Source organism: Candidatus Chlorohelix allophototropha, from assembly GCF_030389965.1.
In the GTDB taxonomy this organism is placed as follows: Bacteria; Chloroflexota; Chloroflexia; order Chloroheliales; family Chloroheliaceae; genus Chlorohelix; species Chlorohelix allophototropha.
Map to the genome: position 1 here is coordinate 1787307 of NZ_CP128399.1, position 53709 is coordinate 1841015.

Genomic DNA, 53709 nt, shown 5'->3' on the forward strand with positions numbered 1-53709 from the left:
AAAACCAATTCTGTGCTAATAAGAAGCCGCTAAGAGCAAAGAAAAGAAGGACACCGGTATGCCCTGCGCTGATTAAAAAAGTCCAATGAGTAATATTCCCGGAAAAAGGTGATTTAAAGGTTAGTTCTGGACTACCCGATAAAACCCAGCAGTGGAATACAAGGACTTGTAAAACTGCAATAGCACGGATTCCATCCATATAAGCCAAAGGTTCTACTGTACCGGGCTTTACCACGAATATGTTTAATATTGATTGGTTTAACTTTTTTAGCAATTTTTTGATTCCCTCCGAATTACATTTGAGATAACTAAGTCCATAGTTGACAACTTAAGCGCCAACTGAATTTGTCAAGCTACTTATGCTGCTAATCAAAGTGGCCAATCTTCGGTAAAAACAATTGTTTGGCAACAAAAGCCTGTATTTTGTCCGAGTAGTAATTGCCAGAGCGGCCACATTTGAGAAAATTAAGGGCATAGCAGCCAAATTTGGTATGAAATCCAGCTAGAAATTCCTGATTTTGTACTTGACAAGTCCGTCAAATCTTTAAGTTGTCACTGATGAACTAAGTCAATAATAATTCATAAAGCTATAAAATGTAAAATAATATAAAGAGCCTCTACTGGATAGGGGCAGCGACTCTGTACAGACCATTAAGGTCAAATGCGGAAGGAGGGTAGCCGTCTTAAAGCTCTACTTCGCAGTAACCTGCCGAGCAAGCTAATTCTTAGGCTGCCTTAGTGAAGCCTTCGCTCTTGTAGCGATAAATCTTCGAGAAATCAACTTCGGCGAAAGCCCGCGTGAGTTTCAGCTTCGCGTGCATAAAGCGTTTGATACCATGGCGGCTAAGATTCTTTCCCGAAGCCTTCCTGAAAATATTGCATTGGTAACACACGCCGGAGTGATAAATATTTTATACTATCGTTTAAAGGGCTTGGAATGGAATAACAAAAAACCTGTCTTTCCAAGCACTTGCACCGGATTACATGAAGTGTGCTATCTTGAAGGTAATTGGAAAATAACTGTTGAGAACGATAGCACCCATTTGCGAACAAGAAAAAGATAATCCACGAATTAACCATTAGAAAGTACTATTGGTATGAAACTGAAAACTCTTACTTACCTAGATGTAGAAAATCTTGCGGATACTATCCTTGTTTTTCAGCGTGGTCAAGCTTATCTGGCTTCCGGTGCTGTGCTAAAATTCCGACTTGATTCCGGTGGTAAAAGCATCCAAGCCAGAGTAGCCGGAAGTGGTGATATTTATCAGGTAGAAATTGCCGAGGTTGGGGCTGACCTAGAAATAGACTGTACTTGTCCTTATGATGGCTACATTTGCAAACATGCCGTATCAGTGCTGCTTTATTATCTGAAAGAGAGGAGTGCTAATAGTTTTACGGACGAAGCTCAAGGGCAAGCAAGTCAAACCAACGTAGTATCGGCGTTGGGCAAAACGCTAGAAAGCATGGAACACATACAATTGGTAGAATTATTACTGCGACTAAGCGAGCAAAGCGATGCTTTTCGGCGTACCCTACTAGAAAATATCACTATTCCCAAACAGGTCATCCGGCAGCAGCCGAGTAACCCCACCGGATTACGCCGCCTCATGCACGAAATCACCCATTACTTCAGTCAATTGCCCCAGACCCTTGATGAATATTACGAGAGCGAGGAATTGGACGAGATAGATGACTTTTTTGAACAAATTGGCACTTTTAATCCGAACGACCAGCTAGAATTGCTAATACATTTAGTGGGAGCCGGGAACGATGTAATGGAGGAGTATCCTATTAACGCCGTGCAAATAGGACGAGCTTTAACTTTCTATGGTGAGGCTGCTGCTTTGATTTTTCCCTCTCCAAAGGAAAAGCAGGATCACTTTGATTGGTTGTTAAATACCCTATCAACTTTAGAAATCTGGGAGTATGGCGCTGAAAAAGAAGACCTCAAGGCTGGATTGGATGCGTTGGCAACAACCCCAGCGGATTATACTTACTTGCTAAAGCAATTTAAGAAACTTGCGGAAGAATACCCCGTTGTAACGGACTGGATTGCCAACTACTATCTTAAACTAGGCGATGATCTTAACTACCTAGCCATCCGACAGGCTAACCTCGTAAGCGAAGCGCATTACCTCCAATTGGCAGACTATTGGCGAAGCAAAGGTAATGAAGCTAAATATTTGGAAACGCTGGAAAGCTGGCTTGTTAGGTTGGAAGAAGATAAAACTCAACAACGCTCTACGCCATTTTCATATTCATCCTTACAAGGCTCTGGTAGCATCCTCGAACGGTTAGTAGAGTATTATTTGAAATACCATGACGACGAAAACCTGTTGCGTATTTTATTGGCTCAAGTCAACTATCTCAGACCTACCCTCGAACTATATCGAAAGGTAAAGGATTTAGCCGAACGCTTGCATAATTGGCAGATAGTCCGCAAACAATTCATAGAGTTGATTAACCCTTATGATCAAAGAACACTGGCTGAAATCCACTTGTATGAAAAAGATTGGCAAGCTGCAATAGATTTGGCTCGGCAGCAGACCGGCTACGGTCAGGAGGATATCAAAACTCTAGTAGCGCGTGGGGTGCAACAATATCGACCTGAAGTAGCAATCGAATTATACATGAGCCTAGTAGATTTTAATATTGAACGGGCAAACCGCAAATACTATCAGGAAGGCGCTAGATACGCCGCTCTTATAAAAGGAGTGTACCTAGAAATCTTGAAAGACCCGATTGGTTGGCAGCATTACATCAGTAAAATTAGAAGCGTTAACAGTCGTCGCCCGGCTTTACAGGATGAATTCAAAGCTTTATAACATATTTGCAATTTTGAACCTGAAAATTGCTATTAATGATAGCAGTCTACTATACTCTCCTGAAGCGGTATGTTATAATGCGAAATGATTGCTAATTGTGCGAAACAGATAACCATTTCCGGGGAAATCAAGAGCCTCATTTTGGTGTAGAGATTTTTGAAATAGGGGGCGAAAGAGGATTTGAGAGATTTATTCAGGAGAAACCCCAAGCAACCGGATGTTGCTGGTAACAAAACCGATAGCGATACCACAAAAGATAATGCACCTATGTTTAGCTGGAACCGCCAGCAACCTTCTAACAAACCGGTGCCAGAACAGCATAATATCCCCGATGACCTGTGGATTAAATGCACTAAATGCCATGAACTGATTTATACCAAAGAGTTTGAAATTAATAAAAAAGTCTGTAGCAAATGTAATTACCATACTCGCCTGAGTGCGCGTGAAAGGGTGACTTTGCTGGCAGATGACGACAGCTTTGAAGAGATGGATGCTGGATTAATCAATGCCGACCCGCTTGGTTTTGTCAGCATCGCAGAGCCACCATATCCCCAGAAAATGGCGCAAACCCGAAAGAAAACCGGGGAGAACGAAGCGTTAATAACTGGGCTATGTAAAATTAACGGGAAACCAATCGCGCTGGCAATTTGTAATTTTGCTTTCCAAGGCGGAAGTATGGGAAGCGTTTTTGGCGAAAAAATGGCGCGGGTAGTGGAGAAAGCCATCGAGAAACGAATACCGGTGGTGACTATTTCTGCCAGTGGTGGTGCACGTATGCACGAAGGTTTGTTTTCACTTATGCAACTAGGGAAAATCTCGGTTGCATTTGCGCGTTTGGGTCAGTTGCGCTTACCCCACTTCTCAGTTTTTACAGACCCTACTCTGGGTGGTGTTACTGCCAGTTATGCCTCGGTAGCTGACGTGATAATTGCCGAACCCGGTGCCTTAATCGGTTTTGCCGGTCCTCGTGTAATCGAACAAACTACCAAACAGAAACTTCCTCCCGGTTTTCAAACCGCAGAATTTATGCTAGAGCATGGTATGGTTGACCTCATTGTGCCTCGCCGCGAATTAAAAGATAGTATTGCCAATCTCGTCAACCTTTATATGCTTGCTCATAGCCGAAGTTATTCCCATGAGGTGGCTTATGCCGGGTAAAGAAAAAAAAGAAATCCCGACTAATAATGTTACTTGGGAAAAAGTATTATTAGCTCGTCATTCTATGCGCCCGCATGCGCTCGATTTTATGAACGGACTATTCAAGGATTTCGTGGAATTACATGGTGACCGCCGTTTTGGTGATGACAGTGCCTTGGTTGCTGGAGTTGCCAAATTCAACACTCGTTCGGTTATAATTATGGGACAGCAAAAGGGACGGGATACAAAAGAAAACATTGCCCGTAACTTTGGCTCAGCCCATGCTGAGGGCTACCGTAAAGCCTTGCGCTTATTTCAGCAAGCCGAAAAATTCGGCATGCCGATTATAACCTTTATTGATACCGGTGGAGCTTATCCGGGAAAAGCTAGTGAGGAACGCGGGGTTGGTCTTGCAATTGCAGAAAATCTAATGGAATTGTGTCGTGTAAAAGTGCCAACTATCGCGGTGGTAACCGGTGAAGGCGGAAGCGGCGGCGCATTAGCCATCGGTATTGCTGACCGCTTACTTATGCTCGAAAACGCCATCTATAGTGTGGCAAGCCCTGAAGCTGCCGCTACGATTCTTTGGAAGGACTCGGCACAAGCTCCTGCAGCGGCACAAGCCATGAAGATTACCGCAGAAGAATTAAAAGATTTCGGAATTATTGATGAGATTGTGCCTGAACCAGTAGGCGGCGCACAAACTGACCCTCCTGCTTTAATGGTTACTCTTGCTGAAGCTTTGGAACACCATCTCTCGGAATTGGAACAAGCGTTTGTTGTCAAAGGAGAGGCGGGAATTCAAGCGATGTTACAAGCGCGTTATAACAAATATCGGGCGATCGGGCATTGGAGCGAAGTTAATGTATTAGCCGGTGCGCGTGAATAACCAGTAAATTACAAAGGCAAAGTGTTATGTCACAACAAAAACAAACTGGAAAAGACACGTCAACAGTTACTCCTAGCCCTTCGCGGAATAATAGAAATTCCAAACAGAGCAGTTCCAAAAAAGAGGCGATGCGGCAACGCCAGCTAAAACGACGGCGAAATCAGATTATTCTGGTTGGTATTGGGGTAGTGGTAGTGGCTATTATCGGTATATTCACCATAGTGGCTCTTTCCACTCCCACTTCCTTTGATAAATTGCCCGCAAGCTCAACTCAGGATACGGACTATCTAACACTTGGCGCTGCCAATGCACAAGTTGCTTTGATTGAATATGCCGATGTACGCTGCCCAGCTTGCAAGCAATATTTTGATCAGGCTGATTCATCCATTAGAGATACTTTCGTCAAAACCGGACAAATCAAGTATATTTTCAGAAACTATACGGTAGTGGACGATATTTTACGTGATTCCGATTCGCAGCGTGGCGCTCAAGCAATTAGATGCGCCGCCGATCAAAAGCGTGGTTGGGATTTTCGAGATTCGATGTATGCCAATTACCGAGGTGAATCAACCGGTGTAATAACGGATAAAGTTCTTAAGGATCTTGCCAAAGCTCTTGGTTTGAATCAAGATCAGTTCAATTCATGCCTCGACACCAGTAAGTACAAGCAGGCGGTGGCTGATGAAAAAACCGCTGCTAAGGCTAAGGGTGTAAGCGGCACTCCCACCTTCTTCTTGAGCATCAACGGCGCTGAACAAGAGATCCAATATAGTACCTACGACGATATTAAATCTAAAATCGCCGCTGCCGTTCAGCAGAATCCACCGACTACCCCCAAGTAATTCAGAAACCGAGAGGGGGTTAGCCCCCTCTTTTGCATGGAATAAAGTATATGGCTACCAAAAATAAAATATCAATCGGTACAAATACTGTAGAAGAACAGAAGAATTTAGGCTACCTTTACGACTTGTTGGTAATAGTATTGTGTTTAGCCGGAGTTGGTATTGCCGGATATCTTAGTTACACTCGCCTTTTTGCAAAGGCTATTATTTGTGTTGAAGGCGGCGGTTGTGATACGGTCAATAACAGCCAATATGCTTTATTACTGGGTATTCCGGTATCTTTTCTCGGATTTGCAACCTATATTGTCCTAGCAGGTTTGGCAATGACTCGCTGGTTGATGGCACGTAGAAATAATACTTCGCTAACTTATAAGTTAGACTGGACTTTATTTATAATCAGTTTGGGCAGCCTTGTTTTTAGCGGTTACCTTATGTCTATGTCTTTCTTCGTTATAAAAGCCACCTGTATTTGGTGTTTATCCAGTGCTGGGATAATCACAGTTCTTTTTATTCTTCTGGCAATTCGCCTCTGGCGTTCGGTTGAAGAAATATAAACTCAAAAGAACCTGAAATAAAAACAAGGGGCTTTAACACCCCTTGCCTGAAACAATTATACTATTTGTGCAAGCCTTAAATAAAGAAATCGCCTGCTAATGGTGCGCCCGGAGTAACTGCGTACTGATCAAAATCGGTAACTCCGGCAGAAGCCAGAACTTCATCATCGATGCAGAAATTCCCGGTAAATTCGCGGCTAGGTTTAGTGAGAATGATATAGGCTGCATCTGCCATAATCTCAGGCATGCGCGAATGCTTCATCATTTCTTCCCCACCTACAATATTTTTGATCGCGGCAGTAGCAATTGCAGTGCGTGGCCAGAGCGCATTTACCGCGATACCCTCCGCTTTAAATTCTTCCGCCATTCCCAAAACGCACATGCTCATTCCGAATTTCGCCATTGTATAGGCAACATGCGGGGCAAACCAACGCGCTTCCATATTGAGTGGCGGGGAAAGGTTCAGAATATGTGGGTTCTGTGCCTGTTTCAGGTGTGGGATACAGGCTTGCGAAACCGCAAAAGTACCACGAGTATTGATCTGATGCATCAGGTCAAACCGTTTCATGGGGGTTTCGAGCGTGCCGGTGAGTTGGATTGCGCTGGCATTGTTAATGCAAATATCAATGCCGCCAAAAGTTTGGATAGTTTTATTTACCGCTTCTTGAATCTGTTCCTCATAGCGTATATCACACAAAACCGCTAAGGCTTTACCGCCCGCCGCTTCTATTTCAGCCGCCGCAGTGTGGATTGTGCCGGGTAACTTGGGATTTGGCTGATCGGTTTTGGCAGCAATTACGATATTTGCGCCATCTCTGGCAGCGCGCAAGGCAATTGCCAGCCCGATACCACGACTAGCACCTGATACAAAAAGTGTTTTACCCTTCAGACTCGCCATTGTGTCTTCTCCATAATTACTTGACATAATAATTATAAAAGCATGCCTGCATCAACTGTAATAATTTGTCCAGTCATGCTATCGTTTTTTGCCAGCATAATATAAGTTGCGGCGGTATCTGGAATACCCGGAATCTTTTTCAACGGTGAAGCTTGCTCAAATTGAGCAATTCGTTCTGGGCTATATTTTAAACCCCACCTAGTGAGCAACAGACCGGGTGCAACTGCGTTCACCCGAATATTGTCTGGGGCAAGGGCAAGGGCAAGGCAGCGTGTTAGGTGAATCATGCCAGCTTTAGAAGTACAGTAAGCAATGCTACTGCCCTTTGTGCCAAGTCCCGCTACCGAAGCGGTATTGATGATTACACCGCCATTATTTTGACGCATTATCGCGGCAGTAGCTCTAGCTAGGAAAAAAGGTGCTTTGGTATTGATATTCAGAATATCATCCCAATCTTCTTCGGAAAGTCCGTCAAGGTTGGTAAATGGTACAAATCGCGTTGTTCCGGCGTTATTTATCAAAATGTCCAATCTCCCAAAACTTTCGGCAGTGCTGTTTACTATGCGAATTACATCATCGAGCTTGCCGACATCTGCTTGGATTGCCTGAGCTTTCACGCCAAGTTCACGTAATTCGTCAACCGTTTCTTCCGCTTCCTGCTTTGATTTTGAGTAGTTAATAGCGACATTAACGCCCTCTTGTGCCATTTGCTTGGCAATTTCCTTACCCAAACCAGTCCCGCCTCCGGTAATCAGCGCGACTTTACCTTTTAACTCCATCCCCTTCCTCCTGAAATTGGTGGCATTTTGGTATGTTTTGAAATTTCATGTGTGCGGTGAATTGCTCAAATCATTATATAGTACCTTCCAAAATATGTCTTTTTTCAGGGATGTGGTATGTGACTGCTGCAAGAAAAGAATTACTCATTTCAATCTCATAATTCTTTTTCCGATTCACCAATCAGACCGTATATATAAGTGTAATCTTCAACCTTTGGTTCAGCTAAGTCAGAATAGCTTTGCCGCCATGTTCTAGTAGTTTTGCGGAAAACAAATTAAGAATAGGAGATATACATTTATATGCGATTGAATATCCGTTGGGTCAGCTATATATGGGCTTTGCCCTTGTTTGTCCTTTTAGTGGTAGCCTGTGGCGATAATACGGCAACGCCCGTTCCGCCTGCTACCACCGCTGCGGTTGCTGCAACGCATTCCACCACCACCACCGCTGCGGTTACGACTGCTGCGACTACAACTACTGCTGTTCCTAACCCGACCCTTCCATTACCCACACAGGCAGATACAACCGCTGAGGCAGGAAGACAAGCATTTGCTAAGGTTTGCGCCGGATGCCACCTCGGACAAGGCACGCAAGCGGGAAAAGCGCCAGTACTTGCTCTCAGTACGAATGCTATAAACGCTGATTTTGTTCGCAATCAGGTGCGTAAAGGCGGTAAACTTATGCCTCCTATTAGCACAAGTCGGATTTCGGATGCCGATTTAGAAAACGTGATAGTATATCTCAAAGCGATTCACAAAAGCTAGAAGCTATAAACCAGAAACCAACCTTGCTGCAAAACATAGGTTGGTTATGTTATTTGGAGAGTTTTGGTTTGGGATTTACTGGCGAAACATCTGCTAAAAATATATCGTCTACTACTGGGATAGATGATTTGGTCAAAAGGGCAAGCCGTAGTGACACGGAAGCGCTAGGTGAAATTTACGATCGCTATTCTGGTAGGGTTTATGCTTTCTTGCTCAGATCGGTTGATAAAGAAATGGCGGAAGAATTGCTACAGGATATATTTGTAGTCCTGTGGCAAAAATGTGGCATGTATAATCCTGCCCTTGGCTCATTCGAAGGTTGGTTTTTTACGCTTGTGCGTCATCGCCTTTACGATGCGCTGCCTTCTTATCAAAAAAGACTGAGCCGAGCAGTATCCGCTCAACCCGGTTCGGTAGAATCTCCAATAGATATGTTGGAAAGCAAATTTGATATGGAGGAACATATAATAAAACTTTTCAGAGATGAAGAGATACGAAATGCTTTGAAAGATTTGCCACCTGAGCAACGACAGGCTATTTTGATGACTTATTTTGGTGGTTTGAGCCAGCGTGAAGTAGCTGAAGAACTTAATTTACCGGTAACCACTATTAAGGGACGTGCTAGGATGGGGCTGCAAAGATTGCGTCAATTGTTGCCGGAGCAATTGTTATGAGGTGCGAAAGAGTTTTTGAAATTGAAGATGGCTATCTTCTAGGGAAGTTGGCTAAAGAAGATATGAGCCAGGTGGAGCAGCATTTAAATAAGTGCTTGAGTTGTCGCCAACGTATAAAAGGCTATGAAGAATTGCTGGGTCAGATGTTTGAGGCAGTTGTTCCGGTTAACCCTCCTATCGAGCTACGTACTGCGATACTTGCACATGCTAATGGTGACAGCAAACCTGAAAAAAACCAAAAGAAGCAGTGGAACTGGAATTTCTTTCCAGGCTATTCGCCTGTCTTTGGCTCGGTGGTAGCCGCATTTATGCTCATACTTGCAGCACTTTCAGCCCTGCTGTTTACTCAAGTTCAGGATTTAAACAAGCATATGGAACAAAGCCAGCGTTTGCAAGCTCTAACTTCCTCCCCTGATACTATGATATGGTCAATGACCCAGCCGAATGTGCCCTATAATTCCAATGCTCCGCGTGCCCGGATGTATGCCCGCCCCTCTATGGATATATATCTGGTAACTGCCATTAATATAGTACCTGCTCCAGACGGCAAGATTTACAAATTCTGGTATGACATAGGCGATACACTAGAGTTTGGAGGTAATTTAAACATAGATGAATCTGGAACTGCCAGTATATTGATTAATGATCAGAACAAGGATGCTCTTAATATAACAAGCTGTTTTATTACCCTAGAAAATTTCAACGCAGCACTCAACGCGCCAACTACAGCACCCCTGCTAATTTGGAAAAAGAGCTAATAATAGACTTATGCCGCTTTGCTGTGAAGCTTGCCAAACGGTTCTAAACCAAGAACCACCACTGGTTTCGCGATATTCGAATGGTTAAATTACAACAAAAAGTTTCAGGTTGTTTTCGCAGTCAGGTGGGTAGCAGTTACTTTGCTGTATAAGACGCTATCTTTCCACCATGAAAATGACATGAGAATCCGGTAACATTATAGCAAGCGTTGTACTCAAACGAAATAGTTGATTAAAAACCAGAAAGTACCCCAGCCGTTGACCAGAATCCCCCAGATAACGAGTACAATTCCTATCCGCGATATTTTTTTACCTAGCGCAATCGCTAACAAAATTAGTAATGGCACAATAAAATCTAGGGTAAAGCGATAACCGAACTGAGTCCAGCCCGTATTGTAATAGGTCAATAGCGGAATAAGCAATGTGCCAAGACTAACTAGTGCCCCTATCTCCAATGGGGTAAAGCGGCGCAAGCGTGAAAGATACAATAAAGCTGGCATTGTCAGAAATATGCTCATCCCATGAGTGTCGGGTACAATACTCGGAATTGAAAGATTTAATTGAGGCAACAGCAAAAACAATGCTTCGAAGTTAGCCGGGATAAAATTCAGGTTGAATTGACCGTAAGTATGCAAGTTGTCATAAAGCTTTTTGCTTATATTCTGCTGTAAATATCCAAAATCGGTTGGATTCTCAAAGCGCAAGAAGTTGTACAGTAACAAGCAGGCAACTGCCAATAGCATTGGGATTATTACCGCAAAAGACCATTTGAAAAGTTGCTTTGTTTCTATTTTGCCAATTACTTGTTGTTCCTGTAAGAGACATGCCTCAATTCCAAGCAATAGCGGCAAAGTCAGCGCGATATTAGGGCGTGCTAGTATTGCGATTGCCAAACACGTTCCCACTAACCAAGGTGAAACCCTCTTTAAGCTTAAGAGCGTTGCCAATAATACGAAGGTTAGGGTGCTTATTTGACTGATAAACCATACATCGCCGACTATCGCCAAGTACCAATGAACACTACCTAACCCAAATAAGCAGACTAGCACTAAATTGTCACGGGTGCCTAATTTAGACCAACCCCGTGTCACTAATGTTTCTAGCACCAAATAAACTAGCGTGACATTTAACGCTCCTAGACTTAGGGAGAAGATAGCAGCATTGATTTGCTGAGGACCAAATAATGCAACAAATGGAAGCATCAGCAACGCTGGTAGCGGTGGAAAAGGTACATACCATAGCTCTTTGTAGTGGATAAGGTCAAGGGTATGAAGCGGTTGTTCTAGATACAATTTGCCGTGCAAAAATGCATCTGCTAGATAATTAAAGTAATTGTAAGTCGATTTATAGTTACTTCCTGTTATCAAAAAAGAGGCGAGATAAATTGAGAAAACCCCCTGAAAAACTAGGATAGCGCCTATTTTGGTGCTTGAAAAGAAACCGGTAGAAGATTCTGGCGATAGCGTCATATGTATTTATTAGTCTTTCCGTTCCAAAGCTGATAACACAATAAAATGGCAAGACTTTAACTTGCAACTTTTGTGTACAGGCGATTTTGTCTATATTTCCGGCTAACGAGCAATAAATTGGATTTATTATATATTAGCTCAAAACCTGAAACGAACAAGAGGGAGGAAAGGCATTTATCTACCAGTTTAGGCAGGCGATATGGGTTTTGACGGTACAATGTTGATATTGTGCAGAGAAGGGCTTCTTACCAGCGCTTCCAATACCAGTTGCTGCGAAGCGGTAATATGTTGTACTACCATTTTGTGTGCCGTTTCACCATCTCCGGCAATTAAAGCTTCTACCAGACCTTCATGCTCGGATGATAATTCAGCCCTTCTGGTTTTAAGAATATTGCTGAGATGCAGCACCCGCTCGCTTTCCTCCAACACTTGGCGAACCGCGGCAGCAAGGCGACGATTGCCGGAGGCTTCTGCAACCATTACATGGAAATCGAAGTTTGCACGCCAGTAATTTTCTTCACTTTCAACATCCCCGACATTATAATGCACTTGGCATAGCTCATCCAGTCGTTGCAAGTCAGCAGCTTTAACATGTCCGGCGGCAAGTTGTGCCGCAGTACCTTCCACTATTATTCTGTAAGTGAAAAGGTCTTGCAGATCGCCTAGTGTAATCGGTGTGACCTCGTAGCCATGCCCTCGAATGCTACTCACCAAACCTTCTTGCGCTAATCGTGTTAATGCTTCCCTAATTGGAGTTTTACCGATTCCGGTTTCGCTTACCAGTTGTGCCTCAGTAATACGTTGCCCCGGCTCTAACTCGCAGCGAATTATCCGCCGCTTTAATTCGGTATAAGCGACTTCACTCTGGGAAGAGGTGGCTAACTTTTTCAGAGCTATAGCTACTTCCGGTTGCGTTTCGAGGTATTCTTCCGACTTCATTGGCAATCAATCTCCGTTGATAAAAATCCAGTGTAATAAATATTCAACGTCAGTGTATCAAAATTCCTTTTGAAATACAACAGCAATATTATTTAAGATGACTGTATTGTATTACAACTAGATTTGTGATATATTTCTATCGGATAAAGATTATATTTTTTGATTAAAGGAGATACTGTTCATGCAAATTACCTTGGCTCCCTTTAAAACTGAACCGGGCTTGGACTTTACCCTACCCGCTGAACGGCAGGCTTTTCAGGCAGCGCTTGAAAGTGTACGCGGGAAATTAGGTGCTATCTATCCGCTTTGGATTGATGGGAAGCCCGTTGTGCATGATGAAACCTTCAGTTCAGTGAATCCGGCTCATCCCGATGAAATTATCGCAAAGCATGTAGCTACTCGCTCTGAGGATGTGGAAGCGGCGATTGCGGCGGCAGAAAAAGCATTTCCCCTGTGGTCGGCTACTTCGATACAGGAGCGTCTGACTTATATGCACCGGGCAGTTGCAGAACTCCGACGCAGACGTTATGAACTGGACGCATTGATGGTGCTGGAGCTTGGAAAAACATGGGATGAAGCCGATGGCGAAATAGCCGAAGCAATTGACCTGTTTGAGTGGTATGGGCGGCAAATCCTGAAATTTGAACAGCCGCAGCAGCTTACACCGTCGGATGGTGAGGATTTTTCTTTCTTCTATATTCCGCTTGGGGTAGGCGCAGTTATAACTCCTTTTAATTTCCCGCTTGCCCTGACTATCGGGATGGCTTGGGGCGCGATAGTAACCGGCAATACTGTGGTGATAAAACCCACCGATTCAGCCGCTACCGTTGTGGCATGGCTGTTTGAAATATTTAATACCATTGGTCTTCCCGCCGGAGTTGCAAATCTTGTTACCGGACCGGGAATTGCCAGTGGTCAACAATTGGTAGCGCATCCGCGTATTCGCTTTATTGCTTTTACCGGTTCAAAAAGAGCGGGCGTTAATATCTATGAGAACGGCGCAAAGTTACAGCCGGGGCAAAAGTGGTTTAAAAGGATTCAAATGGAGCTTGGCGGGAAAAATGCCATTATCGTAGATGAAACCGCCGATTTGGATGCCGCTGCCGATGGTTTAATCGCCAGCGCCTTTGGGTTTCAGGGGCAACGTTGCTCCTCTGCCGAGCGGGCGGTGGTAGTGGAAAGCGTCTATGACACGCTTCTCGAAAAGGTGGTGGAACGCGCCAAAAAGCTTAAAGTAGCAGACCCGATAAACCCTGAAACACAGCTTGGTCCTTTAATTGATGAAATAGCCCAGCAAAAGTTTTTCAACTATGTAGAATTGGGCAAAAAAGAGGGCAAGTTAGTTCTTGGTGGTGGTAAGCCCTTTACGACTGGCTATTTCGTAGAGCCTACCATCTTCTCTGAGGTTGCGCCTACCGCTCGTATTACTCAAGAAGAAGTGTTTGGACCTTTCTTAGCCTTTATTCGAGCGCGGGATTTTGATGATGCGCTGGCAATTGCCAATGATACTGAATATGGCTTGACCGGTTCGGTGTACAGCCGAGACCGCTCGCGCTTGGAACGCGCCCGCCGCGAATTTCATGTTGGCAATCTCTATTTTAACCGCAAATCTACGGGGGCTTTGATGGGCGTTGCACCTTTTGGCGGTTTCAATATGAGCGGAACTGACACCAAAGCTGGCGGACCCGACTACCTGCAATTTTTCCTGCAAGGCAAAACCGTAGGAGAAACACTGTAGTTCTATATTTACGCTAACAAAATTTGAACTTTTGCAAAGGGAAGCTGGAAGAAATAGCTTCCCTTTTTTGTTTTGCTATCTTACAGATTATAAAACTTCTCGCTAACGGAAATCAGTTTTCTTGCAAAGTCGAAAGTACTGTAAGGTTCAGTTCAAGTTTTATTATTTTTGTACAAACTTGAGCTTAGCTTTGCCGGAACTTCGAGATACGGTCATTGACCACATCGACAATATACAAATTGCCCTGCCCATCCACTGCTGCCCCCGACACTGCTTTAAAATTACCGTTCAAATCGGCGGAATAAGTCCAGCGACTCAGGAAATTACCTGCACCATCGAATTTATCCATATACAAATTGCCATTATTGAAGATATACAGGTTGCCCTGATTATCCGTAGTTATGGCATGCGGTCTGTTAAATTGACCGGGATTATCACCATTTTCGCCCCATTGCAGCAATGGCTTAAAAAACAAATCAGTTTTCAGGATACGGTTGTTTTCCTCATCGGTGAAATAGAGGTGCCCATCCCGATCAAGCGCGATATTATTGGAGGAAAGCAAAGAACCGTTGGTACTACCAAGCCCACCCCATAGCTGTAGGAAGTGACCCTCTGCATCGAATTTCTCGATGCATTTAATCTGTCCGTCTAATACATATACAACACCAGACTTATCTACCGCTACGCTATTAGGAAAGGCTAGAGTACCTTGGCAATCGGCGTTGCCAACTGGTTCGTTACCCCACTTGAACAGGAAATGACCCTGCCCATCAAACTTCTGGATGCGGTGATTAACCGCATCAGCCACATACACATTGCCTATGCCATCTACTGCCAGACTCCCCACTCCTCCGAACTGACCATCTCCGCTGCCAGCGTTGCCCCACTTGAGTAGAAAATTACCCTGTGAATCGAACTTCTGCACTCGGAAGTTGCCCGTATCAAACACGAACAAATTCCCGGCGCTGTCCACTGCCACCCCACCGGGTCTTCTGAATTGCCCATCCTCGCGCCCGTAAGTGCTGAAGTATGATATTAACTTGCCTTGCCGATCGAGTTTGTAAACCCACGCTCTCTCACCATCGGTAAAATAAATCTGACCTTGTCTGTCCTCTGCAACCCGGTTAACCCGAGGAGATGAACCATCTTGTGGGTCGGTCAGATTGCTGCCAAGATGCTCTAGCAATTTCCCATTGGTATCGTAACGGTCAAGCCCCACCAACAAATGACCTTGACCCTCATAAACAAACCCCGGCACAGTATTAGACACTCCGGCTTCCCACTTGAGCAGAAAATGACCCTGTGCATCAAACTTTTTTATATAAATCAGCGCCACATGTGATTGGCTGTTTAAATCCAACACATAAAGATTACCCTGCTCATCCGTTGCAAGCTGGACAGACGTATTAAACTGGCTATCTGAGGGTCCCTTATTGCTCCAAGCTCCCAAGAAATGACCGTTGCCATCAAACTTCTGTACTCGCGAAGAATCTAGTACATACACATTGTTTTGCGCATCCGTTACCACGCTACGGGGAGAATTAAACTGACCGTTGCCGCTTCCCGCGCTGCCCCACTTGAGCAGGAAGTGACCCTGTGCATCGAACTTTTGAATATTTTGCCAAGATGAGTCTACCGCATAAAGATTGTCCTGCGTATCTATAGACAAGCCTAACAATGAGGTGAACTGCCTATCTTGTGTACCTGTGCCACCGAACTGCACCTGTGGGTGTCCTGCGTTATCGTATTTGATAATCCGGTTGCTGTAGTCACCCACATAAGTATAGCCATGGCTGTCGATGGCTATATAAGCCGGATACTGGAGAGCGTTATAATCCTTGCCGAACTCGTTAAGTCGCTCGAATTTGGTCGGAACTGCGGGGTATGGGTTGTTGAGCTGATAACGCCAACGGTAATAATGCTGCCCAACATTGCCCATCTCCACCTTGAAGCCTTCTGGGTTATCTGGAGTGTAGGTTAGTACACGTCGCTCAAACAGTTGCACCAACACATCTTTTTCTGAGCCAGCCACTATCGCCCTAGTCCACAAAGGGTCGGTTACAGGTCGCCCCAAAACATAGGTGGGATTGCCAAAAAACAGAGCGCCTTGCTCAAAACTTGCGCCGTTCCAGATAGTTCCGACCTTATTGGCATACTCCACAAAAACATTGGCTACATTGTGGTAAGTGAGGGAATCATATGCCGCAATAGTAACCTGTGCTGGAGGAGAAAACTCACTAACCTGTCCGGCTCGATCAATACGGGAAGTGACCAAACTACCGATGGCGCTTGGTTTAGCCTTGTCGCTGCCTTGAGTTGTAATCACAGAAGCGAAACTGGCATAAGTGGGGGCGATGGTATTGCTATTGCCGTCGTTGGGGTCACCCACGACTTGTACCTGACTTGGTGCGAAGATGGCGTACTGATTGTCCCCATCCTGACGGTAACCCGTCACCAATTCTTTGACCAACAGCCCGGTAGTAACATAGAAAAGGTCGTTGGCGTTAGCGTCGGGATTATTGACTTCCATGCGGGCTTTATCGAAATACTGTACCGTGCGGGTGCCGCCGTTGTAGCCTTCACGAGTAATACCTTGTGCCTCCTGCACAACCGGACCCCAAGTGTAGCCGCGACCGCTGAGGGGAAATTCCTCTACCGGTTTATCAATCCTGTTCCACACCTTGTCGAAAGCCCCGTCGTTAAAGCCAGAAATGGCACAGACTGGCAGCGTGGGAAACAAACTGAAAAGCACAAATAGCAGCACAAAGAAAGATACAGTATTTCGATTCATTGCGCGTTAGTCCTTATTAACAGAAGTGACAGTGATGATTTAGCATGTTACTAATAAAAAGACGAATAGAATTAAATAAAGTTTCAGCCTTCTTTTGCTTAGTACAGTTCTTTGAAAATAAACCAAAGGTTATCAAATCTGTAAAAGGAGATCGGTGTAAGTCCATTTGAAAGGCTCTCTTAAATCGCACAAAAGGCAAGGGTTTTATTCCTTGCCTTCTAGTTTACATAAATAGTAACTTTGTGATTATATATTACGCCGAAGTAGCGCAACCACCTATCGCGTTACTCCAGATCGGTTGTACTGCGTAATTGTTGCCACCCAGAGAGATGTTAGCTGAAGAGGCGCTCCAAGCGCATTTGTCTCCATTTTCAGCCCCGGAAGAATCCCACCAACCGGCGTTAGTACCGGACGGGTGCGGGTCGCTAACCGCTTCAACAAATTCATGACCACCCACGATAGAGAAACCGTCAAAGTAGCCATGACCAAAAGAGTCGTTGGTTTTGTTGACAAAGTTTGCGCCGCAAGTAGAGCCAACACTTGGCACATAGGGCATATAAGCGTAGGCTACCTGATTTGAGCCACTGGTAGTTACATCGTGCCATGCGCACCATTGAGTACCAAAGCCACTCATATTGCGTCCAGATGGGGTGAATACAAAGTAAATTGCCTGCGGGTCATAACCGCCAAAATGCGCCATCGAGCGTAAAGCCGCACTGGCAATATTAGCCTGAGTCGGGCGGCTAGGAACTGAAGTGGTATCCACCCATTCCCCTTTAAGTTGCCCGGCTGGGTTGGTTATGTGTGTACCGCTGGAGCCACAACTTGTACTTCCCTTGGTAATACCCATACAATACTGGTTATCCACATTGTTCCAGCTACTGCCACCTACGTTGCCAAAGAAGCCTCTGATATAAGTTTGCGCAGTTGCACTGGTATAACCTCCGGTGGTGAAACCCGTATTCCATTGGGTTCCCCACCAGCTTATATAAACTTTGGAAGCGGTAAGAATTTGTCCGCCTTGATATATTAAAGGAGTCCCGGCAGCCTTGATGGCAGTGGTAGCCCCTTTGTAAACCCGCATATATGAGGCTGATGCGCTAAGGCTGTCATCATCCTTTGCCAGCGCTACCATGTTGGTAGTGATCAGTAACGCTATTGATAATGAGAAAGCCGCAAATAAGCGAGCTTTTCTGCGATTACCTGAGAAAAATCCCATCGCTTTACCTCCGAATTCAATATGTGCACAACAGTGTATTTAATCTTAAAATTCAATATCCCCTGCAAGGTAAAAGCCAGCTTAGTTTTAGATGTCAGAGTTAACTTTAGCTAGGCAGGAAAAACTGGTATTCAAAAACAATAGTTTATCAAAAGGCGACTAATTATTAGCACGTAGTAAATTAACCGTGTCTTTTGCTTTAAATAGGTTTTCAGGGTATTTCAGATGATCCAATTACGGGTTAGTGTTATATTTATACTTCAATCTTGAGGTAAAAGCAATAGGTTTTCACGGATTTATTAATATTTGATTAATGACATTTATATAAAATACTTTACATTGACTTTTACATAGCATTTTTAAATTGATAGGTAGCGTACTAATAAAAAAGTACCCGGATACTTATAATGTTTCCGGGTACTGGAACTCTCTTAAAATAAGGATTAGAATAGCACTCTGAATTTGATGGTGTTGGGAATACTAACCAATTCCTGAACCACTTTATCTGAGTAAGTGCTGCTCACATCGGTAATTACGTAGCCTATTTCCTCGTTAGTTTTCAAATACTGCCCGATGATGTTCAAGTTATTATTTGCCATTATCGAGTTGATACGCGCCAGAATGCCCGGTACATTCTGATGCACATGAATTAACCTGTGACCGGATAGCAGGGTGGGAAGGTTAATATTAGGGAAGTTAACACTCAAGGTAGTATCGCCGTTGTCCACATAATTGCTTAGTTTATTGCTGACGAAATCGGCAATATTTTGTTGAGCTTCGATGGTACTTCCGGCGATATGAGGAGTTAGGATGACATTCGGCAACCCTTGAAGCTCACTTACAAAGGGGTCTCGGTTACTTTTAGGTTCTTCTGGGAACACGTCAACGGCTGCGCCTTTAATGGTTTTATCCTTTAAAGCTTTTACCAGCGCTTTTAGATCTACCACCGAACCGCGACTGGCATTAATAAATATTGCATCCTGCTTCATCATTTTGAATTCAGGGGTACTGATAATGTTATTGTTGGATTTTCGCCCATCTACGTGTACTGACACTATATCGGCTATTTCAAGCAGCTCATCCAAGGAACGACAGGCTTTAGCGTTGCCCAGCGCGAGTTTATCCACGATGTCGTAGAAATATACGTCCAATCCCAGACTTTCAGCCAGCACTGATAACTGTGATCCGATGTTACCATAGCCGATCAGTCCAAGCTTTTTGCCTCGAATTTCGCGCGAACCGTCCGCAGATTTTTCCCACACTCCCCGGTGCATTTTTTGACTCTTATCAAACACATCTCGGCTTAGCATAATAATTTCGCCGATTGTAAGCTCAACAACTGAGCGGGTGTTGCTATAGGGTGCGTTGAAAACAGCGATACCTTTGCGGGTTGCGGCTTCAAGGTTTATCTGATTAGTACCGATACAAAAAGCCCCGATGGATAACAGACGGTTAGCGTTATTGAGAACTTCCTCAGTAAGCTCTGTTTTGGAGCGAATACCTATAATAGAAACATTTTTAATCTCGTTTATCAGTTCCTCTTCGCCCATTGCCCGGTCGTAAGTTTTGACATCGTAACCCTGCTTTTCGTAGTATTCGGCGGCGCGTTGGTCGATTTTTTCGAGCAATAACACTTTCATCCGGCTTTTAGGGTAAGATTGCGATCTAGGCAGTTTCAAGCGATACAGAAACTCGTCAAAATCAGGGGCTTCATAATCGGCTAGTTTAACCAAACCTTCGCGCCTGACATTTTCGGTATACGCGAAAAAGGATTTTGCTAAACCACGCTCTTTTATCTGGTAGTCGCTATAGCGAGAGCCGATTGCATAAACCTCCCCTTGCAAACGAAGTGCCTGCATGGCTTTTACCTTGCCCTGATTTTGGGATAGCAGGTTATTTTCATCATACCCGATGGCATCTCCGTTATCATCAAAAATAAAGGTATTTGCCAGAACATGGCTTTCACTAATACCGTATGTTGCCACTACCGGGGCGATATACTCCTTAAAACCGCTTGAAACGATGTATATCTGCTCACTGTATTCCTTGAAAAAATGTTTGTTCCTTGCAAAAGAGGGGCTGATTTGTTTATTCAGCGCCGTAACAAGCGTCTTTATATGTTTCCGGTTTGGAAAAAATAAACTTGTACGTTGTGCAAGGGAGTCTTGATAAGATATTTCGCCCTCTTTTTCTAATTGGGTTAAGTGCTTAATCCGGTCGAGTAGCCCGTTGCGATCGGGTCTGCTTTTCAACACGATCCGCGCCAATTCTTCTAGGGCATCAACTGTTACAAATGTGGTGTCGAAATCAATGACATAGAAATGATTATTTTTCATCAGAAATACCTGTGCCTGTTTCTCCTGTGTTTAATTTGGGATACTGCTTCGTCGGGCAATCAAAACTTGCTGTTCACTACTGTACGATTTGGAAATATTCTCCTCTCAGTTCGAGTTTGTACAAACTCCAGCTAAGCTCGGCTTTGCCCAAATTAACGGAATGTTAATTCTTTTGACCTAGCAGCAGTGGCGCGATAATTTCCCACTCAGTATCTTTACTATTAGCGGTTCTTTTACTCATTGCCTTAAGTTTACCAGATTTGCTCATTCTTAACCACAATTATTAGAACGTTCTAAGCTCGGCTTATATAATAGTTTTGAAGAAAGAAGCCATCGTAGTTTGTCAAGCCACCTGAGCAACCAATGGTAACTCTTTGGCCACAAACTTAGCACCGATCCAGACTTTTTTCGGGTCGAAGGTGCTGTCGTTCTTTAACAAAGAGTAAGCTGTGATTAACATCTTACGCATAACCGCCATCAATGCACTGCGCCCATTCATGCCACGCTTCCTTAATTCGCGGTAATAGTCCCCAAAGGCAGATACTTTAAGACGCAAACTGACTAATGCCGCCATGTATAACAGGCGCCGCAACCGACCACTGCCACGCTTGGAAAGTTTCACCTTGCCTTTCCATTTTCCGCTTTCCTTCACGGTTAAATCTAGCCCAGCGTAGGCCACCACCTGATTACAATTGGTAAAACGTCCAACTTCGCCTAGCTCTGCCTGTATGATTTTATAATTTCAACACCAGGGACTGTTCGGAGTAATTCGTAACCACCTTAGCAATTAGCACCTTAAAATAATAAGCCTAAAGCCGCTGCTAATTCCAGTTTTGAGGGCAGCTTAAGCCTAGTTCCGGCTAAAACTCTTTAGCTTACAATATTCTTTTCCTGCTGGGCTAACTCTGCCGCGCTTCCGTTTGGGCTTCTTCCTTGATAAGCTGCAAATACTCTGCCTGTCCCAGTTCCTGCCCTACCAACCCTTTGATCCCCACTCGTTTTATCACTTTATCCTTTTGCCAGACTACAAACTCCTTTGAGTGGGCTGCTACCTCCAGATTTACATACTTTCCTACCCACTCCTGCCCTAAATAGTAAAATCGTTTCCCCAGCGTTACCGCGCCATTACTTTGCGCTTTGCGCACAAAACGGCGTTTGTCTACCGCCAGGAGCCAGCGGTCAGGGTCAATCAACAGCGGCAAGGTTGGTAGTGCCGGTAGAGTGGGAAAGGCTACTCTGGGCGGCTTGTTTTTACAACTGAGCCCTTATTCCCAGTTGTAATGCTCTTTGAAAGCTTTGGTAACCTCGTTCACTTCCGCCAAGTTCTGAGGCTGATACACTTTAAGACACTCCTCCCCGTAAGCACGGTGGTAGCGTTCGACAAATGCGTTCAAATCGGGACGATGAGGGGGACATATGTTAACTTTTACCCCGATACAATGCCAGAACTTCACAAAAGCTGAAGGGAAATCCCGTCCAATGGGTTCATCATAAATGACAAGTTTTGCCTGAGCCGGTTCCTTAAAATTATTTTCTTTAGAGCCGCTAGGTCAAAAAAGTGATGGTTCATTCCATCCTGTTTTCTAGTAGGATTAGTAATTCTTGCTATGTTTCTAGAAAAGAGGAGGGTTATCAATGGCTAAACCAACTTGGAAAGTTTCTCGCCAACTAATTACTATTGCTTATGCTCAAGCACGTTGGGATCAAGCTTATCAAAATTTAGTGCAGTGGTCACTTGAACTTGAACAATCACAGACTGGGCTGCAGGAGAAAAATACATTGGATATGAAAGGGGCTGATGATGAGAATAGCAGTGTATATCCGAGTATCCACTCAGCGCCAAGCCGAGGCGCAGACAATCGAACAGCAACTGAGTTGCCTTCAGACCTTTTGCCAGAGTAAAGAGTGGAGTTGGCCTCCTGCCTTTATCTTTCGAGATGATGGTTACAGTGGGGCTACCCTTAAAAGACCAGGGTTAGATAGTTTGCGAGATTTTGCTGCTCGGGCAAGTTTCGATCTGCTGCTGATTACAGCTCCAGATCGGTTGGCTCGCAAATATGTTCACCAAATGTTGCTGGTGGAAGAATTGGAAAAACTGGGATGCCAATTACAGTTTGTGGAGCATCCCCTGAGTCAGGATCCTCACGACCAACTCTTACTACAAATCCGCGGGGCTGTGGCAGAATACGAGCGGAGCCTGATCGCTGAAAGGATGCGGCGAGGGCGACTGCACAAATTTCAGACCGGGGCTTTACTTCCCTGGACCAGTCCTCCGTTTGGCTATCGAATGGGATTGGCACACCCGCGTGATCCAGCTGGTTTACATTTAGAACCAACTGAAGCTGCTATTGTAGCCGAAATCTTCCAACGTTACCTGCAACCACAACAGAGTTTATGGGGGCTGGTCAATTATTTTACCAAAATAGGTCTCCCCACTCCTAGTGGGAAAGCCCGTTGGAATAAAACTTCTCTGCGCTGGATCTTGACTAACCCGGTCTATAGCGGTACAGTTTTTGCCCAAAGGAGTTGCCATCAACCCGCCCGTAAGCGTTATTCCGCTATGATACCAGTTGGAAAAAATAATACGACCCTTAAATGGCGTCCTTCAGAAGAATGGATCGAGGTCTGCCAGGTAGAAGCCATTGTAACAAAGGAACAATTTGAACAAGTGCAGAACAAATTGCGGAAAAATCAGCTGGAAGCCTCCCGCAACAATACAACCCACCAATATTTATTGCGGGCGATGTTAAGTTGTGGTAGTTGTAAACGAGCTTTTCATTGCCGAAGCGCTAAGGGGCGAGGGTATTATGTTTGTGATGGTAAAAAAATGCTGACCCAAACCGGAATGGACGCGAAATGTACCATTTCACGCTGTCCTCACACTCAACAACTAGATGAACTGGTCTGGCAAGATTTATGCGCCTTACTCCAAGATCCTGGAATACTAAAACAGGCCCTTGAGCGGGCGCAGAGTGGAGAATGGTTACCCCAAGAATTACAAAGCCGTCAGGCTAATTTGCATAAAGCCATTGCCAAACTAGGTAACCAGATCGAGCGATTGACAGAAGCTTATCTGGCCGGGATCCTCCTATTGGAGGAATACAAACGCCGACGTGCTGAGTTTGAGCAACGTCAGGCTAGCATAAATGAGCAGCTCAAGGAATTAAGCGCCAGTAGCGCCCGTCATCTAGAAGTGGTCAAGGTAGCTCAGAACTTAGAGGAATTCTGTCATCGTATAGCCAGTAGTTTAGAGCAAGCCAATTTTGAACAGAAACGTCAACTGGTCGAATTACTAATCGACCGAATAGTAATAACTGGGGAAGAGGTGGAGATCCACTATGTGGTCCCCACTACCCCTGCCAGCGAACAGGTGCGTTTTTGTTATTTGCGTTCAACCTATACCACTATGACTGCCTACAAACCTGGGATCACGGTCAAAAGTTATTCCTTTAGGCAGCCCGGTTTCTTTGAGGATCTCAATCACGGTTTCGAGGACCGTGTAGGCATTAAAATCCTCTCTGGCTACTGCGGCGACCAACAAAGAAGTGCCGGTATCGATCAGGTTAAACACCTCGACCAGATGTTGCTTTTTCCCTTCCGGTCCGATAGTCACAGTGGAAGCATCCTTGAAATCGAGTTGGATTTCAGCTAGAGGCTCAGGACGAGCTACAGGCTTGGGGGGTGGGGGTGTGAAATGGATAATTCTGGAGAATTTAACCAAGATTTTCCAGATGGCGCTGGCAGAGGAAAGTGGTTTTACGCCATTCTCTGCCAGCACTTTGTCTTTAGCCAGGTAATAACTAATGGCTTTGGGACCGGGAGTACGTTTGAGATTGTCAGGCGGATGATCCCTGATATCGAGGATACGCTCCACTAGGAGTGGATTTGGTGTGGGAAAGGGTGATTTACGCCCCCGTTTAAGGCTGATCAAAACGGAAGGGTCATCAGATGGTGCATTTTTGAGGCGGTTGCACCATTCTTTGACCCAGGAGAGGGAACGGTTAAGGGCGAAAGCCAGTTGGGAATGGTTCCAGTCGGGTTGGTCGCGGAGTAAGAGACGCAGATTGGCACGGTCTGCCTGTCTTTTTTCTTCACAATCGAGCACTTTGCTACCCTCCACAAACAACAGTTGATAACAATTGTGGACAAGAGTAAGCGAAAATACCAGCGTTGTGAAGTGGTGGTTACGAATTACTCCGAACAGTCCCTGGTGTTGAAATTATAAAATCATACAGTTCGACCATACGAGGCGATAGAAGCGGGAGACAAGTCTTTACCCGTTTTATTGTGGTGTGGCGCGACAATGCCCCATCGGTCGGGGTGGTGTTCCCGGAGATAGACCACGAACTCGGTCGCCATTTGAGTGGTCATATTTTTGGGATGCGCCCCGGCTTCCCGGTAATATCCCTTATCTTTGTACCACCACAAGAACTTATTAAGTTTATCGTTATAATCTAGGAGTGTTTTATCGGTCAGCCCATTAGCTCGGCAATAATCAAGCCATTGGTTAATTAAACCCAAAAAAGGGCAAGGTGAAATGCCCCGCATTGCGGAATTGAATTTCGTAGTATCAGTGGTTTTAGGTTGCATTTTTCCCCCTGAAAATCAGTGGGAAGGGATGCGTTCTGACCTTTGCAATGGGCTTGAGATGGGTCGCCAGAGACTTGAACTCTGAACCCACTGATTAAGAGAAAGTATGCTTGTAATGGTACGAAACACGCCTACTCAAGCTCAGTTCACAAACCCTTTTGCGCCATATAGACCAGTGATTTTCGTAATATCAGTGGGTTATAAGACATTTCCTAATCTGATTTATATAATACCTGTTCGTTTGTTACCGGGATTTAGAATTTACAGAGGTTGAGCAAGTTTAGTAGGACATACCCGATGCAATGTCCTACTGACAGTTAGCCTACTTTTTTACCGTTAGTCACTGGCTTATCTTTCAAACCAGTCTGGATTACAGCCACAACTGCCCTCTGATATTGCGGGGCAATGTTGTTCAAGGTCTCGGCTGTTACCAGTGTTCTTAGGTCTGGATTAAGGATATTGTTTCTAGAATCTTCTGGTCTCACACTGCTCCTATAACCTGCTAGGGCAAGCAGATGGTCGGGGTCGTGTTTGAAATACTGTGCCAACTTAGTTAGAGTTTTAGGGGCTGGTAGTCGCTTACCATTGAGCAAATTTGAGATTGCGCCACTACTGATTTCACTATACTCGGCGAGTTGGTTTACGCCCAAATTCTGCTCAAGCATTTTCTTCTGAACCCACAACCTGATAGCGTCTTTAGGACTCACGTCCTTTTGATTGTCGCTATTCATTTTTACCTCCATAACAAACATCTCATCAATGTGCAGCTTACTAAAAAGTTGGATGTTCTAACCTCTAACCGTAACTTTTATTGTTCATAATTCTACAGTAAATATTCACAGTAGTAAACAACAAATGTGAAATAGGTATAAGCAACCGAAACGTTTTATATTCATCTGTGAACACTTTTATTAAAATTGGATTAAAATTGTAATGTGAATTGTAATCTGGAATATCTTTACAACTTCACACAGTCTGGATATAATATATACAGTGGTGAACGTGATATTAACAGGTATATACAGTCTTAAGCTAATATTTAGTATTTTGAGCGTGGGAAATGAAGATAACGACTACCTTCTTTGAAGAAGTAGAGAAGCAAGGCATAAATCTAAGAGCCATACCGAACGGCTACAGCTACAATTACCTGCTTGTATTGAAAAGTGGTATAAGAGCAATCCCTAGAAGTAAGAGATTGCACAAGTGGATGAGCAGCGTAGTAGGGAAGCCGATTGATGAAATCATAAAGTATGAATATGAGGCTGGCGATGACCCGGAGAAGTGGGGAACGCACTTATGGAGCATACTTGAGAGCAAGGGTATCACCTTAACCCAAGCCACAGGTAGGTACAGCCTTTCCTACCTGTCAATGTTGCGGAGTGGTAAGAGAACCTTACCAGTAGCCGATGAAGGTGTGAAATTCCGAAAGTGGGCTTCGGAGCTATTAAATATGCCAGAAGCCGATATTTTTTTTAGATTGCCGTTCACTGACAAAAATGTAATCAACCCGATAGTGAACACACTTGAAAATAGATTGGTTCAATCGTAGTTATGAAAGGAGTAGTAAGCCACCCGATAGATAGAAAGTTAATCGAAATGGGTCAAACCAGACGTTGGTTAGCTGAACAGACAAGGTTATCTCACACGACAATTAGACGCTATTGCACTTGGCAAGTAAGGATACGCCCTAACAATCGGCAGACCCGGAGAATTTGCGATGCGTTAGGGGTCACACTTAATTACCTTGTGGGAATAGGAACGAATTAAGCGTTTTAGTGGATAGGGGCAGTTTGCAGTGCTGCCCTTTATAGCCTTAAGGGGATAACGAATGCAGTATGGGAACCGTAAGCAAGAAAATAATGGAAAGGGTCAAAGACCTTGAACACGGTATATCAAAAAGTGATGTGTTATCGGTTTATGTTGCAATCGGTGAGGTAGTTGGGGAGAAATTAGTCTTCACCGAACGCGACATAAAAAATATCGCTACGTGGCTAGATATTCCAATGTGGAGAGTGGATATAGCCATAAAAGTATTACTAAATAACAATCTGCTTTAACAGGTATCGTCAATAAGCAAAAGTTAAGAAGGGAGAATGAACTATGAGCAACACAGACACTATCAAGGTAGTGGACAGGCGCAGACATGGTGGCTTCATTGTGACCAACGACTTGGTAGAAATATATGGAAGCCTGATAGGAGTTATAGGTGTATCGGTATTTATCGCCATCCAGACCTTGAATGATATGGGTGAAGCGATAGATAACACCCGGATTGCTAATCTGCTTGCCATAAGCCCCGCAATGGTAGCAAGCGCGATTGAAGCACTGGAAATATATGAACTGATTTAGAGAGGTTGTTATGACAAAGGAAGCAGGATTTTTTATCGTTGACAATGAAGTGCTGGACAACTACGGGAGCAGAATAGGGGCATATGGAATAGCGGTCTATAATGCCCTTTGCAGGTTTGCCAATAGTGACGGAGAATGCTTTCCAAGCTATCAAGCGATAATGGAACGAACCGGGATGGGTAGGAGCAGCGTAATCAATAGCCTTGCAAAGCTCGAAGAAGTAGGTTTGATAGAAGCGCAAGATAGACCCGGACATAGCAAAGTTTACACCGTGTTACCACTACTCAAAAGAGCGATTGCAAAGAAGCACCCGTCCACCACACAAACGCCCACCCGTTTGTCACACAAACCAGACCCGTCTGCCACGCAAACCCTAATAAGACCTAATGAAAAAACACAATTAACCAGACAGTTAGACCACCTGCCGCAACCCGACCCGGTTTGGTCTGCAATTGAAAACTGTATCGGATTTTTACCTTCTGTAATAGTTCCAGATATTGAAGAAGCGTTGGGTAAATATCCGCGCGAATGGATACTGGAAGCCACCAAAGAAGCAGCCAGTAATAACAAGCGCAAGTGGGCGTATATCTCGGCTATACTTAAGAGTTGGGCGGAACACGGTTTCAAGGTAAAGTGGTGGGAAGCCAACAAGCCCGTAGTGGAGCAGCCCGTAGCACCTGCTGACTATCCCAAAGAGCTAGGAACGTTTAGACCCGGTAAAGATGACAACCCGGATTTCTTGCAAGCGCAAATTGAGGGCTTGAAAGAAGCGGGAGCTTTACCCGACCAGCTTGAAAGAGTGCAAGCAAAGTTGAAGTGGGCTAAGGAGAAAGCATATGCCATACGTAGCTGATTTTAACGAAGCGCAAAAGAAGCGCAAAGACGAACCGGCTATCAATGCCCCCTTGCTACATAGCCAAGAAGCGGAAGCAGCCGTAATCGGGTCACTGCTGATAGACCGGGAAGGGATTGTAAAGGTAGCCACCAAACTAGACCACGCTGACTTCTTCTTTAACCAACACGCCACCCTCTATCAGACCATTTACGAACTCTACTTTGAAAACCAACCTGCCGACCTAATAACCATCCGAGACCGATTACGCGCCACGAACAAACTAGGCACAGGTGAGGGTCAAGTACCTGCCAGTATGATTTTAGAGTTGATGAAAGCTACCACGACCCCTGTCCACGTTGAATACTACGCCGACATAGTTAGGAACTATAGCGCGTTGAGAAGGTTAATCAGGATAGGTTCTAAAATCAGTGCAGCCGAGCTACCAAAGAACACGAAGGTAGGCGAGGTGATTGCAGACGCACTTGAGGAAGTGGGAGAGCTTGCCGGGTGGTGGCAATCAGGTTTGGATGGAGAATATTTTACCAGTCAGGAAAAGCGGATTGAAAACGCCCATAAGCTTGCAGCCACTACTACCAGAGAGGTTGACCATCGCCCGGTTAGGTTTGGATTGCGGTCACTGGACGGGAGCATTGGAACATTTGAGGAGCGGCAAGGGATATACAACCCGCCCAGAGCGAGATTGAAACGGGGCAACACTGCTTTACTGCTTGCCTACACTTCGACAGGTAAGACCAGCTTTGTTGAACACGTAGCGGAAGCCAACGCAGAAGCAGGTTTGAATGTGGTGTTCTTCCACAATGAGCTATTGCAAGAGGAGCTTGAGGAGCGGCAATACGCGCGACTAAAGGGCTTATCCGGGTATAAGGTAAGCGAAAATCTGCTTGACGAAATGGAACGAATGGATGTAGTAGAACTGGCAAATGATGTCGCTGAATGGGAAGGTAGGTTGGATTACGTATTTTGTCCGGGATGGACGGGATTACAAATACAGCAAGAAATATTACGCCGACACAAGTGGTTATTGACCAAGACTGGCTATGGGGTTGATTTGGTGATTGTGGATTATATTGACCTATTAGCCGACCCGGAGAAGATGTTTGGTGCTACTAAAAGTGAGAAGGTAGCGAGAAACCTATCGGATTTGAAAGATGCGGCACTAAAGACCAAATCTGCAATGCTGATGACCAGCCAGATAAACAAACGACAAAGCGACCCGGATAGCCCACCAGAACCAGCGTTGGGTAGTGGTCGCAACAGTGCTGCCACCGAGTTCCTTGCTAACCTTGTGATGGCACTAACCAGAGAGGATGAGGAGTCCACCTTGAAATGCTTGAAGAATACCAATGGGAAGCAACACTGGACACAAAAACTATTCTACCTAGAAGGTCGGTTCGACTTTGCGGATTATAAGGATGGCAGATGAATTTTTTTTGGATTTACTGTTCATAGGTATAAATCTATTGACATTCTATGTGAATAAAGATATAATGCTAGTAACACAATTTACTGATAGAAAGGACGAACCAATGGACATTGGAATTGCGATAGCCCTATTGGTAATCCTAATGAATTTAATCCTTTACCTGAAAGATAGGAGCAAACAATGACTACCTTATTTTTACGACACATAAATACGGGAGAGGTGGTCGCTGCCACCTGTAAGAAATTCGGGGAAGCATTTTTGAAAGCCACCGGGATATTGCCCGTTGACCAGATTACCGAAGAAGCTTTACACAGCCTTGAGCTTGCAAGGTTGATGAGTACGGTTGAAGCAGAAGCCTTAAATAAAATCTCGCACGAATTTTATCCCTTTATGGTTGGTAGCGACCAGTGCCTAGATTGTTGGGAATTGACCCCTGCCAATGACCAAGAAGTGTATGGAGACATAACCGACCCGAAAGCGACCATAGAAGTAAAAGACCTACATACTTGCCGAGCTTGCGGTAGCAAGTGGGTAGTGATTAAACAATTTAGCCCCGTAGAGGAGGAGAAATAAAAAAATGGACGTAACGTTGAGTGAGAACAGACTCAAAGATATAGCGCAATTGCAGATAGATTTTGAACTGCCTAACCCGCCCACCTATGACAAAGCAATACTATCAATCGGTAGCATTGCTTTACCGAAAGAGGATGAAATAGACGCTGGACACGTAAAAGCTATCCTAGCCAGCTTCAAACTGCTTGGACAACTTGACCCGATAATCGTCAACGATAGAGGTACAGAGTTCGATTTGATTGATGGAAGACACCGAGTAGCAGCAGCCATAGCTGCCGGGTGGGAGACCATTGACGCATTGGTAGTGGTTCTGGATGGGAAGCAAAGCGACCTTGTACTGCTGACCCGGAATTTGGTGCGCCAAAACAATTGGTTTATGGAAGTAGCGGCAATGAGCAGGTTGTTGAAGCAGTACGAGAAGCACGAACTAGCAGCCGCACTCTCCAAAATGCCGAACGAACTAAATGGTGTAACCAAACTAGCACTGCTACCTGAACCGTTGGTAGAGCAGATTAGCAACGGGAAGGTAAGCAAGAGCGCAGCCAGCAAATTACCCAGACTCAAACCAGCCGCCTTAAAACGCCTTGCCGAGCTTGCAGCGGGTGGCACTGAAATAACTGCTGAATTGGTAGCCGATGCTTTACAGCGTGGTATCCAAGCGGGTGTCCAAGCGGTAGTCCGAGAATTAGACGTACCTGACTTGGAAGCCTTAGAACCAGCGCAAGAAGTGGTCGAGGAAATTGACCTATCCTGCCTTGACCACTTGAAAGAGGCTTCCAAGCACAAGCCGAACTACCCGATTATAGCCAAGCTGATTGAAGCCTTAAAAGTGCAATTTAGCTGACACGCATTGTAAAGCCCGTGAAAGGTTAGCATTTTTGAGGGTTTACAAAGCGCGTTTTAAGCGCAACCAGCCTAGAAAACCTTTGTAAACCCTAAAACCCACAAACCACAAAGCCCGTGAAGGGTGGTGTTTTGAGAAAAAGGTACAAACATACTGCTGATTTATAGAAAGGACTATGACAATGATTGAAGTGGATGAAAGGGGCTGTGGTAAGCGCAAACAAGACGCAGCCTACCTGATTACACCGACAAGTGAGAACGGTACTCCTTGGTATAAGTTTGTGATAGACACGCCTTTACCCATCCCGGACGGTTTAGACCTGATAAATAAGGCTGTGGTGTTTCCACGCTATGACCGGGAAGGATTAGAAGTTAGGACGCGCCGAACTGCTCTAGGGGTCGAGGTGGTGCAGCCACACGACCCGGCTTATGACGATGCAAAACCGCTGGTCGATGTTTACATTTGGATAGGAGCAGAACACTACCCATATGCAAGCGACTGGTATATGGAAGTAGCGAAGCAAGGGGTGAGCAGGAGAGTACCGAAAACCTTTCCCTTCCATATGCTGACACCGGGCTTTAGCCGAATGGTCTTTGCACATCCTAGAGGATACATCAAAAACTACTTCCAATTGACCAAACCTACTGACGGGTGTTTGCAAGGTAAAACGCCACATAGCCACATTGACGAATTCAACCACGCCGAGTTTAGTTGTGCCTTCAAGGTGTTCGATACCATCCCGATTGACGATTGCATTGAAGTAGCCGGGACAGGGGTCTATTTGAGGAGCAGACCCGGAGGAGTTAGTTACACCGTAAACAACACAGGAGAATACCAGTTTGTTGAGTACGAACCGCGCCTATGCTTCTGGTCTTACATAATGTTGGTTGATTACATCCGCTATGACGGTGAGGATGGGAGCAAGCAAGTTGACGAGGAGTGGCTAAAGAAGGTTCGCAAGAGCGGTATCGAAGTGAGGCTTTGCGATGAGTAAAAAAACAGAGACCCCTATGACGGTTAGGGAAGCATCTGATTTTATCGGTATATCAGTCCATACAGTGCGATATATCGCGGAGAACAAATTGCAGACCCGGATAATCCGGGATGGCAAGCGATACATTCTTCTTGAGGAGTTGAGCATCTTCTTAAAGGACAATCCGAAATACGCCGAGAGGGTGGAAAGGAAGTCCAAGCCTGAACCTGCTGAACCAAAGACACGCAAGGGTAAAACTTGCGCCGAGTGCAATAGCACTACGCCTCCGAGTGGGTGGGCGATGCTGTATTTCGATGACAAAACTGAGAAGACGATACAGGTATGTAACGAGTGTTATGAATACCTGTGTGCCGTATTGGATTAAGCCGATGAAGTTATTGCCAGAGCTAATCATAAAGTTACCAGCCTACCCGGAAGTACAGAATCACCGTGAGCTAAGTTGGAAGTTTCAAATCAAATCCCGCAATGAGACAAGCGATATGGTTGACTTCCTTTACCGGGATTACAAGCGACATACCAAAGAACTCGGCAGGGTAAAGGCATTAGAAGCTCTAAAGGGTGGAGAACCACCTCGCCTTGAAAAAGCTCTAATGACGGTAAGAGCGGTTTACATTAACCACTCAAACCACCACGACCCATCTAATCTGGACTTAAAAGCCTTTATTGATGGAATGGTTAGTGCAGGGGTTTTGAGGAATGATGACCTACTTGAAGTTTGGTTCAAACTACCACGCATTGACCCGAAGTTCCCCCGAATTGAGATTGCAATTTATCCATTGCCCGATGATTGGCAATAGAAAGGAATAAAACGATGGCTATTAAACCCTTAGTGCAACGACCTGAATACAGGTGGGTACTGGACCAGTCCAAAATATCCAATGACCGTGACGGAGTGACGATAAACGGGGTCAACGTGCGATGGGAGCATATAGGGGTCTCCATCACACAATCAGACGCTTGTCTCACTGCTCTTGAAAAGTTGGCAGCAAAAAATCCGGGAGCAGGTTGGGATAAACAGCTTGCCGACTATCGGGCTTTTATTGAAGGTTGTAAAGCCTATTGCAAGAGGGTGAGGGTGAGGTAAATGGTGCAGCCTAGAAACTTTGCGGACGATGCGGCAATGCACTACCGCAAAATAAAGCGGATTATTGAACACTTGCGCTTGCAAGGGTGTAAGGTAACAGACTATAGCCATATCCGGGATTACCAAAGACGAGGGATTGATTTAGAAGTTGACGGGCAAGATGTACTGGTAATTTGCGACCAGCAAATCTCAAAGACCCTTAACCTGTCCCTAGAACTGATAGAGGATTTTGAGCAAGGTATAGTGGGAGCGTTTATCAGGACGCAAGCAAAATACCTTTACTACTTCGACACCTTCACCCAGACCTTGCACATCCTAGACATTGAAAAGCTCAAAAAGGTAATTACCTTCCTTGACTATAAAAGGATGGATGCCGCGAAAGCCACCACAAGGGGCAAGGATGGACGCACCTATAGCAGCCTTAATCTGCTACTCCCATTGACCGTACTACAGAGCAATAAAGCCGCTATAAGTTACCGGGTAGTCTCCATCCAAAAAGGAGAGGAGCAGCCAGATACCGGGATGCAGGACATATTCTCAATCAGTCAGGAATGACTTTTCAAAAACTCGTTATGTTCACTGGTATAAATCTATTGACTTTATATGTGAATGTTATATAATGCTAGTAACAATATTTACTACTGATTATGAAAGGACAACAACAGTGAACAGAATGAGTTATGAAACCTACAAGACCGAATACACCAAATTGAATGATGAACTGATTGCCGCTGCCGATGAACTAAGAGCAGCCGAAAAAGTTTTGAGTGACAACCCATTAGATTTTACCTATGAACAGTTTGCCGCCCGCAATAGCGCAGACAAGAAATGCAGAAACATCAAGTTTAGTATGCGAGTTTTGCGTGAAGCACACCCAAGCCTTGAGAAGAAACGCCAATACGAGAAGCAGTACGGACACATCACTTATGCCCACACCGTAATGGTGGATGAAGTTGTGGTAAAGACCGAGCGACTAGATTGCTTCGGTAAAGTGATTAAGTAGAGCGGTAGTGCTGCCGTAGCACTGCTAAGTAAAACCTTTGTGGAGGGTACAGCCGTGAAGTAAATAACCAACCTTTCAGAATTGAATTTTGGGTGACGAAGAAGTGGTTGGGGGCTACCAAGCCCCTGCCAACCAGAAAGGATAGGAAGATGGACGAACAAACCTCGACTAAGGTCAATGAAGTGAAGTATCCACACATAACCGTCCAATTAGCAGGTGAGAATGGGAACGCTTATGTAATCCTTTTTAAGATAAAGAAGGCTCTACATAATGACGGAGTACCAGCCGCGACCATCCAAGAGTTCTTTGATGAAGCGACCAGCGATGACTATGACCATCTGCTACAAACTTGTATGAGGTGGGTGAATGTCCAATAAGATGCACGAAATGAAACTGGTCGGTACTAACAGCGATGGCTATGACGAGTGGCATTGCCCGATTTGCGGTAGAAGATTACTGCTAAAATCGCAGCCCACGCTGACTAAGTTAGTGCTTGCAATCGGTGATATGACCGCAGAACATATGGGTGTTAGACCCGGATTGAGTTTTACCAGCCGTAACGCCCTACCAGAACCTACCAAACCTGAATTACCTGTCTGGATGGAAGACTTCAGTGAAAGATGGTAGCTCAATGAAAGCGACTTTCCCTTCAACCCATTGGGGTCTCGCGGGAGACCCTAACAACATAAAGTTCGGTGGTAAAGCCACGCAATTTCTAAAACACGATGGATACCTGATTGAAATCCACCGAGCGGTAAGACGTAGCCATACCTGCGCCCGATGCAAGGGTGAAATAAGTATGGATACAAGAGATTTACACCTATACGTGATGCGTGGCTTTACCAGTCAAGTAGAGACCACCGGAATGGTAAAGAGCAGGTATCACTTGGATTGCTCTCCTTGGAAGGTGGAATTTAGAAACGCATAGGAAAGGATTGAACAATGACGATAGAAGCAAGCGAGAAGCATATGGCTAACAGTGATAACGAGCAGGAAGTACCTGATGCAACACAAGACACCCGGTATAAGTGTCAAGACTGTGACGGGCTTTTTGAAGAAAGCGAAGTGCAGACCCCTTTGTATGAGTGTGGCAATTGCGGTGAGGTATTTAACCGGGATAACAGCAACACCGGGAGCAATCACCAATGCCCTAACTGCTACAGGATGGCTTCAAAACAGGATGACATAAGCTGTCCCGATTGTACAGGTGGAGCGGTAGAAGAAGTAACCATTTACATCTGTGACGTTTGCAGTGAGGAGTTTGAGGAAGAAGAAGAATACACCAGCCATTACACCGAGCAGCATACAGGTGGCGATGACGATGATGACCCGGAAGACGAGGAAGAAGACCCGGAAGATGAAGAATAAGCTATACACGCTTGGATACACCACGACCACCGGGACGGTAGAGCTTGAGGAGATTGCACTTGCTAAGAGCGCAATCTTACTAGACATAAGGTGGAGACCTACATCTGCCTATCCGGGATGGCGAAGTTATTACCTTGAAGCCTACCTAAAAGAGCATTACCAGTGGTGCGGACAACTCGGCAACAAAAACTATAAGAAGGGTGGCGCGATTGAAATCGTAAACCCGACAGAAGGCTATCCGTTACTGCTTAACCTATTGAAGCAGAAGAATGTAATTCTGCTATGTGGCTGTGCGAATTTGGATACTTGCCACCGCTTAGTGGTAGCCAAGTTTGTAGCCCCGCTTGTAGGCGAAGCTGAACACCTTGTAGGTAACAGGAAGATTAAAACCTTAGTTAATGGTTGAGGAGTAAATAGATGGAATTACCAGAACGCGATTATACCGAAATGAAAGCATTGGTTGAGAAGTTAGGGGAGCAAGCTAACCAGAAAGGGACGTGGAAGCCCATTGAGGTTCACTGGAATGAGTCAGATTACAGGATTGAGCCAGTGGTAAACGGGAACGGATTTTTAGGTAAAACAATGGAGGAGAATTGTCCATCCCACCATACCACCTGCCGGGTGTTCCTCAAAGTGTATCTGCTGAACGATGGCGATGACCGCTTGGTAGGCGAGGTACATAGTCCGGGATGTAGCGTTGATGCCGTGTTTTACGGACTATCTGGGACTCAAAAACTATTGTTGGGCTGTGGTGGAGAAGCGTATCAAGGGGCAATCCTTCTGATGGACGCAAGTGAAGTCGAGTTGGAACACGCATTTGCAGCCGCTATGAGGTGGGACTAATGGGTAAAAAGATTGAACTACCAGCCTTCCCGACAATGTTTGAGACCATCCCGGTAGCTACGGCTTCTGGGATGGTGGACACCTACTGCTTTTACAAAAACAATGGTATCGCTGTGACGCAAGTTCTAGGCGACAGTAACCGATACGTGATGACCCACATTAACACGGGTCGGATGATGAATATCAGCTTTGAAACGTTAGAGCTTGCTAAGAAAGCAACCGACACACTAGCCCCGATGTTTGATTGGAACGCAATCACCGATGCGCCAGCCAGTTCTGCTAAGTTACCGCAAGAGGTAAGAGATACCGCGCAAGCAATGTTGAAGTGGGAAGGGGCTAAGTATATAAAGGGCGATTACTTGCCACAAGACATTGAAAAGTTAGACCAGAAGGAGCAGTAAAAAGATGAGCAATGACAGTGAGGATATTTCTGGTAATCCCTTCGATAGAGGAGAGGATAGCAAGTGGAAGATGACCACCGACTACAACAGCCTTGCCAGCGTTCTTAAAACAGGCGCATATCAAGTTATGGGTGGCGGGTTTGTGGAAACCATTAGTAAAGGCACATTGCCTTTCTTCTATACCGCAATCGGTGTAAAGCCCATAATCGTAGAAGTTAGCAAGGCTATGATGGACAATCCAAGTGGAGAAGTGAACCGTTTTAGTTGGGATGTAGCCATCCCGGTTATCCATCCTTCCATCCTTAAATCCAGCCCACCGTTGGCTAGATTGAACATCAAAACGTCTGCTAGAGATATAGCCTTCTGGTTTAACGTGGTGGAAAGTCACAGCTTGCTAACAAGAGTGCTTGAGACCAGTACCTTAGCCATTATGCCTGAAAACCCAAAGAATATTAAACCTGCTGACTTCAACCGACTGGCTATACAATCCCTCGCCTTAACCTTTCTCGGTAATCAGCTTGATACGCTTCACAAAGCAGTGCATATGCTGGACGGGCTAATACAGCCCGGAGGAGTGCGTGGTGGTAGCCATTCTAAAAATGTGAGGAACAATTAGGATGAGCTATCTTGAGAAAGTATTTACCGGGCTGGTGCAGGAATTCCCGCCAGCCACCAAACCCGCCATAATTGACGATGGGACACCCGCTTGGATTGTGGATTTAGAAGTGATGATTGAGGATGTTATTTTAGCGCGGGTGGCAGTGCTTGAAACCCTATTTCCTACTATCAATCAGGCAGTGGAGCAGATTGCAAGGGTGTTCAACGATTTTTTAGACTAATATCCCCTCCTTATCATTGTTCGTTTCCTTTCTGACAATTGCTACGGTTGAGCAAGCCCGTAGCAATTTTATTTCTCCTCTCTTTTATCAAATCCGTAAATTTACCCGATTTTAGACCCCTAATTCGCTTGAATGGCTTTACAAACAGTGTGAAGCGATTTTTAAGGGTGGTATGTTTGTACCTTTTCCCCTTGCAATCGGTGTTCAAGGGCTTTGTGGTTTGTGGGTTATAAGCGTTCACAAGCCCGTCAATGCCGCTTGCGCTTGTTACCAGCATTATGACAGGGTTCACAGCTTCACGGGCTTTGTATTGCGTATTTTTATATTCGTGTGGATGTATATTGCTTTTCTATGTGAACAGTTATATAATGCTAGTAACAATATTTACTGATTACTGATTAGGAAAGGACAAAGACAATGACTATCGTTTGGAAGAAGATTGACCGAAACATCCCCGAAGCCCTGAAAGTAACTTGCCCGATATGTGGTAAGACCACCGTAGTTATCGGATACCAGACGGGAGCAGGACACTATTTTAACAAAGCCGCTTCTGTAGTGGATTGCAAGCACTTTCGACCATATAGCGCGAAGAAGCCGACCAGACCTTGCACGATAGATTTTGACAACCTGCCGTATATGACGTGGTTTAACACTGCTGAAAAGTAGAGAGGAGCAGGAGCGATGTTTAGCTGTGAAAATTGTGGTAAGCCCCTCTCTTGGAGAGGGGGCTATGGTGAGGATACCGATATTTGGGTTTGCGAAGATGGACACGAAAACCTGCTAGAGCCACGACATTACCCGGACGTTATTGATAGTCAAGGTAATCCAACTGAGTGGTATTACTTTTATCAGGAACGACAGGCTAGAAGGATTGCACAAATCGAAGCCGAGATTGCAGAAGAAGAACGCTTAAACCCAAGACCAGTTGACGATGAAATATTTTATTAGAGAGGAGCAGGAGCGATGCAGACAGTATTTATAGTGCGAACCTTTCTAAAGTATCGGGTAGAAATAATCGGGACGTTTGAAAGTGAAACCGGGATTGTGTATCGAACAAGACGGGTGGACAAAACAGGTAAAGCATATCCCGGCTGTGGTGAGGAATGGCACACAATATTAAACCCAGACTACTAGAGGAGTAGAACGATGAAGCAGGTACAATTTGACGTTAGGGCAATCAGTAGTGGGACGTTAGGATTGCTAATCGGTAGCCCCCTTTACCGGGATATAGACCCGATTGCGATTGAGTTTGCGCTTTTCACCGATGCCACGATTGCAGAAGCAAATTATCAGAATTGGCATCAAGCGTGGATTGCCTTCTCCAAGTGCAAGGGTAAAGAATTGCAGGACGGATTGAAAAGTTTGGTTTGGAAAGTGGAGTAAGAGGATTAGAGAAATGAAACAAACAGCCTATTGCGCCGAGTGTGGTATGCCTATCGGTAAAAAAGAAGATGAGGGTCTGGGATGTGAAAATCACGTTATGCTTACCCGGATTGAGTTTGAAGCCAATGTGACCGATATGGCTAAGAGGTTATTGCAAGCGCAACCGAGCGGGAACGTCTTTTGGAAGACCAGTCTCGATGTAACCCAACAGGACGTTGAGCAGATTGTAAGCAAGTGGTTAGCACTTGTGCTAGACGAGATTAAAGATTATGCCGTGTGGTTTGCGACAAACCCTAATAGCCAACACGGTTCGATGTTCCTTGCAGCCCAAGCCGAGTATTTTGACCGCAAAGAGCTGGAGAAGTAAATCAGAGCTTGCGCGGGTCGGTAATAGCCGACCTTTTTTTGTGTCAAAAAAAGACCACCCGGCTAAGGTAGTCTATGGCACTTATTAGCTGTGTATATCACTCTACTACGCAAGACAACCCGATTGCCTTGCCCCTCTAGTTTACCATTGTGAACATCTTATTGACAAGGGTGAACAACCGTTCTAAGATAATTAAATTGTTACCAGTACCAGCCACATTGGAGGATGCACTTGAACCGCCGCAAGTTTATCGGCTGGCTGGCAGTTGTGCCAGCGATACCTGCTATATCTCGCTTGCCCGAAATGCCAGCGAAGATACCTGCGCCACCACTACCAGACCCGATTGATGAGACCATCCTATTGGATAATGCCACCGCTTTCTACCAAACCGCTTCTAAGGTAGCTTCTTCAATCGGCGATATGGCTTCCGGGTTGGAAGCCTTAAAACAGTATAAGGCTGTGCCACTGGAACAAATGCAAGCTTTTAGCCGGGATATGCAAGCCCTGTTCACCACGCTAAACAAACCTATAGAGGAGTAATAAATGACTAAGTGGATTATTAGCGGGATTAGGAAAGAGAACGTGCAAACACTGATTGACCTAATCCGGGACAAAAACGAGAAGATTATCACCTTGACACCCTATTTCATTCAATCAGTGCAATTTTTGAAACTGGACACCGAGACCGGGATAGCCACCAACTCAAGCCTACGTGAGTTTATCCGATACTGCTTGAAAGGCGAAGAAGAAGAAGCACCTGCCATCGAAGAACAAAATGCCGATGCAGACGAGGAGACCCCCGAATATGCCACGACTAAAAACAGGTGAGAACGTCTGGGACGCTGCTATCGGTAGAATGGTCGAGCTATACGAGCAAGGACACAGGATAGTCGTATCCTTTTCAGGTGGGAAGGATAGCGGGGTCGCACTTGAGATTTGTATCATTGCCGCAAGTATAACCAACCGATTACCCGTTGAAGTCATTATGCGTGACGAGGAAATAATGTTTCCCGGCACGTTCGAATATGCCGAGCGGATTGCAAAACGCCCCGAAGTTTCCTTCCATTGGATTTATGCTTGCCAGCCTATCCTAAATGTATTCAACCGGGAAGAACCTTTCTGGTGGGTCTTTGACCCGCTCCTCGACCCTGAACAATGGGTTCGCCAGCCACCGGCTAGGGCATACAAAATACCCGATATGTCCATATCCCGAATGACCATCCCAGAACGCTTTCCACCTGCGCCCGGTAAAAAGCTCTATGCCGTAATCGGATTAAGGGTAGCAGAGAGCAGGGCTAGGATGTACGGCTTGTTTTCCAGTGGTGGTCATATCACCAAAGAAAACGAATACGGCGTTGCCAATGTGCGCCCGATTTACGACTGGTCGGATGGGGATATTTGGAAAGCCCTATCTGACAATAAGTGGGATTACAACAGTGCCTATGACGTGATGTATCGGCTTGGTGTGCCGAGAAAAAACCTACGCATTGCCCCACCGACTATGAATGCTTCTGGTGTCGAACACCTTGCAATGGCTGAAAGAGCGTTTCCCAAATGGTTTGAAAAGGTGTGCAAGCGATTACCCGGAACACGCACTGCCGCTCACTACGGTAAAAGAGTGGTGCAGCCCTACCGTCAAGTAGGCGAAACGTGGGAGCAGTGCTTCAAACGCACCTGTATTGATACCGCTCCACAATGGATTAAAGACCGCGCTATTTACGCTTCCACCCGGATTGTATCAACCCATTCTGTTCACAGTACCTACCCATTGCCAGAGGTCACACCTTGCTATATGTGTCAAGGCAATGCTGGCAGTTGGAAGAAGTTAGCGGAAGGCTGTTACAACGGAGACCCCTTCCATCAAAAGGTGTGGCTGCTACCCGAAGTAGAGCCAGAGTTCTTTAGACCCGGCACTGGTAAGTGGGGAGGTAAGCCAACGTGGTAAGTCTTTCTATTGCCATTATTACTCATCCTGCTAGATTGCCTTATGCGATGGGACTACAAGCCGAGCTAAACGACCAGATTGAACGTAGCCCTAACTTCGACAGGTTTTTTACGCCAAGTCTAGTAGTGGACGATTATCCGGGTGGTTGGTATCCACGTCAAGGATTAAGAGCGGCTAATGCTTTTAATCCTAATGCTACGCACCACCTTGTGATTGAAGATGATATAGAATTGACCCCACGCTTTTTAGACACTGCCCTAAAAATACTTGAAGCCCTAGAATCAAACAACCTTGAAGTGGTACTCACATTTATGTCATTTGCGCCTGTTACTGCTACCTTGCAAGAACAGGGACACAGGTGGATTTACCGTGATACTATGAGCGGCTTTTGGGCTACAATCCTTCCAATTGAACTCTGGCAAGCTGTTTATGATTGGGGAATTTCTACCTTAGAATTTACTCCGGGTCGTCCAAGACCAATGTTCGAAACTCTTATCACTTTTTACCACCATTTTGTAATTAAAAAGCCCTGTCGGGTTTACATACCGATTCCAAACCTTGTCCAACACTTGGAGCTTGAGAGTTTGCTAGGACATAAATACTTTAATAAACCTAGAACATCTCCTACCTTCAAACGGGTTGTAACCGATACCGATGACCCGTTCTATTTAGACTGGTCTAAAGACATCACAGAGCCAGTTAAAATATCTGGCTATTCATTGACAAAGTTCTACAAAATGCCTTATTGGAGGAACTATGTCAACCAATTTTAGAATAGCCACTCTTAATAATAAATCCGTAGCTTTTTACCCATTGCTAGGACAGTTTCTAGCTAACCGCAAAGTTATAAATGCGTTGGATGGCTACCCGCCATACGATGATGATAACAGAGAATGGTTTGTAGCATTGGATGAAGGAAATAAGGTTGTCGGGTTTTCGGCTGTCGCTGATATGAAAAGCTATGTGTTACTAGCAAGTAATTACGTCTTACCTGACTATAGACACAATGGAATATTTACCCATATCACTCACCTTGAAATTGAAAAATATCGACACAAGCAAATTAGAGTTGTGGCAAACCAACACTCATCCAAACTGTATCTAGCAATCGGGTTCATCCCTTATAAACCAGCCACTAAAAACTATCATTATCTTTACCTTCAAGGATTAAAGAAAGAGGAAGCTGAATGACCGCTCAAACAGTAGCAGTGGATTACGGTGACATATGGCAAGTTGGTAAACACTTCCTATGTTGCGGTGATATTGAGCAAAACCACGCCGAGCGGTTCTTAGCCACTGGCAGGTTTAGACCGGATATTGTCTATACCGACCCTCCTTGGGGAGCAGCCTTAGCTACCGGGTTTAGAACCAAAGCCGGGTTATCTCGGCAAGTGGATTACGCCGCTTTCCTAGCCGCTTTTGCCGATAGCTTGCAAGCAGTCCCTATCGTCTTTGTCGAAATGGGCGCAAAGTGGGAAGGTCAACTCCACGAAGCCCTGAACCATAACCAGTACAAACTAGCTAGAAGATGGGAAATCACTTACTACCGAACCCGCCGAGCTATCCTACTTGCCTATACCAAATACCAGTTCTCCATCCCTATTCTTGGAGATTTCACCGGACTTGATGATGCCGATACACCCTTAGCAGTGCTACAAAAGAACACCTCGACCAATCAGGTGGTCTTTGACCCTTGCACTGGTAAAGGTCTCACTGCCTTAGCTGCCGATAAATTGCACTTGCAATTCATTGGTATGGAGCTATCGCCCACCCGCCTTGCTGTCGGCATTGAGCGATTGTGCAAGCAAGGTAACTATACCGCCCAGAAAATTCAATCATTAGCTTTTAAGAAATAGGAGTAACCAGTGAGTAAAGTTCTGAACCCTAAAAAAGACCATAGTGACGATGTTGAGCAAGAGGAGACTAATCTCACGCCTACCGAAACTCAACAGCGTGTGGTTTCAAAACGCGCTCTTAATAAGGGTAAAAAAGAGATTGAGAAAAAAGCAATCGCCTTGAAAAAGGTAGCAGTAGAGTACGTCCCTATTATGTCCATCTCGCCCAACGGCTACAATCCGAACCGTCAATCAGAGCAAGATTTTGAGCTTCTTATCCGTTCGATGGAAGAAGATGGCTTCACTACGCCCATTCTGGTGAACAAAGACCTAAAGCAGATTGTGGACGGTGAGCATAGGTGGAGAGCGGCGCAGGTGCTAGGCTTCAAGGAAATACCTGTCGTCTATACCACGATGACCTATGAGCAAGCCCGTATATCCACTATTCGCCATAACCGGGCGCGAGGCACTCACGACATTGACTTGGAAATCGACATTCTCCAAGACCTTCAAAAGTTAGGCGCATTGGATTGGGCGGCTGAAAGTCTGATGCTCGATGACGTGGAGCTTAACCGCTTGCTCACTGACATTGCTGCGCCTGACGCACTGCTTGACGCTGAATTCAGTGATGCTTGGATACCAGAGAAGTTCAACGAGGAAGAAAAGCAACTCATCCAAGAAGGGGTCAATTCAGTAATGGCAAGGTCTCACACCGATGCCGCAGGGATGGAGAGTGCTACCGCTATGACCCAGAAGGCAGTGGAGTTATCTCGTCAGCGAGAAGCACTGCTCAAAGAAGCTAAAACCGTTGAGGAACGCAAAATTGTCGAAGCCCAGACCCGCTACTACCGTGTCGCTCTTATGTTTACCAACGATGAAGCAGATATGGTTAAGCAAGTGCTTGGAGACAAACCCGCTGAAATGCTGCTCAAGCTGTGTGAGCAGGTAATAAAAGGAGAGCTATCCAATGGTGATTGAAATCTCAATTCCCGATGACGCTAGTCAAAGGATTAAAGACCATATCCTTGCAAGCCTACATCGAATGGCTCATGCCTATAACGCCGAGCTTAAGTATGAGCGATTACACGAAAATAACCCTTCACCACAAAGCCTGTCAACAGGTGGCAAAAAGAAAAAAGGTAAAACCATACAACCGTCTTAAATCAAGTACCTTCACGGGCTTTGTAGCGGGTGTCTTTTTAGACACCTTTACCCAAATTTTGAACCTACAGGTGACATTATGACAAGTAATCCCAAAGTGAATACCACCGCTTTCATCGTAATAGGCTTCCTGCTCATCACTGCTTTTGTGATGGCTGGATACCTACTCTCCTATACACAACCAGAGCGGATTATAGAGCGAGAGATAACCACGACCCCGATTGCTACCATTACGCCACTGCCAACTGCCTACCCGCTTGTAACACCTGCCACTGCTATAGCTGTGATGTTGCCCGGTAAACAAGTGCAAAGTGTCACCTGTTACGACTACAACCAAGACACCTCTTGCACTGTGAGATTGAAATAAAGGGACGGTATGGGAAGAAAAAAGCATACGGTAGTGGTAGAAACCGAACGCTCACAGCAAGCCTTTGAAGCGTATTGGGCGTTAGGCGCATCCCGAAGCCAAGTAAAGCTACAAGAGAAATTCAAAGCTGACAGGGCAAAAGGTATCGCAGTGCCTACCGTGAATATACGTCAAATCAGCGATTGGTCGGCAAAATACGGCTGGCAAAATAAAATCCGGGTTCGCGTTGCCGAAGAACTAGAGAGAGAGCGGATTGCAGCCCGTAAAGAGAAGGAGAAAGACCAAGACCAAGCGCGAAAGATTAGGCGAGGGTTACTCAATCAGTTTATCAAGATATTCAATGAAGCAGAGAAAAACCTAAAGCCCGATAAAATATCTTGGACTACTGCCATAGAAGCCTTGCGCCTAATACTACAGGAAAGCAGAGCCGAGTTTGATGATATGCCTACCGTAAAAGTGCAAGCGAACGAAATGACCAAAGACGAACTCATCAATGCGATTAACGAACGCTTGGCTAGATTGCAAGCTAACAGTAATAACCAGTAACACCCGTGAATATCTCGCAAATGTCCAAAGAGGAGCTAGTACAGTTCCTTACAGAGCTAGATAACCTTGAAGCACTGGCAGGGTCATTAGAGCCACCTAAGAAAGAGGATACCGGGTGGGTAGAGTGGGAAGTGCAAGCACGACCTAACCAATTACCACCGCAAGGTAACTGGCGTTATTGGTTGATACTATCTGGGAGAGGTTGGGGGAAAACGAAAACTGGCGCAAATTGGGTCATTAGTCAGGTGCGGTCTGGAAAGTGCAAACGCATTGCACTGGTCGGAGCTACCGCAGCCGATGTTAGGGACGTAATGATAGAGGGTGAGTCAGGGATTATGGCGAGTAGCCCTCCTTGGTTCAAACCACGCTATATTCCATCATTACGCCGACTGGTATGGGCGAATGGCGCAATCGCTACTACCTATAGCGCGGAAGAACCAGAACGCCTTCGCGGACCTCAACACGATGGGGCGTGGGTTGACGAGCTTGGCGCGTGGCGACATATGAGGATGCAGAATACGTGGGACATGATGCAATTAGGATTGCGTCTTGGAGACAACCCGCAATGCGTCATCACCACCACCCCAAAGCCCAATGCTCTAATCCGAGAACTCACTAAAATGCCGCATACCTACCTGACTAAAGGTAGCACCTATGATAACCGGGCTAACCTTGCAGAAGGCTTCTTCACCGATATTATCAAGAAGTACGAAGGCACAAGGTTAGGTCGGCAAGAGCTAGACGCTGAAATCCTTGATGATACACCCGGCGCATTATGGACGATTGATACCATTGATAAATACCGGGTGGAAGCAGTGCCACAGCTTGTAAAACTGGTAATCGGGATTGACCCGTCTATTACAGCGATTGATGATAGCAGTAACGAGACTGGCATTATAACGGCTGGTCTCGGAGCTAATCAGCATATATACATAATGAATGACGCAAGTATGGTAGCCACACCGTACAAATGGGGTCTCACTGCTATACAGCTATACCACGAATATATGGCAAATGCGATTATCGCTGAAAGCAATCAAGGTGGCTTGATGGTGGAGCATACGTTGAGAACGGTAGAGTTGGATGGCAAAAAGATAGGCAAGGACGTAGTTATCAAACTGGTAAAAGCTACGCAAGGCAAGCGGTCTCGCGCTGAACCAGTGAGCAGTATGTACGAGCAAGGTCGTGTCCATCACATCGGCTACTACCCAGAGCTTGAAAGTCAGATGACCACTTGGCTACCCGGAGAGGATAGCCCGGATAGGATGGACGCACTGGTATGGGCTTGCGCCGAGCTTAATCCAAACCTGTATCGGGTGTTCCACGCTGCCGCAGGTGGTACAAGACCAAATCCGAATGTACCTTTACCTGCCACCAATACACCACCGCTACGTATGCCGCAAGCGGGAAGGATTACTAAGCCAAATAACAAGAGGATTTTTTGATGAACCAATTGCCTAGCATCGCGCAGGTAGCACACAGGTTGAAGCACGACCCAGACCCAAAGACGGGATTGCGCCATACCGTGTTACTGGTATTTAACATAAACGGAGAGCTAAGGGTGTCGGCTAAATGTACCTTGAGAGGGTGCGGCTGCACTGTGTTCTATGACGCTCAAAAAGTAGAGAAGGATGGCAAGCAGTGGATACAAGTAACAATGCCGATAGAAGATTGACCGGGAAGATTAGGTCTTTTGCAAAAGACGGTTTCTTAACCCTTGAATTGGTAAACACGGTTCAATTACACTATGACAAGATGCAATTACCCAAAGAGGGTGACGTGGTTGATACAGTGCTTGACGGGAAGCCAGCAAGGGTAAAGATAGTCTGGATAAATAGTGGCTATATCGGGATGGAATTACAGGATGGATGAGGATAAAGTTAAAACTGAATTAGGCATGATGGTTTATTACCAGCTTATGCTTATGGCAGCGATGAAGCAGGATTGCCAAGAGTGTATCGAGGAATATCAAAACTTGATAGCTAGGCAACAGAAGCTATTCACAGACAGGCATTACACGTTTGAATCTAGGATTACAGGAGACCCGAAAATGTACTGGTATCTTTTGAGAACTCCTGAAACGCAATTAGGAGAGGGGCATAGTGCATCCTCTATTGCAAATTGGCTAGATGCAAAGCCAGTGCTTTGTGTGACACATCACCCGGAGACATATGAGTTTAACGATGAGTAAGCTACCAGACGTTAAATTCCTGCTTGCCGAGTGGGTAAGATACAACATACAGTTCGGATTATCGCACTATAGAAATTGTCTGGTATGTAGCCTTATAACCTATGAGCAGATACAGCTAAAAGAGCTAGAGTTGTCTGAGCTTGGCATTAAGGTAGAGACTGTCAGCACTGCTACTGCTACCGATTATGTAGCCACCACCACGTCTGGATTGCGCTTTACTGGCACTGTCGAGGAACTTGCACTACAGGAGTTCTTTCTAAGGATGGGAACGGGTTGTCCGATACATAACCCGGAGAATTCGGATTTACTTACTGGCGAAGATTTTCTTTAAGGTCTTGATAGTCATTTCTTTTGAGAGGGTTTTCGCTTCTTCCAAAGTCTCCACCGGGTGCGATACTAAATTAAATTCCTTGACCTCAGTCACTGACATATATACAACATTTTTGTCATTATACTTAGAGTAAGTTAATCTTTTTTAAGAGTATAGAATTCCCTTTTCTCAAACCAATCTAATACTTGGGATTCTAAAAAAAACGATGTTTTTCCTTGCTTTGAACCTTTAACAAGCTGTTTGGCTTCTCTATCTACATAGTAAGGTGTCAGGTTGTTGGCACTTATTTGAATAGAAAGATAAGTTCTAGAAATTTTGAAAGTCTCTAATATGTATTTAGAAGATAAATATTTGTTATTGTGATTGTCTCTAACACAGTCTCTAGACCTATCTCTTCCAACTATATGCTTATTTCTCATAGTAATGTTGGTAGTGGCTGTCATATATTTCCTTCTTTTTATTTGTATAAAAAATTTACGGATAGAAAGTATTTTATATACTAGCACATTAAAAATCAAGTAATTAAGTTGTTGACAAGTTACACGCCGTATGTTCAACCGTCAAAACTAATCCCAACAACCTGCCCGTATGGATGCCCCGCTTCTCTTTGCAAACTACAGTTAGCATTTAATCCCTCCTCTATTCAATGATGCTCACTGGCGCAATGTTATTAACCAACTTGCCACCCTTAGTCCAGAGAAGCATTGGCACAAAGCTCTTACCAGAGGCAATAAATAAACTTAGTGCTTGATAGCCTTGCTGCTCACGGGCATTATAGTAATTATAGAACAGTTCTTCAACACCATTGCTGGCTATATCGAACTCAAATGTAAAGTGTCTTCCGTCAGCATAGTTCACGCTCAACAAATACATAACATCCTTCATCGCTTCTGCTCCTCTCTGTAATCAGTTTGTTACTTACTCTCAAAAATCCGCTTCTGCTCAAGTCTGGGGTAATTGGCGCACAAGTTATCCAAATCCCGCTCTAGCACTTTGTAAAGTCTCTTTGCTTCTATCCGATTTTGCTCGGCTTGGTCAAACTCAAACCACATCCCGGTTATTACGTGTTCACCTACGTCTTTTAGCATTCGGGTTGTTTCTTGTGCTTCTCTAAGGGTTTTTCCAGCAGCATTTTTCAAGGCACGTAAGCGGCTATGTTCAATCTTGTAGTCTGCAAAGCTCATACGTTTCATCGCTCCTGCTCCTCTCTTAGCAGTCACGGGCTTGCAAGCTATAGCCCCAAATATCGCTTTCATCGTCATAGGTGGTTTGTCCAACCAATTCAGCACCACTCGGTTCAGTATCGCTTTCTACAAATACCAGTGCGTCCGCTAGGTGTCTTTCGGATAGCTCAACCAACTTAGCTAAGGCATTGCTGTAACCTTCAACACCCTCACTATGGGCTTCGTCATTTTCATCGAGATATTCAAACCAGTAAGTAATTTGTTCAGGCATTGCAGTAATCCTTTCTTACTTCTCTACGGTAAACTCAAAATCTTTGAGAGAGCGGCTAACAACCAACTCACCGTCAACCATTTGATAATCCCGGTAATAGGTAAAGTAAACATCCCCTAACATACCTTGCTCACCGATTACGTCTTCCAACGCATTTTCAATGGCATCAAGCACTTCATCACTAACAGGTAGTTGATACTGCTCAAGTGCATAGGCTACGTAAGCACCGTCACCGCAATACTGTCCTTCGATTTTTACACCGCTCACCGTAATCTCAAATGTGTCACCCATTGCAGTTGTCCTTTCAGTAATCAGTAATTTGTATTTGTTACTAGCATTATAGTATTGTTCACATAAGAATACAATAGATTTTTGCACGAATATAAAAACACGCAGTACAAAGCCTGTGAATATATAAACGGTGTGATAATGCTAGTAACAAACGCAAGCGGTACTGACGGGCTTTACAATCGCTGTGACCCACAAATCACAAAGCCCGTGAAGGGTTATTGCAGCAGAAAAAGGTATCAACACAAGGGTCTCAAATCTCGCTTCACACGCTTTGTAAAGCCATTTCAGCGAAAAATGCCCTAAAAATCGGGTATTTTTACGCTGGACGCAAAAATCGCACTTTTACACCTATTGACGAAATAAATAACATTATGTAATATTATTCTGTTCACGGGTGTGAACGTCAATTGTATTTTGCATAGTCGAGCATTCATCGGCTGGCAGTTAGTGGCAAAACTACCAGCCAGTGAAGTAAATGCCGACACCGACCACCGTACAGCCCCCTATACCGCCCCAACCACAGCCCCTTAAATTTAAGGTTGACCCGCGCAAAGAATATGTGTCTGGTGGTTATTACTCTTGGCTTGGCACGTATTATCGCGCCCTACCACAACACATTGATGACCTCACTGCTAATTACGGCTATGACCTTTACGAGAGGATGCTCCTCGACCCTGTAGTTTCTGCCGACTTCAATCTGGTAAAGCTGGCGATACTTGCCGCAGGTGTAACCCTGATTAGCCCGATTACCGATGAGGATGACCCGGATTACGATAAAGCGCAAGAGATACAAGAGTTTTGCCAGTGGAACGTTGATAACCTGCCAGTACCTTTTGAGCAGACCCTTGATGCACTGCTTGACGGGATGGCTTTCGGTCACAAGGTAGCAGAACTGATATGGGGCGATGGCGATGATGATTACAAGGGTAAGAAGGTAATCAAAGCCATCAAGGTAAAAGCGCAAAGGACTACTGCCTTTGTGGTGGACGTTTACTTCAACATTATCGGTATTTTGGGATTGCTGCCCGGTATCGGAGTGAGCAATCTCATATCGAGCGGTTTGATAGGCATACCTTCCACCGACCCGGCAAGTGTGTATGGTCCTATCAACCTTTTACCACGCGAAGAAAAATTTATGGTGTTCAGCTTCCGAACGCGAGACAGTGACCCGCGCGGAACATCCATCCTTAGACCCGCCTACACTCCTTGGTGGGCTAAACAGATGGCAATCCCTGAATATCAAAAATACATCACGCAATTTGCGGGTCCCACCTTGATTGGCTATACCTCGCCTGATAGCACTGCCTTACCTGTAACCGACTCAGACGGTAATCCGATTGCCGATACCAACGGCAACACGCAATTTGTGACCCCAGAGCAAGTGCTACTCAACGCACTGGTAAGCGTTCGCAACGGTACGGCATTGGCACTGCCACCGGGAAGCAAGGTAGAGCCTTTACAGGTGGAGAGCGTAGCTGGCTCACCATTTTTAGATGCTTTCTCCTACTACAACACTGAAATAACCAGAGCCTTACTAGGTTCAACCCTTGCAACGGGTGAAGCGAAGTACCAGAGCAAAGCCAGTAGCGAGACCCATCAAGACGCACTGGACTTATTGATAGCGCGTGGCAAAAAGACCCTTGAGCAGTGCATCAGACAAGACCTGCTCACCCATATGGTGAGAATGAATTACGGGGATAAAGCGGTCAAACTCACGCCTAAAGTGTCTCTCACAGACACACAGCCACAGGATTTTGCGGTCAATGCAACGGCTGTCGGCACACTGTTCAGCAGTGGGTATTTGCACGATAGCCAATTGCCAGCGTTGGATGCCAAGCTCGGCATACCGGAAAGAGACCTTGAGGAAATTGCACAGGAGCAAGCGGAAGAAGAAGCCAAGCAACAAGAATTGCTCAAGCAGATGCAGCCCAATAATCCGCAAGCGCAAGCTAATCCGCAACAGGCGCAGACAACGGGAGCGCAAAAGCCGAACGGTACTACCAAACAGCCAGTAAAACCACAGCCAACAGGTAAAGCGAAGGTAAAGCCGAATGGCAGAGAAGATAGAGACCAGAACGGAAAAGGAAGCAACAAAACAGCGTGAAGAATTACTGGCGCAAGGTTACACCCTATTTCGGCGCAAGGCACATCACGGGGCTTGCGATTGGTGTCAGGCAAACGAAGGGATTTATCCATTAAGCAACGACCAGATGTGGTTTAGCCACCCAAACTGCATTTGTAGGTTCACAGGATATGAGGTTCAGATGAGCGATACAGAAACCCATTTCGGGCTATCACAAGAGGAGCGGGACAAGATACCAGATAGTGACTTTGCTGGTCCAGACCGCACCTTCCCGATTGATAGCCAAGAGCATCTTGAGAGCGCAGCCCGGTTAATCGGACACGCTGCCAACCCGGACGCAGTAAAGCGCAAAGCCATAAGGATAGCCAAGCGCAAGGGCTACAAGCTACCCGATGCTTGGCAATCGAAGATGAGCGATGACGAGGATGACGCTGAAATGGGCGAGAGTGATAACGAGGAAGATAACGCCGAAATGGGCGTAGGGGAGACCGCTTCAAACGAATACTACAAAAACCACGCAGGTTCACCGGGAGTAAGCAAGCAGTTTAGCATCGGCTTTGCAAGTGCCACCGAGATACCAGATACCGAAATAGTGGTAAGGCGTGGCAAGGTGTTTGAAGCAGGTGACTACCCGGAGAAGGAGTTCTCCATCACACCAGAGGAGATGGAAGAAGCGGTCAAAGCCTTCAAACCAGTGCCGATTGATTACCAACACGTAGAAGGTCCGTTGGACGGAGAATTCGGCAAGCTGGCAAAAGTAAGGGTTGACCCCAAAGACCCCAAGAACCTGTTAGGTGAGGTGGCAATCCCGAAATGGCTTCACGCTTTGTTCAAAGGGAAGCCGATGAAGGTATCGACAACGTGGGATATAGCCACCAAAAAAATCATTGGGCTTGCGATGGTAAATCACCCGGCAGTAAGTGATGCAGCCGTGTTATCTGCCTTCTCGCAAGCGGTGTTTGCCAATCGGAGACATAACAAGGATGACCAAGCCACCATTCAGCATATACACGATGCTACAGCCAAGATGGGGGCTAGTTGTGGTGAGAAAGCGGGAATGGCGGCTTCCCGGATAAGTAAAGCCGATATGTCATTAGTTCAAGGTATTCACGATACTTCTGCCAAATTGGGCGCAGAGTGTTCAAGCAATAAGGAGTCGAAAATGAGTAACGATACCCAGACAACTCAGCCTGACGTAGCAGAATTTACCCAGAAGATGGCTGAAATGGCGAAAGAGGTTGAGGAGCTTAAAAGAGCTAATCAGCAACTACGGGATAAAACCCGGTATGACGAAGCGGTGAAGTTTGCGGAGAACGAGATAACCGCTAATCGCGCCTACCCTGCCGAAAAGTCAATGATGGTGGCTTTGTATGTGCAAGCGGCTAAGGACGATGAAGGGGACGCAAAGCCAGCAGGTTTAGCGCAATTCGGGGAGACCAAGCAACAGGTCAACCGGGTCACTGCTCTTAAAGCGATGTTTGCAGTAAGACCAAGCCATACCTACCTGACCCAAGAAGTAATCCGGGATATAAAGGTGGACGGTGACGGGCAGGTGCTTTTCAACAAAGAGAGCCAGCAAGCCGATACGCCGAGCGCAGACCGGATTGCAAAATTGGTTGGCTATGCGTCTGTAGCGAACGGCAAGTAATCAGCATATCAGGATTTAAGGAGTTTTCAAAATGCCTACCACCGCAAATGTGACCTTTAGCAATCAATACCTCACACCTGTAATGGACAGTGAGGATGCAAGGTTGATTGACGTAAACATTGTAGCGTCCCAAACCCTTGCCAGAGGGACAGTATTAGGTGAGACACTTGGCGCGAACGGTTTAGCCTATCTGAACATTACGGGCGCACCGACAGGTGGCACGTTCACCTTAACCTATGGAGCGCAGACCACAGCCGCGATTGCATATAACGCACTACCCGAAGCCATCTATACCGCCTTAGCCGCCCTATCCACTATTGGAGCAG

At 45.4% G+C, this 53709-nt stretch carries 76 protein-coding genes (2 of these 76 running past the window's edge); 58 read left to right on the plus strand and 18 right to left on the minus strand.

Annotated features, from left to right (window positions below):
* Window positions 1-274: the start of an acyltransferase family protein gene (locus tag OZ401_RS07695; RefSeq protein WP_341467641.1), read on the minus strand. 1085 nt of this gene lie to the left of the window's left edge; 274 of the gene's 1359 nt are visible here — the first part of the coding sequence; it begins with the start codon at window positions 272-274; the stop codon falls past the left edge of the window.
* A 502-nt stretch (window positions 275-776) separates the two neighbouring features.
* On the opposite strand from OZ401_RS07695, the gene OZ401_RS25885 reads away from it, so the two are divergent.
* The 6 genes from OZ401_RS25885 (at window position 777) to OZ401_RS07720 (ending at window position 6247) form a co-directional block, all read left to right on the plus strand.
* Window positions 777-1064: a histidine phosphatase family protein gene (locus tag OZ401_RS25885; protein ID WP_425607613.1), complete on the plus strand. Its 288-nt coding sequence runs from the start codon at window positions 777-779 to the stop codon at window positions 1062-1064.
* Window positions 1065-1097: 33 nt separating this feature from the next.
* Window positions 1098-2825, plus strand: coding sequence for an SWIM zinc finger family protein (locus tag OZ401_RS07700; RefSeq protein ID WP_341467642.1), 1728 nt, complete (start codon window positions 1098-1100; stop codon window positions 2823-2825).
* Between the two features lie 180 nt (window positions 2826-3005).
* Window positions 3006-3983, plus strand: a complete 978-nt coding sequence (accD, locus tag OZ401_RS07705) for an acetyl-CoA carboxylase, carboxyltransferase subunit beta (RefSeq protein WP_341467643.1) — start codon at window positions 3006-3008, stop codon at window positions 3981-3983.
* Window positions 3973-4851 carry an acetyl-CoA carboxylase carboxyltransferase subunit alpha gene (locus tag OZ401_RS07710; protein ID WP_341467644.1) on the plus strand — a complete coding sequence of 293 codons (879 nt, stop codon included), beginning with the start codon at window positions 3973-3975 and terminating at the stop codon, window positions 4849-4851. Before accD ends, OZ401_RS07710 begins: the two co-directional genes overlap by 11 nt.
* Window positions 4852-4877: 26 nt before the next feature.
* Window positions 4878-5693 (plus strand): DsbA family protein, encoded by an 816-nt coding sequence (locus tag OZ401_RS07715; protein ID WP_341467645.1) that lies wholly within the window; start codon window positions 4878-4880, stop codon window positions 5691-5693.
* A gap of 50 nt (window positions 5694-5743) precedes the next feature.
* Window positions 5744-6247: a vitamin K epoxide reductase family protein gene (locus OZ401_RS07720; protein WP_341467646.1), complete on the plus strand. Its 504-nt coding sequence runs from the start codon at window positions 5744-5746 to the stop codon at window positions 6245-6247.
* 76 nt (window positions 6248-6323) lie between these two features.
* On the opposite strand, the gene OZ401_RS07725 is transcribed toward OZ401_RS07720, so the two are convergent.
* Together OZ401_RS07725 and OZ401_RS07730 are read right to left on the minus strand one after the other, a co-directional pair.
* Window positions 6324-7145, minus strand: coding sequence for an SDR family oxidoreductase (locus tag OZ401_RS07725; protein ID WP_341467647.1), 822 nt, complete (start codon window positions 7143-7145; stop codon window positions 6324-6326).
* A 32-nt stretch (window positions 7146-7177) separates the two neighbouring features.
* Entirely contained in the window at window positions 7178-7924 is a 747-nt protein-coding gene (locus OZ401_RS07730) for an SDR family NAD(P)-dependent oxidoreductase (RefSeq protein ID WP_341467648.1), read from the minus strand.
* A 300-nt stretch (window positions 7925-8224) separates the two neighbouring features.
* Here OZ401_RS07730 and OZ401_RS07735 point away from each other — a divergent pair, with 300 nt between their 5' ends.
* From OZ401_RS07735 to OZ401_RS07745, 3 genes are all read left to right on the plus strand, one after another.
* Window positions 8225-8689 (plus strand): c-type cytochrome, encoded by a 465-nt coding sequence (locus OZ401_RS07735; protein ID WP_341467649.1) that lies wholly within the window; start codon window positions 8225-8227, stop codon window positions 8687-8689.
* Window positions 8690-8757: 68 nt separating this feature from the next.
* Window positions 8758-9363, plus strand: coding sequence for an RNA polymerase sigma factor (locus OZ401_RS07740; protein ID WP_341467650.1), 606 nt, complete (start codon window positions 8758-8760; stop codon window positions 9361-9363).
* The gene (locus OZ401_RS07745; protein ID WP_341467651.1) at window positions 9360-10121 is read left to right on the plus strand and encodes an anti-sigma factor; all 762 of its coding nucleotides are present in this window, start codon (window positions 9360-9362) and stop codon (window positions 10119-10121) included. The genes OZ401_RS07740 and OZ401_RS07745 overlap by 4 nt, the downstream gene beginning before the upstream one ends.
* 215 nt (window positions 10122-10336) lie before the next feature.
* On the opposite strand, the gene OZ401_RS07750 is transcribed toward OZ401_RS07745, so the two are convergent.
* On the minus strand, window positions 10337-11425 hold the full coding sequence (locus tag OZ401_RS07750; RefSeq protein ID WP_341467652.1) for a hypothetical protein: 1089 nt from the start codon (window positions 11423-11425) through the stop codon (window positions 10337-10339).
* Between the two features lie 351 nt (window positions 11426-11776).
* Window positions 11777-12529, minus strand: a complete 753-nt coding sequence (locus OZ401_RS07755) for a GntR family transcriptional regulator (RefSeq protein WP_341467653.1) — start codon at window positions 12527-12529, stop codon at window positions 11777-11779.
* A gap of 181 nt (window positions 12530-12710) precedes the next feature.
* On the opposite strand from OZ401_RS07755, the gene OZ401_RS07760 reads away from it, so the two are divergent.
* A complete protein-coding gene (locus tag OZ401_RS07760; RefSeq protein WP_341467654.1) occupies window positions 12711-14267 on the plus strand; it encodes an L-glutamate gamma-semialdehyde dehydrogenase in 1557 nt (518 codons plus the stop codon).
* Between the two features lie 184 nt (window positions 14268-14451).
* Here the strand turns inward: OZ401_RS07760 and OZ401_RS07765 are convergent, their stop codons facing one another.
* From OZ401_RS07765 to OZ401_RS07790, 6 genes are all read right to left on the minus strand, one after another.
* Complete coding sequence (locus tag OZ401_RS07765) at window positions 14452-17058, minus strand: hypothetical protein (protein ID WP_341467655.1); 2607 nt, start codon at window positions 17056-17058, stop codon at window positions 14452-14454.
* Between the two features lie 253 nt (window positions 17059-17311).
* Window positions 17312-18277 carry a hypothetical protein gene (locus OZ401_RS07770; RefSeq protein WP_341467656.1) on the minus strand — a complete coding sequence of 322 codons (966 nt, stop codon included), beginning with the start codon at window positions 18275-18277 and terminating at the stop codon, window positions 17312-17314.
* 443 nt (window positions 18278-18720) lie between these two features.
* Window positions 18721-20613, minus strand: a complete 1893-nt coding sequence (gene serA / locus OZ401_RS07775; RefSeq protein WP_341467657.1) for a phosphoglycerate dehydrogenase — start codon at window positions 20611-20613, stop codon at window positions 18721-18723.
* 343 nt (window positions 20614-20956) lie between these two features.
* The gene (locus OZ401_RS07780) at window positions 20957-21346 is read right to left on the minus strand and encodes a transposase (protein WP_341469864.1); all 390 of its coding nucleotides are present in this window, start codon (window positions 21344-21346) and stop codon (window positions 20957-20959) included.
* A gap of 166 nt (window positions 21347-21512) precedes the next feature.
* On the minus strand, window positions 21513-21815 hold the full coding sequence (locus tag OZ401_RS07785) for a hypothetical protein (protein ID WP_341467658.1): 303 nt from the start codon (window positions 21813-21815) through the stop codon (window positions 21513-21515).
* 63 nt (window positions 21816-21878) lie between these two features.
* Window positions 21879-22067, minus strand: a complete 189-nt coding sequence (locus OZ401_RS07790; protein WP_341467659.1) for an integrase core domain-containing protein — start codon at window positions 22065-22067, stop codon at window positions 21879-21881.
* A gap of 181 nt (window positions 22068-22248) precedes the next feature.
* Here OZ401_RS07790 and OZ401_RS07795 point away from each other — a divergent pair, with 181 nt between their 5' ends.
* Both OZ401_RS07795 and OZ401_RS07800 read left to right on the plus strand, forming a co-directional pair.
* Window positions 22249-22515, plus strand: a complete 267-nt coding sequence (locus tag OZ401_RS07795) for a hypothetical protein (protein ID WP_341467660.1) — start codon at window positions 22249-22251, stop codon at window positions 22513-22515.
* Complete coding sequence (locus OZ401_RS07800; protein WP_341467661.1) at window positions 22412-24265, plus strand: recombinase family protein; 1854 nt, start codon at window positions 22412-22414, stop codon at window positions 24263-24265. The genes OZ401_RS07795 and OZ401_RS07800 overlap by 104 nt, the downstream gene beginning before the upstream one ends.
* A gap of 575 nt (window positions 24266-24840) precedes the next feature.
* On the opposite strand, the gene OZ401_RS07805 is transcribed toward OZ401_RS07800, so the two are convergent.
* Entirely contained in the window at window positions 24841-25203 is a 363-nt protein-coding gene (locus OZ401_RS07805) for a hypothetical protein (RefSeq protein ID WP_341467662.1), read from the minus strand.
* Window positions 25204-25520: 317 nt separating this feature from the next.
* Entirely contained in the window at window positions 25521-25934 is a 414-nt protein-coding gene (locus tag OZ401_RS07810) for a helix-turn-helix domain-containing protein (RefSeq protein WP_341467663.1), read from the minus strand.
* A gap of 329 nt (window positions 25935-26263) precedes the next feature.
* Between OZ401_RS07810 and OZ401_RS07815 the strand changes: the two genes are divergently transcribed.
* The 43 genes from OZ401_RS07815 (at window position 26264) to OZ401_RS08020 (ending at window position 47906) form a co-directional block, all read left to right on the plus strand.
* A complete protein-coding gene (locus OZ401_RS07815; protein WP_341467664.1) occupies window positions 26264-26752 on the plus strand; it encodes a hypothetical protein in 489 nt (162 codons plus the stop codon).
* A gap of 47 nt (window positions 26753-26799) precedes the next feature.
* On the plus strand, window positions 26800-26970 hold the full coding sequence (locus OZ401_RS25890; RefSeq protein WP_425607614.1) for a helix-turn-helix domain-containing protein: 171 nt from the start codon (window positions 26800-26802) through the stop codon (window positions 26968-26970).
* Between the two features lie 68 nt (window positions 26971-27038).
* Entirely contained in the window at window positions 27039-27260 is a 222-nt protein-coding gene (locus OZ401_RS07820) for a hypothetical protein (RefSeq protein ID WP_341467665.1), read from the plus strand.
* A 43-nt stretch (window positions 27261-27303) separates the two neighbouring features.
* On the plus strand, window positions 27304-27552 hold the full coding sequence (locus OZ401_RS07825; protein WP_341467666.1) for a hypothetical protein: 249 nt from the start codon (window positions 27304-27306) through the stop codon (window positions 27550-27552).
* Window positions 27553-27562: 10 nt separating this feature from the next.
* Window positions 27563-28405 carry a helix-turn-helix domain-containing protein gene (locus OZ401_RS07830; protein WP_341467667.1) on the plus strand — a complete coding sequence of 281 codons (843 nt, stop codon included), beginning with the start codon at window positions 27563-27565 and terminating at the stop codon, window positions 28403-28405.
* Window positions 28389-29831: a DnaB-like helicase N-terminal domain-containing protein gene (locus tag OZ401_RS07835; RefSeq protein WP_341467668.1), complete on the plus strand. Its 1443-nt coding sequence runs from the start codon at window positions 28389-28391 to the stop codon at window positions 29829-29831. Before OZ401_RS07830 ends, OZ401_RS07835 begins: the two co-directional genes overlap by 17 nt.
* Before the next feature lie 180 nt (window positions 29832-30011).
* Window positions 30012-30404, plus strand: coding sequence for a hypothetical protein (locus tag OZ401_RS07840; protein ID WP_341467669.1), 393 nt, complete (start codon window positions 30012-30014; stop codon window positions 30402-30404).
* A 4-nt stretch (window positions 30405-30408) separates the two neighbouring features.
* Window positions 30409-31248 carry a ParB/RepB/Spo0J family partition protein gene (locus OZ401_RS07845; protein ID WP_341467670.1) on the plus strand — a complete coding sequence of 280 codons (840 nt, stop codon included), beginning with the start codon at window positions 30409-30411 and terminating at the stop codon, window positions 31246-31248.
* 175 nt (window positions 31249-31423) lie between these two features.
* On the plus strand, window positions 31424-32242 hold the full coding sequence (locus OZ401_RS07850) for a hypothetical protein (protein ID WP_341467671.1): 819 nt from the start codon (window positions 31424-31426) through the stop codon (window positions 32240-32242).
* A complete protein-coding gene (locus OZ401_RS07855; protein ID WP_341467672.1) occupies window positions 32235-32606 on the plus strand; it encodes a MerR family transcriptional regulator in 372 nt (123 codons plus the stop codon). The genes OZ401_RS07850 and OZ401_RS07855 overlap by 8 nt, the downstream gene beginning before the upstream one ends.
* A gap of 4 nt (window positions 32607-32610) precedes the next feature.
* Window positions 32611-33039: a RusA family crossover junction endodeoxyribonuclease gene (locus OZ401_RS07860; RefSeq protein WP_341467673.1), complete on the plus strand. Its 429-nt coding sequence runs from the start codon at window positions 32611-32613 to the stop codon at window positions 33037-33039.
* 14 nt (window positions 33040-33053) lie between these two features.
* Window positions 33054-33326, plus strand: a complete 273-nt coding sequence (locus OZ401_RS07865) for a hypothetical protein (RefSeq protein WP_341467674.1) — start codon at window positions 33054-33056, stop codon at window positions 33324-33326.
* Window positions 33327-33881, plus strand: a complete 555-nt coding sequence (locus OZ401_RS07870) for a hypothetical protein (RefSeq protein ID WP_341467675.1) — start codon at window positions 33327-33329, stop codon at window positions 33879-33881.
* A gap of 118 nt (window positions 33882-33999) precedes the next feature.
* Window positions 34000-34329 (plus strand): hypothetical protein, encoded by a 330-nt coding sequence (locus tag OZ401_RS07875; protein WP_341467676.1) that lies wholly within the window; start codon window positions 34000-34002, stop codon window positions 34327-34329.
* A gap of 92 nt (window positions 34330-34421) precedes the next feature.
* Window positions 34422-34706 (plus strand): hypothetical protein, encoded by a 285-nt coding sequence (locus tag OZ401_RS07880; RefSeq protein WP_341467677.1) that lies wholly within the window; start codon window positions 34422-34424, stop codon window positions 34704-34706.
* Window positions 34696-34956 carry a hypothetical protein gene (locus OZ401_RS07885; RefSeq protein ID WP_341467678.1) on the plus strand — a complete coding sequence of 87 codons (261 nt, stop codon included), beginning with the start codon at window positions 34696-34698 and terminating at the stop codon, window positions 34954-34956. The genes OZ401_RS07880 and OZ401_RS07885 overlap by 11 nt, the downstream gene beginning before the upstream one ends.
* A gap of 4 nt (window positions 34957-34960) precedes the next feature.
* The gene (locus tag OZ401_RS07890; protein ID WP_341467679.1) at window positions 34961-35257 is read left to right on the plus strand and encodes a hypothetical protein; all 297 of its coding nucleotides are present in this window, start codon (window positions 34961-34963) and stop codon (window positions 35255-35257) included.
* Between the two features lie 14 nt (window positions 35258-35271).
* The gene (locus tag OZ401_RS07895) at window positions 35272-35697 is read left to right on the plus strand and encodes a hypothetical protein (RefSeq protein WP_341467680.1); all 426 of its coding nucleotides are present in this window, start codon (window positions 35272-35274) and stop codon (window positions 35695-35697) included.
* The gene (locus tag OZ401_RS07900; RefSeq protein WP_341467681.1) at window positions 35687-36103 is read left to right on the plus strand and encodes a DUF488 family protein; all 417 of its coding nucleotides are present in this window, start codon (window positions 35687-35689) and stop codon (window positions 36101-36103) included. Before OZ401_RS07895 ends, OZ401_RS07900 begins: the two co-directional genes overlap by 11 nt.
* An 11-nt stretch (window positions 36104-36114) precedes the next feature.
* Complete coding sequence (locus OZ401_RS07905; RefSeq protein WP_341467682.1) at window positions 36115-36540, plus strand: hypothetical protein; 426 nt, start codon at window positions 36115-36117, stop codon at window positions 36538-36540.
* Window positions 36540-36941: a hypothetical protein gene (locus OZ401_RS07910; protein WP_341467683.1), complete on the plus strand. Its 402-nt coding sequence runs from the start codon at window positions 36540-36542 to the stop codon at window positions 36939-36941. Before OZ401_RS07905 ends, OZ401_RS07910 begins: the two co-directional genes overlap by 1 nt.
* A gap of 4 nt (window positions 36942-36945) precedes the next feature.
* Window positions 36946-37557: a hypothetical protein gene (locus OZ401_RS07915; RefSeq protein ID WP_341467684.1), complete on the plus strand. Its 612-nt coding sequence runs from the start codon at window positions 36946-36948 to the stop codon at window positions 37555-37557.
* Window position 37558: 1 nt separating this feature from the next.
* Window positions 37559-37780, plus strand: coding sequence for a hypothetical protein (locus OZ401_RS07920; RefSeq protein ID WP_341467685.1), 222 nt, complete (start codon window positions 37559-37561; stop codon window positions 37778-37780).
* A 417-nt stretch (window positions 37781-38197) separates the two neighbouring features.
* The gene (locus OZ401_RS07925; protein ID WP_341467686.1) at window positions 38198-38446 is read left to right on the plus strand and encodes a hypothetical protein; all 249 of its coding nucleotides are present in this window, start codon (window positions 38198-38200) and stop codon (window positions 38444-38446) included.
* A gap of 15 nt (window positions 38447-38461) precedes the next feature.
* On the plus strand, window positions 38462-38728 hold the full coding sequence (locus OZ401_RS07930; protein ID WP_341467687.1) for a hypothetical protein: 267 nt from the start codon (window positions 38462-38464) through the stop codon (window positions 38726-38728).
* 15 nt (window positions 38729-38743) lie between these two features.
* Window positions 38744-38914 (plus strand): hypothetical protein, encoded by a 171-nt coding sequence (locus OZ401_RS07935; RefSeq protein WP_341467688.1) that lies wholly within the window; start codon window positions 38744-38746, stop codon window positions 38912-38914.
* Between the two features lie 12 nt (window positions 38915-38926).
* Window positions 38927-39163, plus strand: coding sequence for a hypothetical protein (locus OZ401_RS07940; protein ID WP_341467689.1), 237 nt, complete (start codon window positions 38927-38929; stop codon window positions 39161-39163).
* Between the two features lie 13 nt (window positions 39164-39176).
* Window positions 39177-39530: a hypothetical protein gene (locus OZ401_RS07945; protein ID WP_341467690.1), complete on the plus strand. Its 354-nt coding sequence runs from the start codon at window positions 39177-39179 to the stop codon at window positions 39528-39530.
* A gap of 231 nt (window positions 39531-39761) precedes the next feature.
* Window positions 39762-40070 (plus strand): hypothetical protein, encoded by a 309-nt coding sequence (locus tag OZ401_RS07950; RefSeq protein WP_341467691.1) that lies wholly within the window; start codon window positions 39762-39764, stop codon window positions 40068-40070.
* Between the two features lie 3 nt (window positions 40071-40073).
* Entirely contained in the window at window positions 40074-40358 is a 285-nt protein-coding gene (locus tag OZ401_RS07955; protein ID WP_341467692.1) for a hypothetical protein, read from the plus strand.
* Window positions 40336-41475: a phosphoadenosine phosphosulfate reductase domain-containing protein gene (locus OZ401_RS07960; protein WP_341467693.1), complete on the plus strand. Its 1140-nt coding sequence runs from the start codon at window positions 40336-40338 to the stop codon at window positions 41473-41475. The genes OZ401_RS07955 and OZ401_RS07960 overlap by 23 nt, the downstream gene beginning before the upstream one ends.
* Complete coding sequence (locus OZ401_RS07965) at window positions 41469-42248, plus strand: hypothetical protein (protein ID WP_341467694.1); 780 nt, start codon at window positions 41469-41471, stop codon at window positions 42246-42248. Before OZ401_RS07960 ends, OZ401_RS07965 begins: the two co-directional genes overlap by 7 nt.
* A complete protein-coding gene (locus tag OZ401_RS07970; protein ID WP_341467695.1) occupies window positions 42232-42666 on the plus strand; it encodes a GNAT family N-acetyltransferase in 435 nt (144 codons plus the stop codon). Before OZ401_RS07965 ends, OZ401_RS07970 begins: the two co-directional genes overlap by 17 nt.
* Entirely contained in the window at window positions 42663-43331 is a 669-nt protein-coding gene (locus OZ401_RS07975; RefSeq protein WP_341467696.1) for a hypothetical protein, read from the plus strand. Before OZ401_RS07970 ends, OZ401_RS07975 begins: the two co-directional genes overlap by 4 nt.
* A gap of 9 nt (window positions 43332-43340) precedes the next feature.
* Window positions 43341-44288: a ParB N-terminal domain-containing protein gene (locus tag OZ401_RS07980; RefSeq protein ID WP_341467697.1), complete on the plus strand. Its 948-nt coding sequence runs from the start codon at window positions 43341-43343 to the stop codon at window positions 44286-44288.
* Window positions 44278-44472, plus strand: a complete 195-nt coding sequence (locus tag OZ401_RS07985; RefSeq protein ID WP_341467698.1) for a hypothetical protein — start codon at window positions 44278-44280, stop codon at window positions 44470-44472. Before OZ401_RS07980 ends, OZ401_RS07985 begins: the two co-directional genes overlap by 11 nt.
* 78 nt (window positions 44473-44550) lie before the next feature.
* The gene (locus tag OZ401_RS07990; protein ID WP_341467699.1) at window positions 44551-44838 is read left to right on the plus strand and encodes a hypothetical protein; all 288 of its coding nucleotides are present in this window, start codon (window positions 44551-44553) and stop codon (window positions 44836-44838) included.
* A 9-nt stretch (window positions 44839-44847) separates the two neighbouring features.
* Complete coding sequence (locus OZ401_RS07995; protein WP_341467700.1) at window positions 44848-45384, plus strand: hypothetical protein; 537 nt, start codon at window positions 44848-44850, stop codon at window positions 45382-45384.
* A 20-nt stretch (window positions 45385-45404) separates the two neighbouring features.
* Window positions 45405-46829, plus strand: coding sequence for a DNA-packaging protein (locus OZ401_RS08000; RefSeq protein ID WP_341467701.1), 1425 nt, complete (start codon window positions 45405-45407; stop codon window positions 46827-46829).
* Entirely contained in the window at window positions 46829-47059 is a 231-nt protein-coding gene (locus tag OZ401_RS08005; protein WP_341467702.1) for a hypothetical protein, read from the plus strand. Before OZ401_RS08000 ends, OZ401_RS08005 begins: the two co-directional genes overlap by 1 nt.
* Window positions 47026-47256 carry a hypothetical protein gene (locus tag OZ401_RS08010; protein ID WP_341467703.1) on the plus strand — a complete coding sequence of 77 codons (231 nt, stop codon included), beginning with the start codon at window positions 47026-47028 and terminating at the stop codon, window positions 47254-47256. Before OZ401_RS08005 ends, OZ401_RS08010 begins: the two co-directional genes overlap by 34 nt.
* A complete protein-coding gene (locus OZ401_RS08015) occupies window positions 47222-47575 on the plus strand; it encodes a hypothetical protein (RefSeq protein ID WP_341467704.1) in 354 nt (117 codons plus the stop codon). Before OZ401_RS08010 ends, OZ401_RS08015 begins: the two co-directional genes overlap by 35 nt.
* A complete protein-coding gene (locus OZ401_RS08020; protein ID WP_341467705.1) occupies window positions 47568-47906 on the plus strand; it encodes a hypothetical protein in 339 nt (112 codons plus the stop codon). Before OZ401_RS08015 ends, OZ401_RS08020 begins: the two co-directional genes overlap by 8 nt.
* A 134-nt stretch (window positions 47907-48040) precedes the next feature.
* On the opposite strand, the gene OZ401_RS08025 is transcribed toward OZ401_RS08020, so the two are convergent.
* The 5 genes from OZ401_RS08025 to OZ401_RS08045 form a co-directional block, all read right to left on the minus strand.
* Window positions 48041-48349, minus strand: a complete 309-nt coding sequence (locus OZ401_RS08025) for a hypothetical protein (RefSeq protein ID WP_341467706.1) — start codon at window positions 48347-48349, stop codon at window positions 48041-48043.
* Window positions 48350-48545: 196 nt separating this feature from the next.
* Entirely contained in the window at window positions 48546-48791 is a 246-nt protein-coding gene (locus OZ401_RS08030) for a hypothetical protein (protein WP_341467707.1), read from the minus strand.
* A 29-nt stretch (window positions 48792-48820) separates the two neighbouring features.
* On the minus strand, window positions 48821-49090 hold the full coding sequence (locus OZ401_RS08035) for a hypothetical protein (protein WP_341467708.1): 270 nt from the start codon (window positions 49088-49090) through the stop codon (window positions 48821-48823).
* 25 nt (window positions 49091-49115) lie between these two features.
* Window positions 49116-49361, minus strand: a complete 246-nt coding sequence (locus OZ401_RS08040) for a hypothetical protein (protein WP_341467709.1) — start codon at window positions 49359-49361, stop codon at window positions 49116-49118.
* Window positions 49362-49376: 15 nt separating this feature from the next.
* Complete coding sequence (locus OZ401_RS08045) at window positions 49377-49652, minus strand: hypothetical protein (RefSeq protein ID WP_341467710.1); 276 nt, start codon at window positions 49650-49652, stop codon at window positions 49377-49379.
* A 475-nt stretch (window positions 49653-50127) separates the two neighbouring features.
* Here OZ401_RS08045 and OZ401_RS08050 point away from each other — a divergent pair, with 475 nt between their 5' ends.
* The 3 genes in view from OZ401_RS08050 to OZ401_RS08060 are tightly spaced (at most 31 nt apart) and all read left to right on the plus strand, a layout consistent with a single transcriptional unit that may run on beyond the window.
* Window positions 50128-51756 (plus strand): phage portal protein family protein, encoded by a 1629-nt coding sequence (locus OZ401_RS08050; RefSeq protein WP_341467711.1) that lies wholly within the window; start codon window positions 50128-50130, stop codon window positions 51754-51756.
* Window positions 51704-53383: a hypothetical protein gene (locus OZ401_RS08055; RefSeq protein WP_341467712.1), complete on the plus strand. Its 1680-nt coding sequence runs from the start codon at window positions 51704-51706 to the stop codon at window positions 53381-53383. The genes OZ401_RS08050 and OZ401_RS08055 overlap by 53 nt, the downstream gene beginning before the upstream one ends.
* 31 nt (window positions 53384-53414) lie before the next feature.
* A protein-coding gene (locus tag OZ401_RS08060) for a hypothetical protein (protein WP_341467713.1) crosses the window boundary here: on the plus strand, window positions 53415-53709 show its 5' portion. It continues 464 nt past the right edge of the window; the window shows 295 of its 759 coding nt (coding positions 1-295); its start codon is at window positions 53415-53417; its stop codon lies beyond the right edge, outside the window.

What these genes read in the sequence shown, in the direction of transcription:
- OZ401_RS07700 (WP_341467642.1), top strand. Translation starts at nt 1,098, where the DNA reads ATGAAACTGAAAACTCTTACTTACCTAGATGTAGAAAATCTTGCGGAT.
- OZ401_RS07710 (WP_341467644.1), top strand. Translation starts at nt 3,973, where the DNA reads ATGCCGGGTAAAGAAAAAAAAGAAATCCCGACTAATAATGTTACTTGG.
- OZ401_RS07715 (WP_341467645.1), top strand. Translation starts at nt 4,878, where the DNA reads ATGTCACAACAAAAACAAACTGGAAAAGACACGTCAACAGTTACTCCT.
- OZ401_RS07720 (WP_341467646.1), top strand. Translation starts at nt 5,744, where the DNA reads ATGGCTACCAAAAATAAAATATCAATCGGTACAAATACTGTAGAAGAA.
- OZ401_RS07725 (WP_341467647.1), bottom strand. Translation starts at nt 7,145, where the DNA reads ATGGCGAGTCTGAAGGGTAAAACACTTTTTGTATCAGGTGCTAGTCGT.
- OZ401_RS07730 (WP_341467648.1), bottom strand. Translation starts at nt 7,924, where the DNA reads ATGGAGTTAAAAGGTAAAGTCGCGCTGATTACCGGAGGCGGGACTGGT.
- OZ401_RS07735 (WP_341467649.1), top strand. Translation starts at nt 8,225, where the DNA reads ATGCGATTGAATATCCGTTGGGTCAGCTATATATGGGCTTTGCCCTTG.
- OZ401_RS07745 (WP_341467651.1), top strand. Translation starts at nt 9,360, where the DNA reads ATGAGGTGCGAAAGAGTTTTTGAAATTGAAGATGGCTATCTTCTAGGG.
- OZ401_RS07755 (WP_341467653.1), bottom strand. Translation starts at nt 12,529, where the DNA reads ATGAAGTCGGAAGAATACCTCGAAACGCAACCGGAAGTAGCTATAGCT.
- OZ401_RS07760 (WP_341467654.1), top strand. Translation starts at nt 12,711, where the DNA reads ATGCAAATTACCTTGGCTCCCTTTAAAACTGAACCGGGCTTGGACTTT.
- OZ401_RS07765 (WP_341467655.1), bottom strand. Translation starts at nt 17,058, where the DNA reads ATGAATCGAAATACTGTATCTTTCTTTGTGCTGCTATTTGTGCTTTTC.
- OZ401_RS07770 (WP_341467656.1), bottom strand. Translation starts at nt 18,277, where the DNA reads ATGGGATTTTTCTCAGGTAATCGCAGAAAAGCTCGCTTATTTGCGGCT.
- serA (WP_341467657.1), bottom strand. Translation starts at nt 20,613, where the DNA reads ATGAAAAATAATCATTTCTATGTCATTGATTTCGACACCACATTTGTA.
- OZ401_RS07795 (WP_341467660.1), top strand. Translation starts at nt 22,249, where the DNA reads ATGGCTAAACCAACTTGGAAAGTTTCTCGCCAACTAATTACTATTGCT.
- OZ401_RS07800 (WP_341467661.1), top strand. Translation starts at nt 22,412, where the DNA reads ATGATGAGAATAGCAGTGTATATCCGAGTATCCACTCAGCGCCAAGCC.
- OZ401_RS07805 (WP_341467662.1), bottom strand. Translation starts at nt 25,203, where the DNA reads ATGCAACCTAAAACCACTGATACTACGAAATTCAATTCCGCAATGCGG.
- OZ401_RS07810 (WP_341467663.1), bottom strand. Translation starts at nt 25,934, where the DNA reads ATGAATAGCGACAATCAAAAGGACGTGAGTCCTAAAGACGCTATCAGG.
- OZ401_RS07815 (WP_341467664.1), top strand. Translation starts at nt 26,264, where the DNA reads ATGAAGATAACGACTACCTTCTTTGAAGAAGTAGAGAAGCAAGGCATA.
- OZ401_RS25890 (WP_425607614.1), top strand. Translation starts at nt 26,800, where the DNA reads ATGGGTCAAACCAGACGTTGGTTAGCTGAACAGACAAGGTTATCTCAC.
- OZ401_RS07820 (WP_341467665.1), top strand. Translation starts at nt 27,039, where the DNA reads ATGGGAACCGTAAGCAAGAAAATAATGGAAAGGGTCAAAGACCTTGAA.
- OZ401_RS07825 (WP_341467666.1), top strand. Translation starts at nt 27,304, where the DNA reads ATGAGCAACACAGACACTATCAAGGTAGTGGACAGGCGCAGACATGGT.
- OZ401_RS07830 (WP_341467667.1), top strand. Translation starts at nt 27,563, where the DNA reads ATGACAAAGGAAGCAGGATTTTTTATCGTTGACAATGAAGTGCTGGAC.
- OZ401_RS07835 (WP_341467668.1), top strand. Translation starts at nt 28,389, where the DNA reads ATGCCATACGTAGCTGATTTTAACGAAGCGCAAAAGAAGCGCAAAGAC.
- OZ401_RS07840 (WP_341467669.1), top strand. Translation starts at nt 30,012, where the DNA reads ATGACTACCTTATTTTTACGACACATAAATACGGGAGAGGTGGTCGCT.
- OZ401_RS07845 (WP_341467670.1), top strand. Translation starts at nt 30,409, where the DNA reads ATGGACGTAACGTTGAGTGAGAACAGACTCAAAGATATAGCGCAATTG.
- OZ401_RS07850 (WP_341467671.1), top strand. Translation starts at nt 31,424, where the DNA reads ATGACAATGATTGAAGTGGATGAAAGGGGCTGTGGTAAGCGCAAACAA.
- OZ401_RS07855 (WP_341467672.1), top strand. Translation starts at nt 32,235, where the DNA reads ATGAGTAAAAAAACAGAGACCCCTATGACGGTTAGGGAAGCATCTGAT.
- OZ401_RS07860 (WP_341467673.1), top strand. Translation starts at nt 32,611, where the DNA reads ATGAAGTTATTGCCAGAGCTAATCATAAAGTTACCAGCCTACCCGGAA.
- OZ401_RS07865 (WP_341467674.1), top strand. Translation starts at nt 33,054, where the DNA reads ATGGCTATTAAACCCTTAGTGCAACGACCTGAATACAGGTGGGTACTG.
- OZ401_RS07870 (WP_341467675.1), top strand. Translation starts at nt 33,327, where the DNA reads ATGGTGCAGCCTAGAAACTTTGCGGACGATGCGGCAATGCACTACCGC.
- OZ401_RS07875 (WP_341467676.1), top strand. Translation starts at nt 34,000, where the DNA reads ATGAGTTATGAAACCTACAAGACCGAATACACCAAATTGAATGATGAA.
- OZ401_RS07885 (WP_341467678.1), top strand. Translation starts at nt 34,696, where the DNA reads ATGTCCAATAAGATGCACGAAATGAAACTGGTCGGTACTAACAGCGAT.
- OZ401_RS07890 (WP_341467679.1), top strand. Translation starts at nt 34,961, where the DNA reads ATGAAAGCGACTTTCCCTTCAACCCATTGGGGTCTCGCGGGAGACCCT.
- OZ401_RS07895 (WP_341467680.1), top strand. Translation starts at nt 35,272, where the DNA reads ATGACGATAGAAGCAAGCGAGAAGCATATGGCTAACAGTGATAACGAG.
- OZ401_RS07900 (WP_341467681.1), top strand. Translation starts at nt 35,687, where the DNA reads ATGAAGAATAAGCTATACACGCTTGGATACACCACGACCACCGGGACG.
- OZ401_RS07905 (WP_341467682.1), top strand. Translation starts at nt 36,115, where the DNA reads ATGGAATTACCAGAACGCGATTATACCGAAATGAAAGCATTGGTTGAG.
- OZ401_RS07910 (WP_341467683.1), top strand. Translation starts at nt 36,540, where the DNA reads ATGGGTAAAAAGATTGAACTACCAGCCTTCCCGACAATGTTTGAGACC.
- OZ401_RS07915 (WP_341467684.1), top strand. Translation starts at nt 36,946, where the DNA reads ATGAGCAATGACAGTGAGGATATTTCTGGTAATCCCTTCGATAGAGGA.
- OZ401_RS07920 (WP_341467685.1), top strand. Translation starts at nt 37,559, where the DNA reads ATGAGCTATCTTGAGAAAGTATTTACCGGGCTGGTGCAGGAATTCCCG.
- OZ401_RS07925 (WP_341467686.1), top strand. Translation starts at nt 38,198, where the DNA reads ATGACTATCGTTTGGAAGAAGATTGACCGAAACATCCCCGAAGCCCTG.
- OZ401_RS07930 (WP_341467687.1), top strand. Translation starts at nt 38,462, where the DNA reads ATGTTTAGCTGTGAAAATTGTGGTAAGCCCCTCTCTTGGAGAGGGGGC.
- OZ401_RS07935 (WP_341467688.1), top strand. Translation starts at nt 38,744, where the DNA reads ATGCAGACAGTATTTATAGTGCGAACCTTTCTAAAGTATCGGGTAGAA.
- OZ401_RS07940 (WP_341467689.1), top strand. Translation starts at nt 38,927, where the DNA reads ATGAAGCAGGTACAATTTGACGTTAGGGCAATCAGTAGTGGGACGTTA.
- OZ401_RS07945 (WP_341467690.1), top strand. Translation starts at nt 39,177, where the DNA reads ATGAAACAAACAGCCTATTGCGCCGAGTGTGGTATGCCTATCGGTAAA.
- OZ401_RS07955 (WP_341467692.1), top strand. Translation starts at nt 40,074, where the DNA reads ATGACTAAGTGGATTATTAGCGGGATTAGGAAAGAGAACGTGCAAACA.
- OZ401_RS07960 (WP_341467693.1), top strand. Translation starts at nt 40,336, where the DNA reads ATGCCACGACTAAAAACAGGTGAGAACGTCTGGGACGCTGCTATCGGT.
- OZ401_RS07970 (WP_341467695.1), top strand. Translation starts at nt 42,232, where the DNA reads ATGTCAACCAATTTTAGAATAGCCACTCTTAATAATAAATCCGTAGCT.
- OZ401_RS07975 (WP_341467696.1), top strand. Translation starts at nt 42,663, where the DNA reads ATGACCGCTCAAACAGTAGCAGTGGATTACGGTGACATATGGCAAGTT.
- OZ401_RS07985 (WP_341467698.1), top strand. Translation starts at nt 44,278, where the DNA reads ATGGTGATTGAAATCTCAATTCCCGATGACGCTAGTCAAAGGATTAAA.
- OZ401_RS07990 (WP_341467699.1), top strand. Translation starts at nt 44,551, where the DNA reads ATGACAAGTAATCCCAAAGTGAATACCACCGCTTTCATCGTAATAGGC.
- OZ401_RS07995 (WP_341467700.1), top strand. Translation starts at nt 44,848, where the DNA reads ATGGGAAGAAAAAAGCATACGGTAGTGGTAGAAACCGAACGCTCACAG.
- OZ401_RS08000 (WP_341467701.1), top strand. Translation starts at nt 45,405, where the DNA reads ATGTCCAAAGAGGAGCTAGTACAGTTCCTTACAGAGCTAGATAACCTT.
- OZ401_RS08005 (WP_341467702.1), top strand. Translation starts at nt 46,829, where the DNA reads ATGAACCAATTGCCTAGCATCGCGCAGGTAGCACACAGGTTGAAGCAC.
- OZ401_RS08020 (WP_341467705.1), top strand. Translation starts at nt 47,568, where the DNA reads ATGAGTAAGCTACCAGACGTTAAATTCCTGCTTGCCGAGTGGGTAAGA.
- OZ401_RS08025 (WP_341467706.1), bottom strand. Translation starts at nt 48,349, where the DNA reads ATGACAGCCACTACCAACATTACTATGAGAAATAAGCATATAGTTGGA.
- OZ401_RS08030 (WP_341467707.1), bottom strand. Translation starts at nt 48,791, where the DNA reads ATGAAGGATGTTATGTATTTGTTGAGCGTGAACTATGCTGACGGAAGA.
- OZ401_RS08035 (WP_341467708.1), bottom strand. Translation starts at nt 49,090, where the DNA reads ATGAGCTTTGCAGACTACAAGATTGAACATAGCCGCTTACGTGCCTTG.
- OZ401_RS08040 (WP_341467709.1), bottom strand. Translation starts at nt 49,361, where the DNA reads ATGCCTGAACAAATTACTTACTGGTTTGAATATCTCGATGAAAATGAC.
- OZ401_RS08045 (WP_341467710.1), bottom strand. Translation starts at nt 49,652, where the DNA reads ATGGGTGACACATTTGAGATTACGGTGAGCGGTGTAAAAATCGAAGGA.
- OZ401_RS08050 (WP_341467711.1), top strand. Translation starts at nt 50,128, where the DNA reads ATGCCGACACCGACCACCGTACAGCCCCCTATACCGCCCCAACCACAG.
- OZ401_RS08055 (WP_341467712.1), top strand. Translation starts at nt 51,704, where the DNA reads ATGGCAGAGAAGATAGAGACCAGAACGGAAAAGGAAGCAACAAAACAG.